Source organism: Tessaracoccus caeni, assembly GCF_029211185.1.
GTDB classification, from domain to species: Bacteria; Actinomycetota; Actinomycetes; order Propionibacteriales; family Propionibacteriaceae; genus Arachnia; species Arachnia caeni.
In genome coordinates this window covers 230,686-272,522 of sequence record NZ_JARGDO010000003.1, presented here as the reverse complement: position 1 = coordinate 272,522, position 41,837 = coordinate 230,686, and the positions used below count along the sequence as shown (strand labels likewise).

At 67.4% G+C, this 41,837-nt stretch carries 42 protein-coding genes and 1 tRNA gene (1 of these 43 running past the window's edge); 15 read left to right on the top strand and 28 right to left on the bottom strand.

Annotated elements, in window-relative coordinates:
- Positions 1-133 precede the first annotated feature (133 nt).
- From P0D62_RS04595 to ngcE, 3 genes are all read left to right on the top strand, one after another.
- Positions 134-1,042, top strand: a complete 909-nt coding sequence (locus tag P0D62_RS04595; RefSeq protein WP_275701446.1) for a hypothetical protein — start codon at positions 134-136, stop codon at positions 1,040-1,042.
- A 5-nt stretch (positions 1,043-1,047) separates the two neighbouring features.
- Positions 1,048-1,728, top strand: coding sequence for a response regulator transcription factor (locus tag P0D62_RS04590; RefSeq protein ID WP_275701445.1), 681 nt, complete (start codon positions 1,048-1,050; stop codon positions 1,726-1,728).
- Positions 1,729-2,248: 520 nt separating this feature from the next.
- Positions 2,249-3,628: an N-acetylglucosamine/diacetylchitobiose ABC transporter substrate-binding protein gene (gene ngcE, locus P0D62_RS04585; RefSeq protein WP_275701444.1), complete on the top strand. Its 1,380-nt coding sequence runs from the start codon at positions 2,249-2,251 to the stop codon at positions 3,626-3,628.
- Positions 3,629-3,822: 194 nt separating this feature from the next.
- On the opposite strand, the gene P0D62_RS04580 is transcribed toward ngcE, so the two are convergent.
- The 4 genes from P0D62_RS04580 to P0D62_RS04565 form a co-directional block, all read right to left on the bottom strand.
- Entirely contained in the window at positions 3,823-4,896 is a 1,074-nt protein-coding gene (locus P0D62_RS04580; RefSeq protein WP_275701443.1) for a sulfate/molybdate ABC transporter ATP-binding protein, read from the bottom strand.
- A 154-nt stretch (positions 4,897-5,050) separates the two neighbouring features.
- The gene (locus P0D62_RS04575; RefSeq protein ID WP_275701442.1) at positions 5,051-5,842 is read right to left on the bottom strand and encodes an ABC transporter permease; all 792 of its coding nucleotides are present in this window, start codon (positions 5,840-5,842) and stop codon (positions 5,051-5,053) included.
- Positions 5,843-5,854: 12 nt separating this feature from the next.
- Complete coding sequence (gene modA, locus P0D62_RS04570) at positions 5,855-6,658, bottom strand: molybdate ABC transporter substrate-binding protein (protein ID WP_275701441.1); 804 nt, start codon at positions 6,656-6,658, stop codon at positions 5,855-5,857.
- Entirely contained in the window at positions 6,655-7,062 is a 408-nt protein-coding gene (locus tag P0D62_RS04565) for a TOBE domain-containing protein (protein WP_275701440.1), read from the bottom strand. The genes modA and P0D62_RS04565 overlap by 4 nt, the downstream gene beginning before the upstream one ends.
- 164 nt (positions 7,063-7,226) lie before the next feature.
- Between P0D62_RS04565 and P0D62_RS04560 the strand changes: the two genes are divergently transcribed.
- The 4 genes from P0D62_RS04560 to P0D62_RS04545 all read left to right on the top strand — a co-directional run bounded on the left by P0D62_RS04560 (position 7,227) and on the right by P0D62_RS04545 (position 10,912).
- Complete coding sequence (locus P0D62_RS04560; RefSeq protein WP_275701439.1) at positions 7,227-7,730, top strand: MogA/MoaB family molybdenum cofactor biosynthesis protein; 504 nt, start codon at positions 7,227-7,229, stop codon at positions 7,728-7,730.
- A 166-nt stretch (positions 7,731-7,896) separates the two neighbouring features.
- On the top strand, positions 7,897-9,063 hold the full coding sequence (locus P0D62_RS04555) for an ABC transporter substrate-binding protein (protein WP_275701438.1): 1,167 nt from the start codon (positions 7,897-7,899) through the stop codon (positions 9,061-9,063).
- Positions 9,064-9,071: 8 nt separating this feature from the next.
- Positions 9,072-10,121, top strand: a complete 1,050-nt coding sequence (locus P0D62_RS04550; protein WP_275701437.1) for a FecCD family ABC transporter permease — start codon at positions 9,072-9,074, stop codon at positions 10,119-10,121.
- A complete protein-coding gene (locus P0D62_RS04545) occupies positions 10,109-10,912 on the top strand; it encodes an ABC transporter ATP-binding protein (protein ID WP_275701436.1) in 804 nt (267 codons plus the stop codon). Before P0D62_RS04550 ends, P0D62_RS04545 begins: the two co-directional genes overlap by 13 nt.
- 15 nt (positions 10,913-10,927) lie before the next feature.
- Here P0D62_RS04545 and moaC read toward each other — a convergent pair whose 3' ends face one another.
- Positions 10,928-11,401, bottom strand: a complete 474-nt coding sequence (gene moaC, locus P0D62_RS04540) for a cyclic pyranopterin monophosphate synthase MoaC (protein WP_406708217.1) — start codon at positions 11,399-11,401, stop codon at positions 10,928-10,930.
- 75 nt (positions 11,402-11,476) lie between these two features.
- On the opposite strand from moaC, the gene P0D62_RS04535 reads away from it, so the two are divergent.
- The gene (locus tag P0D62_RS04535; RefSeq protein WP_275701434.1) at positions 11,477-12,394 is read left to right on the top strand and encodes a ketopantoate reductase family protein; all 918 of its coding nucleotides are present in this window, start codon (positions 11,477-11,479) and stop codon (positions 12,392-12,394) included.
- Here P0D62_RS04535 and P0D62_RS04530 read toward each other — a convergent pair.
- The 3 genes from P0D62_RS04530 to P0D62_RS04520 form a co-directional block, all read right to left on the bottom strand.
- Positions 12,380-13,657: an ATP-binding protein gene (locus tag P0D62_RS04530; protein WP_275701433.1), complete on the bottom strand. Its 1,278-nt coding sequence runs from the start codon at positions 13,655-13,657 to the stop codon at positions 12,380-12,382. The two genes, P0D62_RS04535 and P0D62_RS04530, sit on opposite strands and share 15 nt — an antisense overlap.
- 114 nt (positions 13,658-13,771) lie before the next feature.
- Positions 13,772-14,974: a molybdopterin molybdotransferase MoeA gene (locus P0D62_RS04525; protein ID WP_275701432.1), complete on the bottom strand. Its 1,203-nt coding sequence runs from the start codon at positions 14,972-14,974 to the stop codon at positions 13,772-13,774.
- Between the two features lie 203 nt (positions 14,975-15,177).
- Positions 15,178-16,164: a YeiH family protein gene (locus P0D62_RS04520; RefSeq protein ID WP_275701431.1), complete on the bottom strand. Its 987-nt coding sequence runs from the start codon at positions 16,162-16,164 to the stop codon at positions 15,178-15,180.
- Between the two features lie 327 nt (positions 16,165-16,491).
- Here P0D62_RS04520 and P0D62_RS04515 point away from each other — a divergent pair, with 327 nt between their 5' ends.
- Both P0D62_RS04515 and P0D62_RS04510 read left to right on the top strand, forming a co-directional pair.
- Positions 16,492-17,397 carry a LysR family transcriptional regulator gene (locus tag P0D62_RS04515; protein ID WP_275701430.1) on the top strand — a complete coding sequence of 302 codons (906 nt, stop codon included), beginning with the start codon at positions 16,492-16,494 and terminating at the stop codon, positions 17,395-17,397.
- A 217-nt stretch (positions 17,398-17,614) separates the two neighbouring features.
- A complete protein-coding gene (locus P0D62_RS04510) occupies positions 17,615-18,886 on the top strand; it encodes an ATP-binding protein (RefSeq protein ID WP_275701429.1) in 1,272 nt (423 codons plus the stop codon).
- Between the two features lie 54 nt (positions 18,887-18,940).
- Here the strand turns inward: P0D62_RS04510 and P0D62_RS04505 are convergent, their stop codons facing one another.
- The 16 genes from P0D62_RS04505 to P0D62_RS04430 form a co-directional block, all read right to left on the bottom strand.
- Entirely contained in the window at positions 18,941-20,194 is a 1,254-nt protein-coding gene (locus P0D62_RS04505; RefSeq protein ID WP_275701428.1) for an MFS transporter, read from the bottom strand.
- Positions 20,191-21,036, bottom strand: coding sequence for a cytochrome c biogenesis CcdA family protein (locus tag P0D62_RS04500; RefSeq protein ID WP_275701427.1), 846 nt, complete (start codon positions 21,034-21,036; stop codon positions 20,191-20,193). The genes P0D62_RS04505 and P0D62_RS04500 overlap by 4 nt, the downstream gene beginning before the upstream one ends.
- Before the next feature lie 4 nt (positions 21,037-21,040).
- Positions 21,041-21,193: a hypothetical protein gene (locus tag P0D62_RS04495; RefSeq protein WP_275701426.1), complete on the bottom strand. Its 153-nt coding sequence runs from the start codon at positions 21,191-21,193 to the stop codon at positions 21,041-21,043.
- Entirely contained in the window at positions 21,183-21,941 is a 759-nt protein-coding gene (locus P0D62_RS04490; protein ID WP_275701425.1) for a DsbA family protein, read from the bottom strand. Before P0D62_RS04490 ends, P0D62_RS04495 begins: the two co-directional genes overlap by 11 nt.
- A gap of 609 nt (positions 21,942-22,550) precedes the next feature.
- The gene (locus tag P0D62_RS04485) at positions 22,551-23,327 is read right to left on the bottom strand and encodes a HesA/MoeB/ThiF family protein (RefSeq protein ID WP_275701424.1); all 777 of its coding nucleotides are present in this window, start codon (positions 23,325-23,327) and stop codon (positions 22,551-22,553) included.
- Positions 23,309-23,716, bottom strand: a complete 408-nt coding sequence (locus P0D62_RS04480) for a molybdenum cofactor biosynthesis protein MoaE (protein WP_406708218.1) — start codon at positions 23,714-23,716, stop codon at positions 23,309-23,311. The genes P0D62_RS04485 and P0D62_RS04480 overlap by 19 nt, the downstream gene beginning before the upstream one ends.
- Before the next feature lie 16 nt (positions 23,717-23,732).
- Positions 23,733-25,121 carry an MFS transporter gene (locus tag P0D62_RS04475; RefSeq protein ID WP_275701422.1) on the bottom strand — a complete coding sequence of 463 codons (1,389 nt, stop codon included), beginning with the start codon at positions 25,119-25,121 and terminating at the stop codon, positions 23,733-23,735.
- The gene (locus tag P0D62_RS04470) at positions 25,118-26,458 is read right to left on the bottom strand and encodes an MFS transporter (protein WP_275701421.1); all 1,341 of its coding nucleotides are present in this window, start codon (positions 26,456-26,458) and stop codon (positions 25,118-25,120) included. Before P0D62_RS04470 ends, P0D62_RS04475 begins: the two co-directional genes overlap by 4 nt.
- 118 nt (positions 26,459-26,576) lie before the next feature.
- Positions 26,577-27,326, bottom strand: coding sequence for a respiratory nitrate reductase subunit gamma (gene narI, locus P0D62_RS04465; RefSeq protein WP_275701420.1), 750 nt, complete (start codon positions 27,324-27,326; stop codon positions 26,577-26,579).
- A 1-nt stretch (position 27,327) separates the two neighbouring features.
- A complete protein-coding gene (gene narJ / locus P0D62_RS04460; protein ID WP_275701419.1) occupies positions 27,328-27,990 on the bottom strand; it encodes a nitrate reductase molybdenum cofactor assembly chaperone in 663 nt (220 codons plus the stop codon).
- Positions 27,987-29,585, bottom strand: a complete 1,599-nt coding sequence (narH, locus tag P0D62_RS04455) for a nitrate reductase subunit beta (RefSeq protein WP_275701418.1) — start codon at positions 29,583-29,585, stop codon at positions 27,987-27,989. The genes narJ and narH overlap by 4 nt, the downstream gene beginning before the upstream one ends.
- A complete protein-coding gene (locus P0D62_RS04450; RefSeq protein ID WP_275701417.1) occupies positions 29,585-33,295 on the bottom strand; it encodes a nitrate reductase subunit alpha in 3,711 nt (1,236 codons plus the stop codon). The genes narH and P0D62_RS04450 overlap by 1 nt, the downstream gene beginning before the upstream one ends.
- Positions 33,296-33,442: 147 nt before the next feature.
- Positions 33,443-34,147 carry a molybdenum cofactor guanylyltransferase gene (gene mobA, locus P0D62_RS04445; RefSeq protein WP_275701416.1) on the bottom strand — a complete coding sequence of 235 codons (705 nt, stop codon included), beginning with the start codon at positions 34,145-34,147 and terminating at the stop codon, positions 33,443-33,445.
- A gap of 9 nt (positions 34,148-34,156) precedes the next feature.
- The gene (locus P0D62_RS04440; RefSeq protein WP_275701415.1) at positions 34,157-34,393 is read right to left on the bottom strand and encodes a MoaD/ThiS family protein; all 237 of its coding nucleotides are present in this window, start codon (positions 34,391-34,393) and stop codon (positions 34,157-34,159) included.
- Positions 34,394-34,395: 2 nt separating this feature from the next.
- The gene (gene moaA, locus P0D62_RS04435; RefSeq protein ID WP_275701414.1) at positions 34,396-35,412 is read right to left on the bottom strand and encodes a GTP 3',8-cyclase MoaA; all 1,017 of its coding nucleotides are present in this window, start codon (positions 35,410-35,412) and stop codon (positions 34,396-34,398) included.
- Between the two features lie 21 nt (positions 35,413-35,433).
- Positions 35,434-36,996 (bottom strand): PQQ-binding-like beta-propeller repeat protein, encoded by a 1,563-nt coding sequence (locus tag P0D62_RS04430; RefSeq protein WP_275701413.1) that lies wholly within the window; start codon positions 36,994-36,996, stop codon positions 35,434-35,436.
- Between the two features lie 179 nt (positions 36,997-37,175).
- On the opposite strand from P0D62_RS04430, the gene P0D62_RS04425 reads away from it, so the two are divergent.
- The 3 genes from P0D62_RS04425 to P0D62_RS04415 are packed head-to-tail and all read left to right on the top strand — an operon-like array spanning position 37,176 to position 38,780.
- On the top strand, positions 37,176-37,829 hold the full coding sequence (locus P0D62_RS04425; RefSeq protein ID WP_275701412.1) for a helix-turn-helix transcriptional regulator: 654 nt from the start codon (positions 37,176-37,178) through the stop codon (positions 37,827-37,829).
- A gap of 55 nt (positions 37,830-37,884) precedes the next feature.
- Entirely contained in the window at positions 37,885-38,175 is a 291-nt protein-coding gene (locus P0D62_RS04420) for a type II toxin-antitoxin system VapB family antitoxin (protein ID WP_275701411.1), read from the top strand.
- 38 nt (positions 38,176-38,213) lie between these two features.
- Positions 38,214-38,780, top strand: a complete 567-nt coding sequence (locus P0D62_RS04415) for a LytR C-terminal domain-containing protein (RefSeq protein WP_275701410.1) — start codon at positions 38,214-38,216, stop codon at positions 38,778-38,780.
- A gap of 23 nt (positions 38,781-38,803) precedes the next feature.
- Here the strand turns inward: P0D62_RS04415 and P0D62_RS04410 are convergent, their stop codons facing one another.
- The 4 genes from P0D62_RS04410 to P0D62_RS04395 all read right to left on the bottom strand — a co-directional run bounded on the left by P0D62_RS04410 (position 38,804) and on the right by P0D62_RS04395 (position 40,700).
- Positions 38,804-39,481, bottom strand: coding sequence for an HAD family hydrolase (locus P0D62_RS04410; RefSeq protein WP_275701409.1), 678 nt, complete (start codon positions 39,479-39,481; stop codon positions 38,804-38,806).
- Positions 39,482-39,538: 57 nt separating this feature from the next.
- Positions 39,539-39,626: transfer RNA gene (locus P0D62_RS04405), tRNA-Ser, on the bottom strand.
- 38 nt (positions 39,627-39,664) lie between these two features.
- Positions 39,665-40,096, bottom strand: coding sequence for a tRNA adenosine(34) deaminase TadA (gene tadA, locus P0D62_RS04400; protein ID WP_275701408.1), 432 nt, complete (start codon positions 40,094-40,096; stop codon positions 39,665-39,667).
- Positions 40,097-40,130: 34 nt separating this feature from the next.
- Positions 40,131-40,700, bottom strand: coding sequence for a tRNA adenosine deaminase-associated protein (locus P0D62_RS04395; protein WP_275701407.1), 570 nt, complete (start codon positions 40,698-40,700; stop codon positions 40,131-40,133).
- A 128-nt stretch (positions 40,701-40,828) separates the two neighbouring features.
- On the opposite strand from P0D62_RS04395, the gene upp reads away from it, so the two are divergent.
- Complete coding sequence (gene upp / locus P0D62_RS04390) at positions 40,829-41,470, top strand: uracil phosphoribosyltransferase (RefSeq protein WP_275701406.1); 642 nt, start codon at positions 40,829-40,831, stop codon at positions 41,468-41,470.
- Positions 41,471-41,486: 16 nt separating this feature from the next.
- Positions 41,487-41,837: the beginning of a Gfo/Idh/MocA family protein gene (locus P0D62_RS04385; protein ID WP_275701405.1), read on the top strand. Its footprint extends 732 nt past the window's final position; only the first 351 of its 1,083 coding nucleotides appear in the window; its start codon is at positions 41,487-41,489; its stop codon lies off the right edge, out of view.

Here is a 41,837-nt window from a genome sequence, read left to right as displayed (position 1 = left end):
CGGACGACCTGCTCCGGGGTGTGACGCTTCCTGCTGTTCGTCATGATCTGACCAGTCTCCCTGCCCGCGACCGCGGGCAACAGGACGACCCTCATAACGACTGGACCTACGAAACGGGGTCAGCCCAGGCCTGGTGGCGGTGATCGCGTGGGCGACGCTGTTGCTGCTCCGAGGCCGCATGGACTATCGCGCCGGCTGGGCGCTGACCGCTCTCGCGGTGGTGGCGGCGCTGGCGAACTACGCCTGGATCGATCCGTCGCTCAGCAACGGGTGGGATCTCTGGGTGATCTCCCTGTCCTGCGCGATCATGCTGCTGGTGCTGCCCGCTCAGACGATCAGATGGTGCATCGTCGGCATGGCCACGCTGTTCTGCGCCGGCACTTTGCTGGGCGCGGTCCTGCTCATCGGTCTCCGGGCGACGCTCACCACGCACTACGGCTCGGTGCTGGCCATCCTGAGCTACACCGTCATCACCCTGATCCTGAGCATCGGCGCTACCAAGGTGTCGAACCACGCCTACCGCAGCAGGCAGCTGGAGGAGTTCGCGCAGGCTCGCATCCAGGCGGCTGCGCAACGCGAGACCGTGTGGCGGGAGTGGCTCGACCACGCCCGCGCGCTCACCCTGCCGTTCCTCATGGGCGTCGCTCAGGGTCGACTCGATCCCGACGCGCCCGCCACTCGTCGCACCGCCTCACTCCTCGAGGCCAGGATGCGAGACGATCTCCGGCTCTGGCCCGACACCACCGACCTCTCGGAGCACCTCGACGCCTTGCGCAGGCGGGGATGGGAATGCCGCCTCAGCACCGACGAGATCCCGCCATCGACGCAGGACGAGCTGGGTCGGCTCCTCGACGCCTTGCCGGATGCCGTCGCAGGTCAGCGCCTCACCGTCACGTCGGGTCAGCGCACCGTGACGGTGACCGTCGCGTCCCCAGGCCTGACCGCAGACCAGCAGCACGACGTGGCGGAGTGGCTGGTGACGGTGGACGAGGACTTCACCCAGGCCGCGGTCCCGGCCCCGAAGAGGGCCTCACTACGATGAGTGTCATGTCTGCCGCCATCCGGGTCGCCGTCTTGGACGATCATCCGCTCGTCCTGCGCTCGGTGCGCAGCATCATCACCGCCAGCAGCGAACCGATCACCATCACTCACACGCACAGCTCCCCGACGGAGTTCCTTGCGCTGACGACGGCGTCTCCGCCGGATGTAGCCGTCGTCGATCTGATCGTGGAGGGTCGAGCGACGGGGCACCTCGTGATCGCCGAGCTGACCAGGATGGACATTCCCAGCATCGTCTTCACCGCCGACCAGCGTCGGGTGCCGGTGCATCTGGCCATGGCCGCGGGCGCTCGTGGGTTGGTGCTGAAGGCCGACCCGATCGACCATCTCACTCAGGCGATCGTCTCGGTGGCGAACACCGGATGGGCACCGTCGAGCGCCCTGGCCCAGATGGTGCTGGAGGCGAGCGAGAGCGTCCCGGCCCTCACCCAGCAGGAACTCGAGTGTCTTCGTCTCGCGGCGCAGGGGGTTCCCGTCAAGGCGATCGGACGCCAGTTCAGTCCCGAGATCTCAGCGTCGACGGTAAAGACCTACCTGCGGCGGGCCTACGAGAAGTACGGCTTGGTGGGACGCACCGTGCACAACACCACGCACGCGGCCACCGAAGCCATGGTCGATGGCTGGTTCGACGTGCAGGAAGAACAGGATCTCAGAGGCATCCAGGCTTAGAGATCCCGCAAGTAGGTGGCAATCGGTGGATCCAGCCTTAGGCCTGTGTGACTGGGGACTCGGCCCCCACTTGGCCGAGTCCACCAGTCACCCCCCAACAGCCCAGACGACGGGGCATGAGGACACCTCTCCACTCAACGACGCCTGCCCCAGGAACCTATCACGATGGGTAGGGCAACTGAAGAGTTCTCCCATCACTGAACTACCCGCTCACTTTTTCCGGCGTTCTCCCGCGAACAGCCCTGTGACTAGGGGATCATCGACGCTGCGATCGCCAAAGGGGGGCGTTTCGTCGGTCGCCCTGTCTCCGGGATGGCAATCGTGTCCCCCAAAAGGATGACAACCGACATGCCAGCGAGCTCGAGAACGTTGCCAGGTCGCCATCCAGCACGCCGCATTAGGCACCACCACTGGCGCGATCTCTAGGCTGCACAGCTCGCTCACAGCGTCTCGGGGTAGGCTCACGAGGAGTCGCGGAGACCATGATCACCGCGATTCGACACAGGGAGGGGGACGAGCAATGACGAGCACGTTCAGCCGGCGCGCACTGCTGAGCTCGGTCTCCGTCGCCGCCACGCTGACGGCATGCACCGACGACATCATCGCCCCCACCTCCCCGTCGCCCTCCAGCTCGCCCACGTCGTCGGCCGCGCCCGACACCCCGTTCGGTACCCTCGCCCCCGCCCATCTCAGAGTGGCGATCTTCGATGGGGGCTACGGCACCGGGTATGCCCACTACGTCGCCGACTCATTGCAGGACCGGCTGACCGGCGTGACGGTGGCGGTCACCGGGCTGGAACGCATCTCCGACTTGGATCTCGCCGCCGACCCGCCCGACGTCGTCAACAACTCGGGGGCCGGCGCGCTGCCGATCGGATCGATGCTGGACCAACTCGAGCCCTTGAACGATCTGGTGGACGCGCCCAACCTCGAGGGCACCCCCATCAAGGACACGCTGTACAGCTCGGCGTTGTCGCCGGGCACCTTCGACGGTCGACTGCTCGCCCTCAACTACGTCTTCACCGTCTATGGCCTGTGGTATTCGGCCTCCCTCTTCGAGGAGAGGGGCTGGAGCCTGCCTGCGACGTGGGACGAGATGCTCGAGCTGGGTGAGCTCGCCTCGAAGGAGCAGCGATATCTCTTCGCCTGGTCGCCCGACGCCGCCACCTACTATCTCGAGCTGGCGATCTCATCGGCGATCAAGGAGAGCGGCGACGAGGTGCGACGCGCCCTGGACGGGGTCGCCGGCGGAGCCTGGCAGCACCCCGCCGTTCTGCGGACCCTGACCCAGCTCGAGGAATGCGTGCGACGCGGTTTCATGCAGCCCGTCGATCCCGACGCCGGCTATCTCGCCACGCAGGCCACCTGGTCGCTCGAGGGTCGTTCGCTGCTGTATCCCTCCGGCGCCTGGATCGAGCGCGAGATGCTGGATCAGACCGCCGAGGGGTTCCGGATGACGTGCGGTCCGGGGCCGACGCTCACCTCTTCCCCGACGATGCCTCACGCCGCCATCCACGCCTCCGCCGCAGAGGCCTTCGTGGTGCCGAAGGCCGCCGCGAGCGTGGTCGGCGGCAAGGAGTTCCTCCGCACCATGCTCTCCCGGGATGCCGCCGCGCACTTCGCGGTGACCAACCTGGTGCCGACCATCGTGAAGGACACAGTGCCTGCCGACACCGGATCCACCTCCCTCGGAGCCCAAACCCGGATGCTGGCCGAAGCAGGAGACCACGTCTTCTCCTGGCGGTTCATCTCCCACTACGGCCTGCAGCAGCCCTTCGACGCGTTGATGACACGCTTCCTGAGCGGCGACCTGACCACCGAGGAACTGACGGTGGAGCTGCAGCGCCACACCGACGAGGTCCGCGACGACCCCGCCATCGAGCTGTACACCGTCGAGTAACCTCTTCGAGGTGCGAGGCCGCCCGCGGCCGAGCCTCGAGGAGACCCAACGCGAGAATCCCCAGGAACCCGATCACAGTGTCGGGCTGAGCGTTCGGCTGCCGGTTGATGACGGTCTTCGAGGTGCGAGGCCGCCCGCGGCCGAGCCTCGAGGAGACCCAGCGTAAGAATCCGCGGAAACCCAATCACAAGTCCCTAGACACCGTCGTGGGTGTCGGGGTGCAGCTGGACCTGGGTGGCTTTGACGACGGCGTAGACCGGCGTGCCTGGGACGAGGGAGAGCTCGGCGACAGCGCCGGCGGTGAGATCCGCGCGGAGGCGCTGACCGGACACGTCGACGGTGACGCCGACGATGCTGCCGCGCGACTCGATCAACTCGACGGTGCCGCTCAACACGTTGCGCGGGCTGCCCTCAGGCGCGGTCAGGAAGACGCTCACCGCATTGGGGGCAACGGTGGCCCTGGCCGGGTGGCCCTGCTGGAGAGTCGGCTCCGCTCCCACCAGGATCTGGTCTCCGACCCTCAGCTCGTTGCCCGCGGCGGCGGTTCCGGTCAGCAGGTTCACTCCGACGAAGTCCGCGAGGAATCGCGTGGGTGGCGCGGCGCACACCTCCGCCACCGGTCCGTCGGCGACCACGCGTCCGTCCTCGACGACGATCACCCGGTCGGCGAGCGTGACGACGTCGAGGAAGTCGTGGGTCACCAGCAGGGCCGTCTGGTCGGCGAGCCGCTCGCGCAGCAGCCGTCGCAGGTCGGGCGTGACGGAGACATCCAGCGCCGCGAAGGGTTCGTCGAGCAACAGGATCTCGGGATCGATCGCCAGCGCGCGGGCCAGCGAGATGCGCTGTGCCTGGCCGCCGGAGAGCTGCCTGGGGTTGCGCTCGGCGAGTTCCGCACAGGCGGTGGCCTCCAACTCGACGCGAGCCCGGGCGCGAGCCTCGGCCTTCGGCACACCGCGGGATCGGGGTCCGAAGGCGACGTTGTCCAGCACGCTCAGATGCGGGAACAGCAACGAGTGCTGCTCGACGAAGGAGAAGCGGCGACGATGCGGCGGCAGGTGTCGCGTCGGACCGCTCAGCTCGGATCCACGCAGGGTGATCGAGCCCGAGTCGGGTCGCAACGATCCGGCGATCAGGTGCAGCAGAGTCGACTTGCCCGCGCCGTTAGGCCCGACGACGGCCACGGTCTCCCCCTCACGCACGGCGACGCGCAACTCCACGTCGCGCACGTCCACCCGGGCATTGATGCTCAGGAACTCAGTCATGGCCATCCCCCACGCTCCTTGAGGTGCGAGCGAAGCGAGCCTCGAAAGGGCCCAGCCCGCAGCCAAACGACGATCCCGACCACAAGTCCTCACGCACGGTCGCGCTCTTTTCGAGGCTCCGCTGCGCTCCGCACCTCAAAGAGCGTCATCATAATTCCCCTCAGAGAGCGTCATTGTGGTGCCCCCACGCCTGGAATCGCGTCGAGACGAACACGATGGCTACGGCCACGACGACCAGCACCAGCGCCAAGGCCAGGGCGATCTCGGAATCCGACTCGCGCAGCAGGTAGATCTCCAACGGAAGGGTCCGCGTCGTTCCCTGCAAGGATCCGGCGAAGGTCAGCGTCGCACCGAACTCGCCGAGCGACCGAGCGAAGGACAGGGCCGTGCCGGAGGCCAAGGCGGGCCGGATCACCGGCAGGGTGACCCGCCAGAACACGCGACTGGGCGAAGCCCCGAGGTTGGCGGCGACACGTTCCAGCTGGCTGCTCGACGTGCGCAGCGCGCCCTCGACGGAGATGACCAGGAAGGGCAGCGAGACGAACGACTGCGCCAGCACCACAGCGGCCGTGGTGAAGCCGATCTCGATGCCCATCGCGGAGAGATGCTGACCCACCAGGCCGCGTCGACCGAAGGTGACCAGCAGCGCCAAGCCGGCGACGACGGGCGGCAGCACCATCGGCACGGTCACCAGGGTGCGGGCGACCTCGGTCCACCAGCCTCGGGTCCGAGCCAGCACCAAGGCGGTGGGAACGCCGAGGATCAGGACGATCGTCGTCGAGATCACGCAGGTGAGGAGGCTGAGTCGGAGCGCGTCCAGTGCGCGCTCCGACGTCAGCAACTCCGGTAGCTGGGCCCAGGAGACCCGGCCCAGCATCCCGATGAGCGGCACCGACAGCAGGGCCAGGCCCAGGCCGAACGGGGCCCACGCCCACCGGGGGAAGGGTGTCACGGAACGAGACGACTACTGCGCCGGACCGAAGCCGTAGCCGGCGAGCGCAGCCTGGCCGTCGGCGCCGGTGATGGCGGCGATGACGGCATCGGCCGCCGCGCCGTTCGGGGCGTCCTTGACCTTGGCGATCCAGTAGGTGTTGGGATCCTCCTTGGCGCCGGGCACGTCGAAGACCTGCACGGCATCGCCGGCGCCAGTGGCGTCGGTGGCGTAGACCAGGCCTGCATCGGCCTCACCGGAGGTGACCTTGCCGAGCACGTCGGTGACCTTGGCCTCCTCGGAAACCGGCGTCAGGGTGAGGTTGTTGGCCTCGGCGGCCTTGAGGGTCGCCGCGCCGCAGGGCACGTCGGCGGCGCAGATGACCAGCTTCTTTCCGTCGAGCGACGCGTCGAAGCCGGTGATCCCCGCCGGGTTGTCGGCCGGGGTGACGACCACCAGGTAGTTGGTGGCGAACATCACGGGATCGCCGTCGATGAGGCCCTCGGCAACGGCCTTGTCCATGTTCTTCTGGTCGGCGGAGGCGAACACGTCGGCCGGGGCGCCGCCCATCATCTGGTCGACCAGGCCCGACGAGCCGTCGAAGGAGTACTTCGCGTCGGCGATCTCGGGGAAGACGGCATTCAGCGAGGCGGCGGCGAAGACGATGGCATCCGACGTGGGCGCTGCGGCCGGAGTCGTCGGGTCGGCCGGAGCGCTCTGGCTGGCCGACGTCTCGGGAGCCGCCGGGCTCTCCGTATCGGTGGGGGTGGTGTTGCCGCCGCAGGCGGCGAGGAGGACGGTGGCACTCAGCGCGACGGCGAGCTTCGTGAGCTTCATAGATGGGGTCCTTCGATGGTGACGTTGGTTGCTTTGATGACCGCGGTAGCGATCACCCCGGGCTCGAGCCCTAGTTCTTGGACGGCCTCCGTGGAGATCAGGGAGACCACGCGGTAGCGCCCGCATTGCAGCTCCACTTGGCTCATCACGGTGTCGGAGACGACGCGGGTGACCAGCCCGGTGAAGTGGTTGCGGGCCGAGCGGCGGCCGACGCCGTCGTCGAGTTGATCCAGGGAGCCGTCGGCGAGTTCCTGGGCGAAGGCTGCCAAAGCAGCGCCATCGACGGCCTGCTTGCCACTGTCGTCCACGCTCGCGCTGAGCCGGCCCTTGTCGATCCAGCGCCGCAGGGTGTCGTCGCTCACGTCGAGCAGCTTCGCCGCTGTCGAGATCCGTATATGCGTCATGCCGAGGATATTAACAAGGCAAATTCGGAAGAAGTACCCAGGGTCCCCTAACCTCCTTCGCCTCGGCTCGTGCATAAATCTGCGTATGCGCGAAGGCCTCCCGCATATGGCGAGGCCGGGGCGTAGGCGCAGATTTATGCACGACCCGGACTAGGCTATGCCCCATGATTTCGTACAAAGCTGCGGTCATCACCTGCTCCGACCGCGCCGCAGCCGACGTCTACGAGGACCGCTCGGGCCCGGTGCTGCGCGACGCGCTCGCCGGCTTGGGATTCGATGTCGCGGAGGCGGTGATCGTTCCCGACGACGTGGAGCGGATCGCGGACGAGATCGAGCAGGCCATCGAGGCCGGCGCCCGGGTGATCATGACCACCGGAGGAACCGGGGTAGGGCCGCGCGACGTCACCGTCGAGGCGACCCTCCCGTTGATCGACTACCAGTTGCCCGGCCTGATGGAAGAGGTGCGCCGACGTGGGGCGGAGAAGACCACCAAGTCGCTGCTATCGCGCGGGGTGGCCGGCGTCGTCTCCCTTCTCGGCTACCCGCGCGCACTGGTGATCAACGCGCCGGGCTCACGCGGCGGCGCTCGCGACACGATCGCCGTGGTGGGCGACCTGCTGCACCACATCGTCGATCAACTCGACGGCGCCGATCACGACATGGACTGACCAGCACCCCACTGAGGCCCCGTTCAGCGACTGAACGGGGCCTCGCTGCGTCCTAACTCGACCCCGGCCGCACATTGCCCAAACTAATCGTCTAAATTGACCCGCGTACGCGTACTCATTCCCCACCATCTCGCCGCAACTGCGGCACATAAGGAGAATCTCGCCCATGAAGCGGACCATCGGCACCGGCCTCGCAGGCCTCTTCGCCCTCACGCTGGCCGTCGCCGGCTGCAGCACTCCTGCCTCCCAGCCGACCACCTCGTCGTCCCCATCCACCAGCGCCTCGGCGACCGCCCCGACGACGGAGGCCACCACCCGCGTCATGCAGGACATGCTGGGCGACGTCGTCGTTCCCGCAGAGGCCCAGCGCATCGCCACCACGGCACCGGCGTTCACCACCTCCGTCCTTCTACTCGGAGGCGCGGACAAGCTGGTCGCGTTGGAGGAGAACTACGGCAAGAACGAGTGGGTCAAGGGCAAGTACCCGCAGCTGGCCGATCTCCCCGTGGTGTTCGCATCCAACGAGACCAACATGGAGGCGCTGCTCGCCACCTCGCCCGACCTGGTGCTATACGCGGCCCGCTACGGCGAGGACACGCTGAAGCAGCTCCAGGATCTTGAGGTCTCCGCCGTCTCCGGCGCGAAGGATTCCCAGCCCGAGGGCTACGACCACCTCAACTGGGTGCGCGACAACCAGGTCTACATGGGCGAGGCCATCGGTGGCGCCCAGCTCGACAACGCGAAATCCTACGCCGAGGAGTTCACCGCGATGCGGGAGCAGCTCGCGGCCAAGACCGAGGGGCTTCCCGAGGGCGATCGTCCCTCCGTCGCCCAGCTGTCCAGCGCGGGAGAGGTGCTGCAGGCCAACAACGGCACCGCGATCGGGCAGGAGCTGATCGAGTTGGCCGGCGGCGTGAACGTCGCCATCGACGCCGACGGCGAGTCGATGGGGCCGTCTGGCCAGACCAAGATCGAGCCCGAGCAGCTGCTCGCCTGGAACCCGCAGATCCTGCTCGTCGACTCGCAGGAGATCGCCGACGCGATCGCCGCCGATTCGGTGCTGTCGGCGCTCGACGCCGTCGCGAACAACCAGGTCTATGTGATCCCCAACGGCGCCATGTCGTGGGCCTACAACGGCCCCGAGGTCTACCTGGCCATGCAGTTCTTCGCCAAGGCCGTTCAGCCCGAGCTGTTCGCCGACCTGGACCTGCAGGCCAACACCTCCGACTTCTACGCGACGCGCTTCGGCTTCGAGCTGACCGACGCCGACTTGGCGCACCTGTTCAACCTGGCCGACGGCCAGAGCGTGGCCGACGTCTTCACCCGCGGCTGACCCGGGGAATGAGCCAGGACACGGCGACCGCGCGCCGACGCGCGCCCCGACGTTTCGGGGTGGCGTTCGGCGTCGCGGTCGCCGTGCTCGTCGTCGTCATCGTGACGTCGTTCATGATGGGACGCTTCCCCATCTCTCCCCTCGAGGCGCTGCGGATCATCGCGTCGCACGTGGTGCCCATCGAGCCCACCTGGGAGGCGATGGACGCCAAGGTGGTGTGGGAGGTGCGGCTGCCACGGGTGCTCATGGCGGTGCTCGTCGGGGCTGCTCTGTCGTGCTCCGGCGCGGCCTATCAGGGCGTGTTCCGCAATCCGCTGGTCTCGCCCGACATCCTCGGGGTCTCGGCGGCGGCCTCGCTGGGCGCGGCGATCGGGATCCTCTGGCAGGGCGCCTACTCCCCCAGCGTCCAGGTGCTGGCCTTCGTCTTCGGCGTCTCGGGCGTCTTCATCGCCTACTTCCTCGCCTACACGCGCGGCACGGTGCCCAACACCATGCTGATCCTGGCCGGCATCGTCACCAGTTCGCTGTTCAACGCCGGCGTCTCGGTGATGAAGTACCTGGCCGACCCCTACGACGACCTGCCCGCCATCACCTTCTGGCTGATGGGATCGCTGTCCGGGGTGAGGTGGGAGAACCTGACCTTCGCCACCCCCATCATCGTGCTCGGTATGGCGGGGCTGTGGCTGGCCAGCTGGCGGCTCAACATCCTGACCATGGGCGACGACGAGGCCCGTTCGCTGGGCATCAACACCACCCGGCTGAAGGTGATCGTCATCGTGTGCGCCACCGCGCTCACCGCGACGGCCGTCACTCAGGTGGGCGCGATCGGCTGGATCGGGCTGGTGATCCCGCATGCGGCCCGCATCGTCGTCGGACCGGATCATCGCAAGTTGATCCCGGCCGCCGCCGTGATCGGCGCCACCTTCCTGCTGCTGATCGACAACCTCACCCGCTCGGCGTCGGAGACCTCGCTGCCACTGTCGATCCCCATCGCCTTCATCGGCGCCCCGTTCTTCGCCGTCCTGCTGAGAAGGAGCACGCGCCAATGGAGCCGGTGATCCGCGCGGAGCACCTCGCCTTCGGCTACACCGCCGACGTCCCCGTGCTGAAGGACGTCAGCTTCGAGGTGTCGGCCGGTGAGGTGCTGATGATCCTCGGCGCCAACGGGTGCGGCAAGTCCACCTTGATGCGCGTGCTGCTGGCCGAGCGCCGGCTCGCCTCCGGCCGCGTCACGCTCGCGGGCGACGACGTCGGCCGGCTCACCCCGAAACAGCTCTCGCGACGAGTGGCGATGGTGTTCCAGGACCACAACGCGCCGTTCCCGTTCTCCGTCATCGACGTGGTGACGATGGGCCGCACGCCGCACCTGGCGGCGCTCAGCTCGCCGCGTGCCAAGGACGTCGAGCTATGCCACGAGGCCCTGGAGACGGTGGGCATGCGGCACCTCGCCGACGTGCCGTACACCCAGATCTCCGGCGGTGAGCGGCAGCTCGTGCTGATCGCCCGGGCGCTCGCTCAGCAGACGCCGCTGATCATGATGGACGAGCCCACCAGCCACCTGGACTATCGCAATGCCGCCACCGTGATCAAGGTGGCCAACCGGCTGGCGACCGAGCAGGACAAGGCGATCATCATGATCACCCACCTGCCCGACCAGGCCTTCTACTACCCCAGCAAGGCAGCCTTGATGCGCGGCGGCCGCTTCTTCGCCTACGGCCCCAGCCGCGAGGTGCTCACCGAGGAGCGTCTTTCCGAGACCTACGACATGCAGATCAAGGTGCTCACCGCCGTCGATCCTGAGACCGGCGTCGAGCACGTGATGTGCAAGCCGATGTTTGAGAACCTCTGAGCCTGCCGACGCCGCCTAGCGCCTCCAGTCGCCGCTGCGGCCGCCCGACTTCGAGGTGACCTTCGCCGAGACGATCTCAGCGCTGCGGTCCACCCCCTTGACCATGTCCACGACGGCCAGCGCGGCGACAGTGACCGCGGTGAGGGCCTCCATCTCGACGCCGGTGCGGTCGGCGGTCTTCACCTCCGCGCGGATCTGCACGCCGCCCTCGACCACCTCGATGTCGAGCACCACACCGTGCACTCCGATCACGTGGGCGAGCGGGAGCAGATCGGGCACCTTCTTGGCCGCCGCGATGCCGGCCACCCGGGCCACGGCGAGCACGTCGCCCTTCGGCACCGTGCCCTCCCGCAGGGCCATGACCACGTCGGCCGAGCAAGACACGAAGGCCTCCGCGCCCGCGGTGCGCACCGTGGGCTGCTTGGCGGTGACGTCGACCATGCGGGCCTGTCCCCGCGAATCCAGGTGGGTGAATTCCATACCTTCCATCCAACCAGAACGTCCTCCGGCGAACGGCGCTGGATATGCTGGCGAGACTCGCAATGCAGGAGGCCAAGCGCAATCATGCGGATTCTGATCGTCGGAGCGGGAGCAACGGGTGGTGCTTTCGGAGCGCGGCTCCAGGATGCCGGACGGGACGTGACCTACCTGGTGCGCCCTCGACGCGCCGAGGTGCTGCGTCGCGACGGGCTGCGTTTCGTCTCTCCGACCACCGATCGCACCTACCGGGTGCAGACTCTCGTCTCGGGCGAGGAGGCTCAGCCCTTCGATCTGGTGCTGATCACGGTGAAGGCCGGCGCCCTGGAGTCGGCGGTCTCGGACGTCCGCTCCTATGTGAGCCCGGGCACCCTCATCGTGCCCATCCTCAACGGCATGGCGCATATCGGGCTCCTCGAGCAGGAGTTCCCGGGCCAGGTGCTCGGCGGGCTGGCGAAGATCGTCACCACCCTGGACGGCGACGCGGTGCGCCAGATGACCGACCTCACCGTGCTGACGATCGGCGCGCTCGACCGGCTGCAGGCGGTGGACGCCGTCGCCGACGCCCTGCGAGTTCCCGGCATCCGCCTGAGCGTCAGCGACGACATCCTGGGTGAGCTGTGGGGGAAGTGGGCCTTCATCGCAGCGGCCGGCGTCATCTGCTGCTTGTTCCGCGGCCCGATCGGACGGATCATCGATGCCGGTGGGCTGGACGCCATTCACGCCGCGATCGCCGAGACCGAGGCCGTCTCCGCCGCGGCCGGTCACCCGGTGTCGGATAAGGCCCACGCGCACACGCTGCGCCTCCTCGCCGAGGAGGGCTCCGCGTTCACATCATCGCTGTACCGCGACCTCATCGCCGGCCTGCCCACTGAGGCCGAACACATCCTGGGCAACCTCGCCCATGAGGCCCGCGCCCTCGGAGTCCCCACTCCCCTGCTCGACCTCACCCTCATTCAGATCCGTACCGGGGCGCCGGCCCGGCCCGGATCACCGTCCGAGTAGACCAAGAGGAATTACGTGGATTCCGTCATCGCGGGTGTACGCAAGCGAGGTGGCCGTAATGACCACGAGAGCCTTCGGCTTCCGGGAGACCCGCTCTGCTAGGCGATGAAGCGAGGTGGCAGCCTTATCCAGTTCGTTCTCGCCCATCTTCACTTCGATGCCGATCCAGTCGCCGTCACGGGTCTCGAGCACGTAGTCGACCTCGAGGCGTCCTTCTGCTTCGCGATAGTGGAAGCAATCCGCGCCCGAGGCTTCGGCGTAGATGCGGAGGTCATGAGCCACGAGGCTCTCAAAGAGGAAACCCGTTGTTTCGAGGTCGTTGAGCATGCGCGACGGGGATACTCGCAAGAGCGCTGCTGCCAACGAAGGATCAGCGAGGTGCCGCTTAGGAATCTTGGTGAGCCGCTTGGACGACCGCACCGCCGGTTCCCACGGTGGAACTTCATCGATGATCATCATGCGCTGCAGCGCGCGGTGATAAAGGTCAGCAGCGTGACGTCCAGGCAGGTCAGCATCGCTAGAAGTCTCCTCGCGAGCGCGCTTCATGATCGTGCTCAGATTGGCGGGCTGCGAAATCATCTGCGCGTAGCTATGAAGGAAGCGCTTCACCAGGCGGGGGTTTCTCGGCGCGCCGGAGACTTCGTCGATGTCACGCTCGACGATGACGTCAAGGTACCCCTCAAGGTAGATCTCAGCGGCTCGCTGGTCCGAGCCAACAAGCAGCGGCCACCCTCCGACGGCGATGTGATGGAGGTAGTCCCTGAACGATAGCGAGCTGTTCGCCGGGGTCGGCGCGACCCCGCCGAGTAGGTCGGCCACCGACACTCTCGGGTCGACCGCCCGCTTCTCCGACAACGTCATGGTCCGCATTCGCAGGGTGCCGAACCGTCCGGCACCAGAGTGACGTGCCGTGGAGTCATCGGGTGTCGCTGAGCCCGTCAGGATGAACTGCCCTGGCCGGCCTCTATCATCGACAGTCCGGCGCACGGCGTCCCAGACTCGGGGTGCGCGCTGCCATTCGTCGAGCAGCCTGGGCGTCGCGCCATCAAGCAGCAGGCGCGGGTCGATTGCCGCGCGACGCTCGGCCTCGGGATCGGTGTCCAGCAGAACCTCGCTCGCGGCCCGCTGTCGAGCCGTTGCCGTCTTGCCGCAGCCCTTCACGCCTTCGATAAGGACTGCCCCCATCGCGTAGAGCTGGTCGTCAAGCGCCTGATCGGCCAAGCGCGGAAGATAGGGACGGTCAGGGCTGAGATCGACCATCATTGCGCTCCAATCTGCAACTTACACATCCTCCAGGCGACAAGTTACACACTAACGGTCGGACACGTTTCACGCGACAGCTATGCAGATCAGCCACGCGAGCACACCCAGGCCGGGTCAGATCAGGAACACATCCAGCAGATCACCAGGGGCGACGGCCTCGACGTCTTCAGGAACGACCGCTAGGGCCTCGGCGAGATGCAGCGAGGCCACCAGGTGCGATCCCGAGCCCAGCCGGTGGGAGCGTCGCACGCCGTCGTCGGTGAGTACCACCGGGATGTACTGACGACGTCCGGGCGGCGTCTTCCAGCCATCCGCCGCGGGCAGACGCAGGCCGCGCCACGGGGCGGCGACACCCTGGAACGCGGCCAGCAGCGGACGGAGGTACACCCACGCCGAGACGAACACGCTCACCGGGTTACCCGGCAGGGCGAGCAGTGCCTGCTCACCAGCGTCAGCGCGCCGCAACCGACCGCAGCCCTGAGGCTTGCCGGGTTGCATGGCTACCTTGACGAACTCGACGTCCCCCTCCACCACCTGGCGCACCACTTCGAAGGCCCCGACGGACACCCCGCCCGAGGTGACGATCACGTCGGCATCGGCCGCCTCCGCGAGCGCCGCGCGGAAGTCGTCGACGTCATCGGAGACCGCTCGCGCCAGCACCACTTCACCGCCGAACTGCTCCACCAGGCCGGAGATCAGGAGGGAGTTGGAGTCGGGGATCTGGCCGAAGCCGAGAGATTCCCCCGCCGCCACCAACTCGGTGCCGGTGGCCAGCACCGCCACCTTGACGCGGCGACGCAACCGCACCGTCGCGTGCCCGATAGAGGCCGCGGCCCCGGCTGCGGCCGGGGTCCAGCGCTGCCCGGCCCGCAGCACCACATCCCCGACGACGACGTCCTCGCCACCGTGCCGCACATTCTTTCCCGCCGAGGTGGCCCCCACTACGACGAACTCCGGCAAGGGCGTATCGCCCAGCGGCTGATCCGTGTGCTCCACCGGAACGACGGCGTCGGCTCCCGGAGGCAGCGGCGCCCCCGTCATGATCCTCGCCGCCTCGCCGGGGCCCACCGTCGGCGCGCTCGATGCCCCCGCCGGGATGTCCCCGACGACGCGCAGCTGCGTCTGGCCTTCGGTCGCATCGACGCTGCGCACCGCGAAGCCGTCCATGGCGGAGTTGTCGAAGGGCGGCACCGGGAAGCGGGCCGCCAGATCCTCGTCGAGCACCCGCCCGAATCCCTCGCCCAGCGCGCACTCCTCGGCGGGCAGCGGCACCGCGAGCGCGAGCACCCGCTCCCGGTGTTGCTCCACGGTCAGCATTTCGCTCCTCAGGCCTAGAGATCCAGCGTAAACGTCGATCTTAGAGGTTCCGCAAGTAGGTGGTGCCGTTGCGAGGACGTGCTGGATGGATGACATGGCAAGGCGGAGAACGAGACTGCCATTGGGTATGCCAGTGAGTTGGACAACGAAGCCAGGTCGCCATCCAGTGCGCCGCAGTAGGTGCCACCTACTTGCGGGATCTCTTAGACGGGCGCGACGACGGTGATGCCAAGTAGGGCTACGAAGGCGACCAGCACCGTCGCGAGCGCGGCCAGGATGAACGGCTTCAGCCCCACCTTCGCCAGACTCCGCAGCTTCACACCGCATCCCAGGGCGAACATGGCGGCGGACAGCAGGCCCGTCTGGAGCATCTCCCCGACGGCGAGCGCCGCGGTCGGAAGAGGAGCGAAGGATCGCAGCAAGACCATCGCCAGGAACCCGACGACGAACAGCGGAACCACCGGCGGCAACTTCGCTGCAGCGTTGGGCTGCCCTGCCTCCACAGCAGCACGCACCGCTCGTCGCTGCCGGATGCTCAGCACGGCCGCCACCGGAGCGAGCAGCAGCACCCGCCCGAGCTTGACTACGACGGCGACGCTCAGCGCGGTCCCACCCAGCAGCCCTCCGGCAGCGACCACCTGCGCGACCTCGTGGATGGATCCACCCGCCCACATGCCGGCCGCCTCGATGGGCAGGCCCAGCAACGGCGCCAGCAGCGGCACCAAGGGGATCATCAGCGTTCCGAAGAGCACCACCAATGCCACGGCGGTGATGGTGTCCCCCTCGGCTTCGTCGTCAGGATCGACGACGCCCGCCACACCGGCGACCGCAGCCGCGCCGCAGATCGAGAACCCGCAGGCGATCAACAGGCTCAAGCCCTTCGGCACGCGCAGCAGCCGACCGATGAGCAGGGTGCCGAAGATGCCGATCGTGACGATTCCGACGATGACCAGCAGCATCGGCGCACCCAGCGCGACGATGTCCGCCAGCGCCAGCTTCAGGCCGAGGAACACGATCCCCAGACGAAGCAGCCGCTTCGCGGAGAATGCGACGCCCGGGGCCGTCGCCTCGGGAAGACGGACCACATTCGCGGCGAGCACCCCGAGCACGATCGCCACCACGAGCGGGCTCATCCCAGGCAGCAGTCGGTTGACGGCATAGGCCGTCGCCGCCGCGGCGAGGCTCAGCACGACGCCGGGTACCAGGGAGCCGGGAGACGTCGTCGGGCGCGATCGGGTCGGGCGTGATCGGAGTGTGGTCGGCGTGGTGGTCGGAGTGAGAGATCCCGCAAGTAGGTGGCACCTACTGCGGCGCACTGGATGGCGACCTGGCTTCGTTGTCGAACTCACTGGCATGTCCAATGGCAGTTTCGTTCTCCGTCTTGCCAGCTCATCCATCCAGCACGTCCTCGCTACGGCACCACCTACTTGCGGAATCTCTAAGCACGCCCACCATATTCCCGGCGCCGGACTCATCCCGGTAGACGGCAGTTCCCGCACAGGCCATATCATTGCGATATGAGCAATCGATTGCCCAATCTCCAGGCACTGGCCCTCTTCCTGGCCGTCGTCGACGAGGGCAGTCTCGGCGCCGGAGCACGCAAGATGGGCATGTACCAGCCCAATGCCAGCCGGATGATCGCCCAATTGGAGGCCGAGGCAGGCGCCCCGCTGCTGAAGCGCCACCCTCGTGGCTCCCGCCCCACCTCCACGGGCCTGCTCTTCGCCGCCCACGCCAGGCGGCTCCTCGACGCGGCCGACGAGTTCTCCGACTGGCTGCACCACTCCCACGACCACGACGTCATCGAATTGCAGGTGGGCGCAAGCATGACGATCGCCGAACACCTCCTTCCCGCATGGCTGGCGGAACTGCGTCGAGCCGAGCCTCGGGTGCGGGTGGAGGTCCACGTCCACAACTCCGCCCAGGTCATCAACGAGACGCTGGACGGCACGCTCCAGCTCGGTCTCGTGGAGACGCCGAACCTCCCGCCGACCCTCAACACCGCTCCGCTCCGGCAGGATGAGCTGGCGCTGGTGGTCGCTCCGCACCACCCCTGGGCCGCACGATCCGACGGCATCGCGCTGGAGGAACTCGCCACCACCCCGTTGATCGTGCGCGAGGGCGGCTCGGGCACCAGGAACGCCTTCGAGGAACTGATGAACGGCCTGCCGCTGGCCGAGCCGACCCAGGTACTTGGCAGCAACGCGGCGGTGCGGGTCGCCGTCGCCGCCGGGGCGGGCCCCGCGGTGCTGAGCGTGCTCGCGGTGCGCACACAGCTCTCGACGGGCGAACTGAGGCGGGTTCCGCTGCGGAACACTGCCCTTCGTCGCCCACTCACCGCGATCTGGAAGGGCCCGCGACGCCTCCGCGGCGCCCCGGCCCACCTCCTGACGATCGCCACCAAGCATCCTGGCCGCCTTTAGCCCGCTTAGCCGCTTGCTAGACCACCGACTTCGGCGGTCTAGCAAGCGGTTAAGCGCGTGGACGGGTCGGGGGGCGCACGATCAGCAGCGCGAGTGGAGCCAACACCACCATCGACGGCAGCTCCACCACAGAAGGCAACCCGCGAGGGCGGCTAGACGCACAGTACAACTGCTGCTAAATGTAAAGCAGAATATCTGCTAGATGTATAGTAGTGGGATGGAGTACCAGTCTCGGGTCGTCGACCCCCTCCTGAAGGACCTGCTTTCCGGGCTGCCCGCCATCGCCATCGAAGGCGCCAAGGGCGTCGGAAAGACAGCAACGGCGCAGCAATACGCGTCGTCCACCCTCAACCTGGATCGCGCCGGCGTCCGCTCCAACGTGGAAGCCGACCCAGAGGTCATCCTCGGTATGGCACCGCCGACTCTCATTGACGAGTGGCAGCTGGTCCCGCCGGTGTGGGACGTCGTGCGCCGCGAAGTCGACCGAGAACGAATCCCCGGCCGTTTCATCCTCACGGGCTCGTCCGCCCCCGCTTCAGGTGCCCGTCTGCATTCGGGAGCCGGACGGATCGTACGACTCCGCATGCGGCCGATGACACTTCCCGAACGAGGTGTGTGCACTCCGAGCGTGTCCTTCTCACGCATCCTGGCAGGCGAGGCCCAGCCGGTAGCTGGACACTGCGAGTTCTCCCTGAGGGACTACACCAGGGAGATCCTCTGGTCCGGGCTGCCCGGAGTGCGACAGGATCCCCCCGGCTACCGACTCCGTCAGATCGACTCATACCTCACCAACTCGGTGGAGCACGACATCCCCGAGTTGGGCGTCGAGGTGCGACGACCCGCCGCCTTGCGGGCATGGCTTACCGCCTACGCGGCGGCGACTTCGACGACCACGAACTACACGAAGATCCTCAATGCCGCCACGCCTGGCGACTCGGACAAACTCTCGCGCGTCACCGCCGGCGTATACCGGGAACTGCTCGAGCGGATGATGATCCTTGAGCCTCTCCCCGCTTGGACTCCCGTTTTCAACCCGCTGAGCCGCCTCGCCCAGGTGCCCAAGCATCACCTCGTCGACCCAGCCCTCGCCGCTCGTCTTCTCGGCGCAACCGAAGACTCGCTGCTCACCGACCAGATCGACGGCGGCATTTCTCGCGAAGGCACGCTTCTCGGGGCGTTGTTCGAATCGCTGGTTGTGATGACTGTGCGTGTCTTCGCGGAACAGATCGGTGGACGAGTTTCCCACCTTCGAACTCGCAATGGCGACCACGAGGTCGATCTCATCGTCGAACGCGACGATCACCGTGTGGTGGCTATTGAAGTCAAGCTGTCGAACTCCGTATCCGCTGCGGACACCAAGCATCTCTCGTGGCTCACCGAGTCCACCGACGACCTGGTGGTCGACCGGCTGATCATCAACACTGGACAGTTCGCACATCGGCTGCCCGACGGCACCGCCGTCGTTCCACTGGCGCTACTTGGGCCATGAGCGGAGCCCCTTAACCGCTTGCTTAACCACTGACTTCGGTGGTTAAGCAAGCGGTTAAGGGCCGGATCGAGCCAGTGGACGGACGATCAGCAGCGCCAGCGGAACCAACACCACCATCGACAGCAGCGACAGCGTCGCGAAGCTACTCGCCGCCAGTAGTGGTCCGGCGAGGAAGGCGGCCGTGGCGCCGAAGAGGTTGGACAGCGCGTCGACGCCGCCCTGCGACGAGGCTCGCGTCTCCGGTGTGACGGCGGTGCTGAACAGGGCCGAGGCAGCGACGTTGACGAAACACCATCCGACGCCCAGCAGAATCAGCGAGACGACGATCCAGCCCATGTCGTCGGGCCAGAGCGCCCCGACGAGCAGTGAGGCGAGGAAGATCGCGATGCCGATCCACATCGCCAGCCGATGCCCGTAGCGATCGGCCATCCAACCCACAAGCGGCGACAGGGCAAACATGCCCACGACGTGCAGGCTGATGGTGATGCCCACGACGTTCACCGATCCGCCGTGATGCACGATGTGAACCGGGGTCATCGTCATCACCGCGACCATCACGATCTGGGCGGTGAGGATCGCGATCACCGCGATCCGGGCGGGACGGTTGGCCCTGATCTCGGCGAAGATGCGCCTGATCCGCCCCTTCCTCGACGCAGCGTGGGGCGGCGCTCCCGACTCGCGCGCGGCATGCAGCAGCGGGTCGGGGCGAAGCCAGACGAAGACGATCACTCCTGCCAGGGCCAGGCAGACGGCCGCGATGAGGAAGGCGCTGGCGAACACCGTCAGTCCGGTGGCCGCGCCAAGGATCTCGCCGGGCGCACCGAGGTTAGGGCCCAGCACCGAGCCCAAGGTGCCGACCCACACCACCAGCGCCAGCGAACGCGCTTTGTGCTGCGGCTCGGCCAGGTCGGTGGCGGCGAAGCGCGACTGCAGCGCGGCCGCCGAGCCCGCGCCGATGAGCAGCAGACCGATGAACAGCGGCACCACGAGGCTCCACTGCGCGGCGGCAACCAGGATGGCGCTGCCGGCCGCGGCCACCCACCAGCCGAGCGAGAGCGCGACTCGTCGCCCGGCTCGCGCGGCGAGGTTCCCGAGCGGCAGGCCGAACAGCGCGGCACCGAGTGTGCTCGCCGTACGCGCCAAACCGGCCCATGCCTCGTTCGCGGTCACCTCGCTGGCCAGCAGGATGCCGATCGAGGGCGCCACGCCCACCCCGACGGTGCCGACCACCTGCATGATCACCAGGATGAGAAGGGTGCGTCGCTGGATCACAGACGTCGACTTCCCTTGCGATTCAATGGCGGTCACGCTTCACCTTCCTCGCATACCCGGCGGCCCTGCGCCCGCCACCAGAGCACCAGGACCACGCCGGCGACCAGCACGATAGCGGCAATGTCGACCCACCCGTTGGCCAGCACCGAGCTTCGCCCCTGCAGCCAGGCCGAGACGGACGTCGGTAACAAGGCCGGCACCGTGACCAGCCCATTGGTGGCCCAGAACAGCACACCCACCGCAGCGATCAGGACGCCGGTGATCACCGACGTGGTGTGAAAGTCCCGGCCCGCGACGGTGAAGGTACGGCCGCGCAGCGCCCGCCGCGCCCGCTCGCCGATCCTGCCCCAGAGCGCCGCGATCACCAGCAGCGGCACCACCATGCCCGCTCCGTAGATGCCGAGCAGGACCCCGGCCGCGACGACACTGCCCTGCGCGGCCGCCATGGTGAGCACGGCGCCCAGGATCGGGCCGGCGCAGAATCCGGCGACGCCACTGGTGGCGCCGAGCAAGAAGGTCTTGAGCAGGCCCACCCGGGAGTCCGCCTGGTCCTGGAGCGCCCGACCGCCGGGCAGCAGCCGCGCGGCGTCGAAGCCGAACCCGAAGATCTGCATCACCCCGAGTGCCACGAGCAGGAGCGACGCGCCCCCGATGATCGCCGTGCGGTGCGTTATGAAGAGAGCGCCGATCGCGCCGGCCCCCACCCCGAGGGGCACGAGGACGAGCAGCAGGCCCGCATAGAAGATGCCGCCGTGCAGCAGCAAGCGCGGCCCCGATCCGACGGTGGACGCGAAGAAGGCGGGCAGCAGCAGGGCCCCGCAAGGACTGAGGATGGCCAGCGCTCCCCCGAAAAACGCCGTGACCAGGCCGATGTCCACCGGTTCAGCCCCGGAATCCGCTGCAGAAGCAGAGAAGCGCCCGACTCACGCGACGCCCCTTCACGCCGTCTTTGTCGTCGCACTCGTCGATGTCAGGCACCATTGGCCAGCTCGGCAGCAGGTAGACCGACTCGAACGCGCCGTCGTCACGCACCATTGGCCAAGGCTGTCTCGATGACCTCGACGAACACCTCCGTCGGCTGCGCACCGACGATCGGGGTGCCGCCCAGCAGGAAGGCCGGCGTCGACGAGGCTCCCAGCCGGCGTCCCAGCTCCTCGTTGGCGGCGACGGCGGCCACCGTGTCCTCGGCGTTCATGTCGACGGCGAAGCGCTCGGTGTCCAGCTGGAGCTCACCGGCGAGGGCGATCAGCGCCTCGTCGGTGAGCTGATCCGCGGACCGCGTCTTACCCTCGGGGTACAGCTGATCGTGATAGGGCCAGAAGGCGTCCTGGAGCCCGGCGGCATAGGACGCGCGGGCGGCGCGCCGGGACGGCTCGTCGAAGATGTTCAGGTCGCGCCACTCGATCCACAGGTCGCCGCGCTCGGCGTACTCGAGCATCGTCGGAAGCGTCTCGGCGCTCCACTTGGCGCAGTAGCCGCACTGGTAGTCGGAGAAGACGACCATCCCGACGGGCGCGTCGGGCGAGCCGGCCGTCAGCGGGTCGTTCTCGTCGCGACGTTCGATCGCCGTGAGGTCGGGCTGAGCTGTTTCCTCGCCAGTCGGCGGCGCGACGGTCTCCGCCGTCGCGGGCGCGGTGTTCGCGGGAGACGCCGGCGTCTCCGCCGACGGAGCGGTACCTCGCTGCAGGAAGACGACGAACACGATCAGCACCACAGCCACGACGATCACCAGCGTCGGCACCACGGCTCGCCGAGGAGTGTTCTGGGTCGGTGCGGCGTTCACGAGGGGCCTCCAAGGAGAAAACAGTCAGCGGTCGGCGTCGCGGCCGATACTCCCCCCAGCATCCCCGCACGATAGGAGATAGTCAAAACCGGATCGCTTCCGACGCCACGCTCTTTGAGGTGCGAAGGCTCAGGGCGAGGAACGAGCCCCAAGCCGAAGCCTCGACAATCAAGACGAGCGCGAAGCACCAATAACGCTCTTTGAGGTGCGAAGGCTCAGGGCGAGGAACGAGCCCCGGGCCGAAGCCTCGAAAAGACCCACCCGACAGCCGACAAGCAGCCCCAACCCAAACTCGCGCCGACTCTTTTCGAGGCTCGCTGGCGCTCGCACCTCAAAGAGCGTCATCATCACGGTCTTTGAGGTGCGAAGGCGCCGGGGCGCACTTCGAGACGCTCGTACCTCGCTCCTCAGCACCCGGAACGAGCCCCGGGCCGAAGCCTCGACAATCAAGACGAGCGCGAAGCACCAATGACGCTCTTTGAGGTGCGAAGGCTCAGGGCGAGGAACGAGCCCCAAGCCGAAGCCTCGAAAAGACCCAACCGGCAGCCGACAAGCAGCCCCAACCCAAAGTCGCGCCGACTCTTTTCGAGGCTCGCTGACGCTCGCACCTCAAAGAGCGTGGGGCGCTCGTCTCAGGGGGAGGGTGGACCAGCGGGCGTTCAAGGTGTCGAGGACGGCGACGCGACCAACCAGCGGGCGGCCGAAACCGGCGAGCAGCTTGATCGCCTCGGCGGCCTGCATGGCGCCAACCTGGCCGACGTTCGCGCCGAGGATGCCGATATCGGTGGCCTGCGGGTAGTCGCCGACCGCCGGTTCCTTCGGATGCAGATCGCGCAGGTACAGCCGGTCGCCATGCTCATCCGGCATACCGAAGACCGAGCACTGCGCCTGCATGCCGACCGCCGTCGCCCAGATCAGCCGGGCGCCGACCGCCTCCGCCGCGTCCGACAGCATGAACTTCGCCCCGAAGGAGTCGGTGCAGTCCAGCACCAGGTCGTAGCGGGGGAACAACTCACGCGCGCGCTCGAAGGCCAGGTAGTCGGGGTACGCGGCCACCGCCACGTCGGGGTTGAGCGCGCGCAGACGCTCCATCGCAGAGACGGCCTTGTTGCGCCCAAGCTCGGTGTGCAGCACCTGGCGCTGCATGTTCTTCAACTCCACCGCGTCGCCGTCGACGATGCCGATCCGCCCCACGCCCGCCGCGGCCAGGTACGGCAGCGCGGCAGAGCCCAAGCCACCGGCGCCAATGGCCAGCACCGACGAGTTGAGCAGCCGCAGCTGCCCCTCCTCCCCCATGCCCACCACGTCGATGTTGCGCACGTAGCGCTCGCGCTGCTCGTCGCTCAACTCCGTCACCGGCGCGGAACTCAGGGACACTGCGACCACTCGTAACTCCCATCCGCCAGGTACTGCTTCTTCCAGATCGGCAGGCACCGCTTCACCTCGTCGACGAAGTCGGACGCGCACCCGAAGGCCTGGCTGCGATGCGACGCCGCCACCGCGACGAACAGCGCGATGCCGCCGATGCCCAGCGAGCCCACCCGGTGCTGGGCGACCATCGCATGCACGCCGTCGCGGCCGGAGAACTCCGCCACCAGCTCGCGCAGCACCTCGTCGGCCGACGGGTGGCCGACGTAGTCGATGCCCGTGACGGCCTTGCCGTGATCGTGGTTGCGCACCACGCCGGCGAAGGTGACCACCGCTCCTGCCCTGTCGGACGAGACGGCGGCCTCCAGCGCGTCGACGTCGATGTCCACCTCGACGACGCCACTCAGTTCATTCAAAAGATCCTCAGCTCTTCTTAGGCGCGCCCGGACGGGCGTAGCGCCACCAAGTGATGCCGATGCACATCACGGCCCAGGCCGCGCCGATGATGTAGAAGGTGGTGGGCGACATGATGGTGAGGCCCACGCCGAACAGGAACGGTCCGAAGGCGGCGATGGCGCCGGTCCAGCCGATCACGCCGCCGGCCTGGCGCCGTTCGAAGATCATCGGCATCTGCTTGAACGTCGACGCGTTGCCGATGCCCGAGAACAGGAAGATCAGCAGCATGCCCCACAGGAACTGGTTGAAGCCGGAGGTGAGCGCCTCCGCGCTGCTGGTGTCGGGCACCAGGGCGGGGATGGTGAAGACGATCGACCCCAGAATGCCGATGCCGGAGATCAGGGTCCAGAGTGCGCCGCCCATGCGGTCGGTCAGCGGCGAGAACAACACCCGCGCGCCGGCTCCGATCAAGGGCCCGAGGAAGACGTACTTCACCGGGTCGGGCAGCGCGTACCCGTCGATCAGCATGGTGGCCGTGGCTCCCGCGCCCTCGACGATGTCGGTATTGCCCGAGCCGTAGAGGTTGCTCATCAGCAAGCCGAACTGGGCCGACAGCCCTGAGAAGGTGCCGAAGGTCATGATGTAGAGCAGCGTCATCCACCAGGTGTCCTGGTTGCCGAAGATGTCGAACTGCTGCTTGATGTTGGCCTTCACGGGCACCGACTTCAGCACCAGGTACGCCCAGATCGCGCCGACGATGATGAACGGGATGTAGACCAGCGCCGAGTTCTGGTACCAGACGAGCACCGACTCCTTACCCGGTACGGACATCGCCTGCGAGCCGAGGAACCCGAACATGCCGAAGGAGATCAGCCACGGCGTGAGCAGCTGCACCAGCGAGACACCGAAGTTGCCGACGCCCGCCTGGATGCCCAGCACGGTGCCCGACATGCGACGCGGGAAGAAGTACGACGTCGACGGCATGAAGCCGGAGAACGCGCCGCCGCCGATGCCGGCGAGGAAGGCCAGTGCCATCAGCCGCCAGTACGGCACGTCGGGGTTGGTCACCTCGAAGCCCCAGCCCAGCACGGGCAGGATCAGCAGCAGCGTGGTCAGCGCCACCATCTTGCGGGTGCCCATGATGGGCGGCAGCACCATCCACACCAGGCGAAGAATGCCGCCCGACAGGCCCGGCATGGCCGCCATCCAGTACAGCTGCGCCTTGGTGAAGGTGTAGCCGAGGGCGGTCAGCTTGGGAATGATCGCGCTGGGCAGGAACCAGGCGACGAAGCACAGCGTCAGCGTGAACGTGGTGACGGTCAGCGTGCTGTAGGCGAGTTTCTTGTCCCACTTCTTGGGATCCTCGGGATCCCAGGATTGGAGCCAGTCGCCCTTGGTCTCGAGTGCTGCGCTCACTTGGCGGCCTCCAGTTCGGGTTCGATGAGCGAGGCCGTCTCAGGAGTGGCGTCGGTCATCATGCGGTGGATGGTGACGTGCATCCAGATGGCGCAGATCGCCACCAGGATGAAGATGCAGAAGAAGGTGCTGCTCGGGAAGCCCGACCAGGTCTTGGTGTAGGCGAACAGTGGCGGAAGGAAGAAGCCACCCAAGCCGCCCAGCATGCCGACGAGGCCGCCGACGGAGCCCACGTTGTCGGGGAAATACTCCGGGATGTGCTTGAAAACGGCGGCCTTGCCGAAGCCCATGGCGCATCCCAGGATGAACACCAGCACCACGAACCACACCAGCTGGATCTCGTAGTGCAGGTGCGCGGTCTGCGCACCGTCGGGATGCACGACGGTGATGAAGCCGTTGGGCATCATCAGCACCCCGCTGCTCAGCAGCATCAGGGCGAAGGTCCAATACATGACCTTGCGGGCGCCGAAGCGGTCGCTCAGCCAGCCGCCGACGGGCCGCAGCAGCGAGGCGGGGAAGATGAAGGTCGCGGTGAGCAGACCGGCGACGGTGAGGCTCACGCCGAAGTTGTCGACGTAGTACTTGGGCAGCCAGGCCGACAGCGCCACGTAGGCGCCGAAGACGGCCACGTAGTACAGGCTGAAGCGCCACACTCGCACGCTGCTCAGCGGGGCGAGCATGTCGCTCAGCTTCCGGGACGAGCCGGGCGCGCGGTCCACCCGCGGCACGATCACCCAGGTGAGGATGCCGACGATCACCAGCAGCACGGCGTAGATGACCGGGATCAGGCGCCAGCCGCCCTGGATGCCCAGAATGTAGGTACTGCCCGCGGTGGCGGCGATCAGCGGCGGGCCGATGAACTTGGTGACCGACGCGCCGACGTTGCCCGCACCGAAGACGCCGAGTGCCAGACCTTGACGGTCCTTGCTGTACCAGGCGGAGTTCCAGGTGGTGCCGACGGAGAACAGGTTGCCGGCGAAGCCGACGAGGAAGGCCAGCACCAGCAGCCAGGTGTAGCTCTCTGCGAAGCTCACCATGTAGGCGGGGATGGCGGTGGCGAACAGCAGGAACAGCGTCACCTTCCGGCCGCCGATCCGGTCGGCGATGATGCCGGCGGGCAGCCGCCACATAGACCCGTTCAACACGGCGACGGCGGAGATCCAGCTCAGCTGCTCGTCGCTGATGCCGAGTTCCTTCTGGATGGGGATGCCGAGAATGCCGAACATCAGCCACACCGCGAACATCAGGGTGAACGCGATGGTCGACATGGTCATGACCCGGCCGGCACCCTTGCCGGTCTCGTGCACGGGTGGCACCTCGATGAGGTTCTTGCTCACTGTCGATGGTCTCTCTGTGAGATGGGTTTCTTCAAACTATTGGTAGTTATCGGTGACAGTCTGCCGAACGTCCTACAAGCCGTAGCACCCGGGGTTGGATAAGCCCGTTAGCGGCCGGTCATTTCTTGTTGTCCGGGGTGCCGATGGGATCCCAGCCACGACCCTTGACCGTGTGCGACTGCTGCGGCGCGGCGTCGCGGCTCCGGTAGACGATGTAGGGACGGAACAGGTAGTGCAGGGGCGCCGAGAAGGCGTGCACCAGCCTGGTGAAGGGAATCATGGCGATCAGCGTCAGTCCCAGCAGGACGTGCACCTTGAACTGCCAGGTGGCCTCCCCCATGGCCTCGATGTTGGGCTGGAAGTAGGCCAGCGAACGGAACCAGACGGAGACCGTCTCGCGGTAGTTGTGCTCTTCGCCGGTGGGGGTCACGTCGCCGGTCAGCGTGGCGACCATGCCGACGCCGATCGCGGTGGCGAGCACCAGGTACATGATCTTGTCGTTCCAGGTGGTGGCCTGGAAGACCGCCGTCTGGGTGCGACGCCGGTAGATCAGCAACCCGAGGCCCACGACCAGGGCGATGCCGGCCAGGCCGCCGCCGTAGAAGGCACCCATGTGGTACATGTGCTGGTCGATCCCGATCCAGTCCGTGAACGCCTTCGGGATGATCAGGCCGACGACATGGCCCATGAACACCGCGAGCAGCGCGAAGTGGAACAGGGGCGAGGCGAATTTCAGCAGCTTCGACTCGTACAGCTGCGACGAGCGCGTGGTCCACCCGAACTGGTCGTAGCGGTAGCGCCAGGCCAGGCCGCCCACCAAGATCAGCAGCACCAGATAGGGGAACACGCCCCAGGCGAAGGTTTCCATGTCAGCCTCCTTGCTTGGAGCCGGCCAGGTTCTGGCTGCCCACCGGGAACGGAGTGGAGTGGATGAAGGGGTCGAGCCCGACGAGCTCGCTGGGCGGGGCGGCGATGAGCTGCTGCACCTCGGCCCTGGTCTGCGGCGAGGGACCGCCGAGGGTGTCGCAGACGGCGGCGACGACGCCGGCCTGCGGCAGCTTGTCCTTGAGCAGGCCCAGCCGCAGCAGTTCGAGCGAGGCGCGATAGGTGTTGAGCAGCGCGACGCCCAGTGCCGGGGCGCCGTTGGCGGCGAACTCCAGCACCATCGGCAGGTAGTCGGGCAGCTCGCCGTCGAGATCGACGAGCAGTCCGGAGTCGCGATAGGTCTGCTTGATCGCGGCCAGCACCTCGCCGCGGCGGCGGGTGTCGCCGTCGGTCCAGTAGGTGAGGTGCATGGCGTGCCGGCGCGACAGGTCGAACTCCTGGACGTGCCACGACTGAGCGTCCATGAGCGGCATCGAGCGCAGGTGCTCCAGCGTGGGCCGGAAGCCGTCCAGCGCGTCGACCTCGGCCAGGGCCTGCTCGACGAGCGGGAGGCGGTCGAGCACCTCCTGTTCGGGATAGGCGAGCACGACGGCGGCCGCCGCGTAGATCACGCGGTGGTTCTTCGGCGGCGGGGTGGGCAGTTTCACGGACGACCCGCCTTCTCCGCCATGTCGCGCTCGGCCTCTTCGCGCTTGGCCTTGACCGCGGCGAAGGACTCGATGGCGACGGGAACCACCCGGCCCGAGGACTCGCCGAAGCCGCCCATCGCGCTGGGGTCATCGTCGAAGTTCACCGAGCAGCCCATCTCTTCCAGGTTGTGCGCCTGTTCGCGGTGCGCCTTGGGGATCACGTAGCGGTCGTTGTACTTCGCGATCGCCAGCAGCCGGTACATCTGCTCCAGCGCGCCGCCGGTCATGCCGACGGCGGCAGCCAGCTCCTCGTTGCGCTCACGGCCGAGCGTCACGTCGCGCATGTAGGAGCGCATGGCCGCCAGCTTCTGCAGCACCAGGCGCACCGGCTCGACGTCGCCGGCGGTGAACAGCTCCGCCAGGTATTCCAGCGGGATGCGCAGCGCGTCGATGGCGCCGAACAGGTTGCCCCCGGCCTCTGCATCGTGGCCCTGCGAACTCAGCAGATCGACGACGGGCGACAGCGGCGGGATGTACCAGACCATCGGCATGGTGCGGTACTCCGGGTGCAGCGGCAGCGCCACCTGGAAGTGCTTGATCAGCGCATAGGTGGGCGACTTCTGCGCAGCCTGCAGCCAGTCGGCGGGGATGCCGTTGGCGCGGGCGTCCGCGATCACCTGCGGGTCGTACGGGTCGAGCATCACGTCGAGCTGGGCCTCGTAGAGGTCCTTCTCATCCGCCAGCGCGGCCTGGGTGACCTTGTCGGGGTCGTAGAGGATGATGCCGATGTAGCGCAGCCGGCCGACGCACGTCTCGGAGCACACCGTGGGAAGGCCCACCTCGAGGCGCGGGTAGCAGAAGTGGCACTTCTCGGCCTTGCCGGTGCGGTGGTTGAAGTAGATCTTCTTGTACGGGCAGCCGGTGATGCACTGGCGCCAGCCGCGGCACTTGTCCTGATCGACAAGCACGATGCCGTCCTCGGAGCGCTTGTAGATCGCTCCCGACGGGCACGAGGCCATGCACGACGGGTTCAGGCAGTGCTCGCAGATCCGGGGCACGAAGAACATGAAGCTCTTCTCGTACTCCAGCTTGATCTGCTGGTTGGCCTCCTCGCGCAGCTTCTTGAGGATGGGGTCGCCCTGCTCGGTGGCCGCGACGCCGCCCAGCGAGTCGTCCCAGTTGGCCGAGGCGCTGATGGCCATGTTCTGGCCTGTCACCAGCGACTTCGGCCGGGCCACCGGGAAGTCGTCGCCCAGCGGGGCGGTGATCAGGTTCTCGTAGTCGTAGGTCCAGGGCTCGTAGTAGTCCTCCATGCCCGGCTGCACCGGGGAGGCGAAGATGCTCAGCAGCTTCTTGAAACGGCCGCCGGAGCGCAGCTTGAGCCGGCCGCTCTTGGTGCGCACCCAGCCGCCCTGCCACTTCTCCTGGTCCTCGTAGGCGCGCGGGTATCCCTGCCCGGGCCGGGTCTCGACGTTGTTGAACCACACGTACTCGATGCCGGCCCGGTTGGTCCAGGCCTGCTTGCAGGTCACCGAGCACGTGTGACAGCCGATGCACTTGTCCAGATTCATCACCATGGCCACCTGAGCCATGACACGGCGCTGTTTCGCCATCAGTACTGCACCTCCTGCGAGCGGCGGCGCACCGTCGAGACGATGTCTCGCTGCACGCCGGTGGGGCCGATGTAGTTGAAGGCGTACGCCTGGTGGGCGTAGCCGCCGATCAAATGGGTGGGCTTGAGCAGGATGCGCGTCACCGAGTTGTGGATGCCGCCGCGACGCCCCGTCGCCTCCGACTTGGGTACGTCGATGGTGCGTTCCTGCGCGTGCTGCACGTAACAGATGCCGTCCGGCAGCTTCGAGGTGACGACGGCGCGGGCGACGAAGACGCCGTTGGCGTTGGTCAGCTCGATCCAGTCGTTGTCTTTGACGCCGATCGACGCGGCGTCAGCGACGCTCAACCACGCCTGCGGGCCGCCGCGTCCCAGCGACAGCATGAACAGGTTGTCCTGGTACTCGGAGTGGATCGACCACTTGTTGTGCACCGTCAGGTAGCGCAGCGTGATCGCCTTCTCCCCCGCCGGGCCCAGCTCGGGCTCGCCGTAGGCCTTGGACATGTCCAGCGGTGGACGGAAGGTGGGCAGCTGCTCGCCGGCGTCGATCATCCAGTCGTGGTCGAGGAAGAAGTGCATCCGGCCGGACAGCGTGTGCCAGGGCTTCAGTCGCTCGGTGTTGATGGTGAAGGCCGCATAACGACGTCCGCCCGTCTCAGACCCCGACCACTCCGGCGACGTGATCACCGGCTGCGGCGCGTTCTGCGTCTGGGCGAAGGTGATCAGCTTTTCCTCCGAGCCCTCGGCCAGATCGGCGATCTTGCGGCCGGTCTTCTTCTCCAGGTCGTGGAAGCCCTGGGTGGCCAGCTCGCCGTTGGTGGTGCCGGAGAACATCAGGATGGCCTCGGCCATGCGCTGATCGGTGTTGATCGCCGGGCGACCCTCAGCCGGACCGCTCGGGTAGACGCCGTGCAGCCGGCCCAGCTGATTCACCTGATGCTCCACGTGGTAGGTGATGTTCTTCACCGTGAAGCCTAGCTTCTCCGCGAGCGGGCCGACGGTGGCGAGCTTGTCGGCGATCGCGGTGTAGTCGCGCTCGACGACGGCCAGCACCGGCATGTTCTGGCCGGGCACGGCCGGGATGTCGGTGCCCTTCCAGTCGCGCACCACGCCGCCCGGCTGCTTGATCTGGCCGGGAGTGTCGTGCTGCAGCGCGACGGCCACCAGATCCTTGCGCTTGTCGAGGCGACCCTTGGCCATCGTCGACAGCTTGTGCGCCAGCTCGGTGAACAGCTCGAAGTCGGTCTTGGCCTCCCATGGCGGGTCGATAGCGGGCGAGAACGAGTGCACGTAGGGGTGCATGTCGGTGCTGGAGAGGTCGTGCTTCTCGTACCAGGTGGCGGCCGGGAAGACGATGTCGGACAGCAGCGTCGAGCTGGTCATCCGGAAGTCGGCGGTCATCAGCAGGTCGAGCTTGCCCTCGGGCGCCTCGTCGTGCCACTTCACGTGCTCGGGGCGCTCGTCGGCGCCGTGGTTGTTGGGCAGCAGGTTGTTGTGCGTGCCCAGCAGATGCTTGAGGAAGTACTCGTTGCCCTTCGCCGACGAGCCGAACAGGTTGGAGCGCCAGAGGATCATGGTGCGCGGCCAGTTCTGCGGCGCGTCCACGTCCTCCATCGAACTCTTCAGCTCGCCGCTCTTCAGCCTCGCGGCGACGTAGGCCTGCACGCTCTCAGCCTCGCCACGGTCGACGGCGGCCTGGGCCTCGTCGGCCAGATCCAGCGGGTTCTTGTCGAACTGCGGATAGAACGGCATCCAGCCCAGCCGGTTCGACTGCGCCAGCGCGTCGGCGGTGTGCATGCCGTCGAGCGCGCCGGTGGACAGCGGCGACTTCACCCGGTCGGCCGAGAATCCGTCCGTGCGCCACTGGTCGGTGTGCATGTACCAGTAGGCGGTGCCGATCATGGTGCGCGGCGGACGCTGCCAGTCCATGGCGTTGGCCATGTTGAACCAGCCCGTCATGGGGCGGCACTTCTCCTGACCGACGTAGTGGGCCCAGCCGCCGCCGTTCTTGCCGATGCAGCCGGTCATCATCAGCAGCGCGATGATGGCGCGGTAGGTGACGTCGGCGTGGAACCAGTGGCAGATGCCCGCGCCGATGATGATCATCGTGCGGCCCTTCGACTCCTCGGAGTTCTGCGCGAACTGCCGAGCGGTGCGGATGCAGGCCTCGGCCGGTACCGAGGTGATCTCGGCCTGCCAGGCCGGCGTGTAGGGGGTGTTGACGTCGTCGTATCCGCTCGGCCACTGGCCCGGCAGACCCTCGCGCTCGACGCCGTACTGGGCGAGCATCAGGTCGAAGACGGTGGTCACCAGCTTGTCGCCGATGCGACGCGTGGGCACGCCCCGCTTGATGATCGAGCCCTCGCCGCGCGGATCCTCGAAGCACGGCAGCGCCACCTCGACGGCCGCCGCGTCGGCGTCGCCGTGGAAGGTGAGGGCGGGCTCGATGTCGCCCAGCTCCAGGTTCCACTGGCCGGCGCCGTCCTCGGAGTAGCGGAAGCCCATCGATCCATTGGGCACCGCCGTAGATGCGGAAGCCTTGTTCCACATCACCGTCTTGAATGCGGCATCGCTCAGATGCTGATATTCCGGAAGATCGGCGGCGGTGATGAATTTGCCCGCGGTAAGACCGTGACCATTCGGATGATCCACAAGCGTGATCAGCATTCCGAGGTCGGTGTACTGCTTTACATAGGAATCGAAATAGTCAACTTTTTTGTCAACAAAATTCTCTTTGAGAATGACGTGACCCATCGCCATCGCGAGCGCCGCGTCGGTGCCCGCCTGGGCCGGAAGCCACTCGTCGGCGAACTTCACATTGTCGGCATAGTCGGGGCTGACGGTGACCACCTTTGTGCCGCGATAGCGCACCTCGGCCATCCAGTGGGCGTCGGGCGTGCGGGTCAGCGGGACGTTCGAGCCCCACATCATCAGGTAGGACGCGTCCCACCAGTCGCCCGACTCGGGCACGTCGGTCTGGTCGCCGAACACCTGCGGACTGGCGACGGGGAGGTCGGCGTACCAGTCGTAGAAGCTGGTCATCGCGCCGCCGATGAGGTGGGTGAAGCGGGTGCCGATGGCGTGGCTCACCATGCTCATCGCCGGGATCGGCGAGAAGGAGACGATCCGGTCAGGGCCGTAGTGCTTGATGGTGTTGACGTAGGACGCGGCGGCGATCTCCAGGGCCTCGTCCCAGGAGATGCGCACCAATCCGCCCTTGCCACGGGCCTGTTGGTAGCGTCGACGCTTCACCGGATCGGTGCTGATCTCATGGAACGCGGCCACCGGATCACCCAGGCGCTGCTTGGCCTCGCGATACATCTCCAGCAGCACGCCGCGGCCGTACGGGTAGCGCACCCGAGTGGGCGAATAGGTGTACCAGGAGAAGGCCGCGCCGCGCGGGCAGCCGCGAGGCTCGTACTCCGGGCGATCGGGGCCGGTGGACGGGTAGTCGGTCTGCTGCGACTCCCACGTGATGATGCCGTCCTTGACGTAGACCTTCCACGAGCAGGAGCCCGTGCAGTTCACACCGTGCGTCGAGCGCACCACCTTGTCATGGCTCCAGCGGTCGCGATAGAAGACGTCGCCGGCGCGCCCGCCCTTGCGGAACACCGCCCGTCCATCCGCCGTCTCGTCCCACTTCGTGAAGAAACGCCCCACCTTCAACAGAGCCTCGGATGCGGCTCCGTCGATCCTCGCCGTGTCACTCATGAGACCACCTTGTCCAAAAATCTTGGATAAATCAGCCGAAGTGAAAAGAAAGTCACTCACTACGGTTCGTAGGAGTCTATGCGCTGACAGGGTCATTCGCTAGAAAGGCAACCCTAATTTCCCCACCCCACGCTCTTCGAGGTGTACCTATCCACGCTCTTCGAGGTGCGCCCCACCCACGCTCTTCGAGGTGCGAGGCCGCCCGCGGCCGAGCCTCGAGGAGAGCGTGACCGTGTCTGAGGGCTTGTGGTCGAGAGCTGTGGTTACAACCGTCGTGTTCGGCCGCCGGTCAGTGAGGGACGCCAGGTCTTCTGGGGTGTCCAGGTCTTTGGTGACGGCGCTCGGGGCGTCGACTTGGGCGACATCGAGGCGACGCAGGGCACGGCGGACGGAGAGGTCGCGAGTTCCGTCCAGGGCGTCGATGGCGGAGACGAGGGCGTCGAACCGGTAGCGACCCGCCAAGTACTGCGGCCAGCCGTCCTCGTCGCGCAGCACCACGCCGTCGGTACCGGGCTCGACCTCCGCGAGCCGGCCGACCACAGCCTCAGGGGCAGCCAGATCTCCCGCCAGCAGCAGCACCTCGTTCACCTGTCCCGCAGCGAGAAGGATGGCGGTGGCCGCCGCGATACCCGCAACCGGGCCCCCGAACGGCGGATCCTCCAGGGTGAACCTCACGCGCGGATCCGGCTCCCATCCATCGGGCTCGGGCGCCACCACGACCACGCACTCGGCCCACCCCAAAGCTGCGTCGACGGTGCGCCGCAGCAGACTGCGCCCCTCCAACAGCACGCCCATCTTGTCGCGGCCCATCCGCCGGGAGCGGCCGCCGCCGAGAACGATGGCCTGGCGCATCGCTGAAACCTACCCGCCGGCGAAGGGGGGCAGCACGTCGAGCTGCTGGACGCCGCTCAGGTCGTGGCTACCCTCGACGCGCGCGCCGTCGGCGAGCAGCGTGGAGACGGACAGCACCTTGGCCAGTCGCTCGTTCCCCTCCCCCAGCTGCGCGACGAGCGCCGCCACGTCGAGCCCGCTCACCTCGACGGTGTGAGACTCGCAGCCCGCCGCCTCGGCGGCTCCGGCGAAGTACCTGATCTGCATCTTCATCCTCCGATTGCGCTCATGGTTCTGCTGGGTTGTTCGAAGCCCACGTCGTCGATGCCATGGGAGCGAGGCTTGATCAGATGTTCACCCTTCCAGGCCGCCACCAGATCGTCGTCGCTCCCGCCACCGCGCAGGATAGCGCGCAGGTCGGCCTCGCGACGCGAGAACAGGCAGCTGCGCACCTGGCCGTCGCTGGTGAGCCGGGTGCGGTCGCAGTCGCCGCAGAACGGGGCGCTCACCGACGCGATCACGCCGACGGTGCCACCGGGCTGCGTGTCGTCGGGCGCGACCCGCCACAGGGCGGCCGGCGCGGCGCCGCGCGGTTCGTCGACGGGGGTGAGGGTGTAGCGCGCCGTCAGCAGGTCGAGGATCTCGTGCGCGGTCACCATGCCGGAACGCTCCCACGTGTGCTGCGGCCCGAGCGGCATCTGCTCGATGAAGCGCAGTTCGTAGCCGCCGCGCAGGCAGAAGTCGGCCAGGCGCACCACGTCGGCCTCATTCTCGCCCCGCATGACGACGGCGTTCACCTTCAGCGGCCTGAGTCCCGCCTCGTCGACCGCGCGGACACTGCTGAGCACGTCGTGCAGGCGGTTGCGGCGGGTGAGCCGCGCGTAGACGACCGGGTCGAGCGAGTCGATGGAGATGTTGACCCGCTGCAGTCCCGCTGCCTTCAGCCGGCCGATCCGCTTGTCCAGACCCAGCCCGTTCGTGGTGAGCGCCAGCTCCGGCACTCCCCCGTCGACGGTGCGCAGCCGGGCAGCAGCGGCGAGGATCCCCTCCAACCCAGGACGCAGCAGCGGCTCGCCACCCGTGAAGCGCAGCTTGGTGACCCCGAGCCGCTCGACGGCGACGCGCAGCAGGCGCACCACCTCGTCGTCGGTCAATGTCTGTTCGGTGGGCAGCCAGGCCAGTCCTTCGGCGGGCATGCAATAGGTGCAGCGCAGGTTGCAGCGATCGGTCAGCGAGACCCTGAGATCGCGCGCCACCCGGCCATAGCCGTCGATTAACCCGAACATGTTGTGGATACTACGTGACGGTCAGCGCGACCGCAGCCGCGACAAGGTCGACCCGTCGTAGACCAGCAAGGCCGACCCTCGAACCAGCGCCTCACCCGCGACGGGGCGCTCCCACAGCAACACCCCCGACGCATCGAAGGCCTGCAGCACCGGACTGAAACCGTCGTAGCGCACGATCACCTGGCGCCTGCTCTCGCCCACGACGTGCGCCGAACCGGGCGGCGGGGTCCACCGAGACAGTTCGCGGCCGGTGTCCCCGTCGTGCCACGTCGCATCCCCGCTCGAGACCAGAACGGGGCCGAGCCTCGTCGCCGCCACGGACGTCGCGAGTACCCGAATCTCCCACCGAGCTTCCCCCGTGCCCTCGTCGAGCATCGTCACCCTGCCTGGGGCCCGCAGCAGGATGCCCGGGGTTCCCACACTCGCCTCGTCCGCCTCCACCTCGGATGTCCAGATCTCCGCGCCGTCCACGCCGGCGAGCGACGGTGCGGTCGCGAACGGACCGGCATCGAGTTCGACGATGCCGTGCGGCCCGATGAGGTGGCGGCGTGAGGTGTCGAAGATATCCACCGCGGGAAGCGGATCGCCCGAGATGGCATCGAGGACCATGAGCGGCGCGAAGGCCTCTTGGTGGTCACGGCGGATCTGCATCATCACCTGGATCTCCCCCTCCTTCTCACTCTCGTCCCCGTCACGTTCGCCGAGTTCCAGGGAGAAGACGGAGGTGGCGAGCGCCTCGACCAGGCAGCCGTCGGCACGGGAGACCACGCGTCGACCGAACGACACCGCCTGCCCGGAGAGGCAGATCGAGCTCAGCCACGGGAACTCGTCCAGCTCGCCGGTTGCCTCACCACGGGCCTGAACGAACTCGGATATCGACGGGAAGCCGGAGAACCCATCGACATCGCCGATCCCTTGGGGTTGGGCCTGCGTGACCTCCCATATCGGGCCCCCGCCCAGCCGCCGAGCGTCGAGCCTCGCCAGCACCTCTCCGTCAGACGTTCCGCGACCCACGTACACATCGGTGCCGCGAGCGGCGGCGTCGACGATCATGTCCAAGGGGTCGCCCAGCGCCACGTCGTCGGCGACCTCGCCCGTGCGGGAATCCAGCAGCACCAGTCGATTGCCCAAGCCGTAGCCCAGGACGCTGCCGTCCTCATTGGCGAACGGCGCCCAGAGGCCGTCATCAGGCTCCGCCCAGTCGGGCAGCCGGTGGCGCCAGATCTCCTCACCGGTGTCGAGGGAGATCAGGCGGATCGCGTCTTCGGCCTCGTCAAACCCCGGGCCGATCAGCAGGGCTTCGTCACCTACCGCCATGAAGGGGAAGCTCGTCATGCCCCCGTACCTGACTGGGACCGACAGCTCCCAGGCCACCTCGGGCTCCGACGGAATCCCCTCGAGGTAGCCGTCCCCTCCGCGGTTCTGCCACGCGTCGTAGCCGGCGACGGCCCCGGCCAGGATGGCCAACGTGGCCACGAAGGCGGTGACGATCAGCAACCGCCGGCGCCGCGACATCGGCTCGGGCGCATGCTCCTGCGGTTGCTCACCAATCCGCTCAAGCAGCATCTGGTCGTCGTCGATCACCCGGCTCCCCTCCTTCGCTCCACTCTAGAGAAGCAGGCTGACTGAGGAGAGGCACTTCGGGCGATCCAGCGTCGCCGCCGCACGGATTCCAGCGGCATTTGCCCAAGCCATTGGGGGCAAATCCGTTCTTAGCGGGGGGCGACGCGTTCATCGGCCGGTTGGAGTGACACAATCGGCCTATGAGCAACGAGGCTGGGCACGGCCTGGGACCGACGCGGGCCAAGGTGCTGAAGCTTCTTCAAGAGTCGGTCGGCGCGATGTCCGTGTCCGAGATCGCCGAGCACATCGGGATCCACAAGAATTCGGCGCGGTTCCATCTCGACAGCCTCGCCGAACACGGTTACGTGACTCGGGACAAGCTGCTGACCGGGGAGACCGGACGACCGAAGCTCGTGTACCGGGCCACCGCGGCGTCGCCCAACGTCACGCCCGAGCACCTCTCGAACCTCTGCCAGATCCTGATCCGCAACTTCCTCGTCGAGAAGGTCGACGGCACCCAGCTCGCCGAGCAGGCTGGCTACGAGTGGGGCAGGGAGCACGGCCGTCCGGATGAGGAGCAGGGGATCCTGAACAGCCTGGCGCACATCCTCGCCGAACAAGGATTCGCCCCCACCGTGGCGCGCGAGCAGATCTGGTTCGACCACTGCCCCTATCGCTCAGCCCACATCGACGGCGACGATCTGCGCGCCGTCTGCGCCCTGCACAAAGGCATGGTCAAGGGCTACCTGGACACCAGCGGATCCCGTCTCACGACGGGCGACCTGAAGGTCGGTCCCACGTGCACGCTGGCCCTCGTTCCCGTGGATAAGCCCGCGGCAAAGACGCCACGATAGCCCTTCCGTGGCACAGGTCGTCCCCCCATTAGGAGAGATGCCCTAGGCTAGGGGCGTGATTTTCAAGCGAGTCGGCGAGGACCGCCCGTACCCCGACCACAGGTACACGCAGCGCCAATGGGCGTCCATTGCCCCACACCAGGTGCGGCTGGACCAACTCGTCACGACGAAACGCACGTTGGACCTCGAGGCGCTGCTGGAGGAGGACTCCACTTTCTACGGCGACCTGTTCGCCCACGTCGTGTCCTATCAGGGCGAGCTGTATCTCGAAGACGGGCTGCACCGTGCGCTGCGCGCCGCCCTGCAGCAGCGTCAGACCATGCACGCCCGGGTGCTGGAACTGTAGGACCGACCCACCATGGCCATCCAGAAAGCAGGTACCGCGTGCGTCTTTTCCGGCTGATCGCGACGCCCATCGTCCTGCTCGCGCTGCTCGTCACACTGCTGTGGGCGGCCCAATGGGGCTGGCGCAACCTCACCGAACCGTTGCCGACCCCAGAACCGACGCCGTGCGTGACGCAGCCCATCGACGTCATCAAGCCGGAGAACGTGTCGGTGCGGATCCTGAACGGCGGGTTCACCACCGGGTTGGCGGGCAAGGCGGCCAAGCGTCTGGAGACGGCCGGATTCCAGATCCTCACCACCGGCAACACCGAGGAGCGCGTCAAGAACACGGTGATCCGCGGCAACGCCGAGAACCAGGCGGCGCTGGAGCTCACAGCCAGCTACTTCGGCGGCGCCGAGATCCAGAACGACCAGCGAGTGGACGGCACCGTCGACGTGCTCGTCGGATCCGACTGGGGTGGGTTCGGAGAGGGCCCGCTGAAGAAGGTCGAGTCTGAGACGGGCAGCCTGTGCGTGCCGCCGGACCCCGAGTCCAGCACCACGCCCACACCTACGGCCAGCGAGTCCGCATCGACGGAGCCCACCGAGAAGGAAGAGGGCGAGTAGCGGATCCCGAGAGGGCGCTCCCGTCAGTCCTGTTCCAGGAGCAGTCCCGGCAGTTCGCTCATCGACGTGAAGGTACGGGCTGCTCCCAGTTCGAGCAGCTTCTCCGGGCTTTGATACGTGGGCCCGTCACCCGCGAAACCGAAGACGGTCGCGCCGGCGGCCACACCCGCACGGACCCCCGGCGGGGAGTCCTCCACCACCGCGCACGCCGCAGGATCGACGCCAAGCGCCGTGGTGGCGGCCAAGTAGACGTCGGGAGCGGGCTTGCTACGCGGCACCTCGACGCCGCTGAAGATCCGGTCGCCGAACAGCTCCCTGATCCCGACGATCCCGAGCTGCATCTCCACCTTGTGGCGATCGGCACCTGAGACGCAGGCGACGGGGATGCCTGCCTCGACGACGGCCCGCACCGCGTCACCCGCCCCGGGCACCGGCGTCAGCCGCGCCCGCAGCGCCACGTCGCGACGGGCTCGAAAGCCGACGATCCATTCGTCATCGATGGCGACGCCGGTGTGGTCGTAGATCACCTTCCACTCGTCCTTGAAGGCGGTGCCGACGAACCGTCGGTGACACTCCTCCACCGAGATCGGCCATCCCATCTCGTGCAGCATCTCCCGCAACACACTGAGGGTGATGGCTTCGGAATCGACGAGCACCCCGTCGCAATCGAAGAGCACGGCGGCGAATCGGCAAGCAGTCACGCCTCTGCACCCTACATAAAATTCGGACCCCCGTAATCATACGGAGGTCCGAATTTTTGGCGGTGACGGAGGGATTTGAACCCTCGGTGGGTTGCCCCACACTCGCTTTCGAGGCGAGCTCTTTCGGCCGCTCAGACACGTCACCGTCGGCTAGCTTACAAGGCCCGGGGCGACGTTGGCCAATCAGCGACGAGCGGCGAAGAAGGCGTCCAGCGGGCGCGCGCACTCCTCCGCCATCACGCCGCCCACCACGAGCGGGCGGTGGTTGAGCCGGGGATCGCGAACCACGTCCCACAGCGACGCGACGGCACCAGCCTTCTCGTCATAGGCCCCGAACACCAGACGACCGACGCGAGCGCCCACGATCGCTCCCGCGCACATGGTGCAGGGCTCCAGGGTGACAACGAGCGTGCAGCCCTCCAGACGCCACTCCCCGATCGCCTCGGCGGCGCGACGGATGGCGAGCACCTCGGCGTGCGCTGTGGGGTCGCCGTGCAGTTCTCGCTCGTTGTGCGCGACGGCGAGCACCGCACCGTCGGCATCCAGCACGACGGCGCCGACAGGAACATCGCCGTGATCGGGCGCGGCCTCAGCCTCCGCCAGCGCGCGCTGCATGGCGCCATGCCAACGGGTACCCACGGTGAGGCCGTCAGCCGCCGAACTCGTCGGCGGCGGCCAAGAACTCGTCCTCGACGCGCAGCTTGCGCGCGATCGCGGCGAGCTGATCGTAGGCGTCCGCCTCGTAGTCGGTGACGATGGCCTCCATCTCGAAGGCACCTAGACCACTTGCGGCGTAGATCTCCAGATCGCCGATGGGGGCAGGGTCGTCGTCCTCGGCCACGTCCTCGCCCAGATAGTCCACAACATCGCGAGCGATCGGCCAGTCGAGCGCCGCCGTCACATCGTTGAGCAGCACCTCGACGGTGCGGCCGCGCACGCGGCAGATCACGAACACGTCGCCGCCGATCGCAACCCAACCGTCGGCACCGGAATCGCCGGGGAGTCGACGCAGCTGCTCCATGAGCTCGTCCAGGTCGTTGGCCAACTCCACCTCGAGCGGCACGGCAACCGCCTGGCCGTCCTCTCGGTACAGCGCGACCACCAGGTCGACGTCGTCCTCGGTGGCTTCCTCGAGGTCGTCGTACTCGTCGTCGTCGGCGTCGTCCTCCAGATCATCGGTGAGATCGAACGGCTCGGCATCCTCGTCAAAGGCGTCCATTGCACTCTCCCTTCCTCCGGTAGACGACCACGACTCCTATCCTCCCACGGATCACCGCCCGACACAGCCCCCACCCCAACCTCGGCCCACACCCGCAAACCGGCCCGTCGGTATGACAGAGTTGAGCCGTGGAACTGCATGTCGTCACTCATCCGCTGGTCGATCACAAGCTCACGCTGCTGCGCGACAAGAACACCGAACAGCCCATCTTCCGTCAGCTCGTCGACGAGCTGGTCACCCTGCTGACCTACGAGTCCATGCGCGGCGTGCGCGTCCAGCCGCATGACATCGTCACCCCGGTCTCCCCCACCACCGGAACCCGGCTGGCCACACCCGCGCCATTGGTGGTGCCCATCCTGCGCGCCGGCCTCGGCATGCTCGACGGCATGCTGCGCATGGTGCCCACCGCGGAGGTCGGTTTCCTGGGCATGATCCGCGACGAGGAGACCCTCCAGCCCACCACCTACGCCGAGCGCCTGCCCGTCGATCTGCGTGGACGCCAGTGCTACGTGCTCGACCCGATGCTCGCCACCGGCGGCTCCCTTGGCGAGGCCGTGAAGTTCCTGGTCGACCGCGGCGCCGACGACATCACCTGCATCTGCCTGCTCGCGGCCCCCGAGGGCATCGACAACTTCACCAAGCTGGTCTCCGACCTGGGCGTGCCATGCTCGCTCTTCGTCGCGGCGGTGGACGAGAAGCTCAACGAGATGGGCTACATCGTGCCGGGCCTCGGCGACGCGGGCGATCGCCTCTACGGCCTGGCCGAGTGAGCCTCGGGACAAGGTCGTGACCGACGCTCCGGCGAGCATCGGCTTCGTCGGGGCCGGCTGGCGCTCCGACGCCTACTTCACCGTCGCCCAGGCCAGACCCGACCTGTTCTCGATCGACGGCGTGTTCTGTCGCAGCGACGCGACGGCTCAGCGGGTGGCTCGCCGCTGGGGCCTGCCGTCGACCACCGCCGAGCGCGAGTTCTTCGCGCGACGGTTCGACTACGTCGTGCTGTGCGTTCCCCGCGATCTCGTCTCGGACTTGCTGACGCTCAGCCTGGATGCCGGATTGCCGACGCTCGTCGAGACACCGCTGGCAGCGAGCACCGAGGAGTTGGCCGCGCTGTACCGACGCTGGGCCACCGCGCCC

What these genes read in the sequence shown, in the direction of transcription:
- P0D62_RS04590 (WP_275701445.1), top strand. Translation starts at nt 1,048, where the DNA reads ATGTCTGCCGCCATCCGGGTCGCCGTCTTGGACGATCATCCGCTCGTC.
- ngcE (WP_275701444.1), top strand. Translation starts at nt 2,249, where the DNA reads ATGACGAGCACGTTCAGCCGGCGCGCACTGCTGAGCTCGGTCTCCGTC.
- P0D62_RS04580 (WP_275701443.1), bottom strand. Translation starts at nt 4,896, where the DNA reads ATGGCCATGACTGAGTTCCTGAGCATCAATGCCCGGGTGGACGTGCGC.
- modA (WP_275701441.1), bottom strand. Translation starts at nt 6,658, where the DNA reads ATGAAGCTCACGAAGCTCGCCGTCGCGCTGAGTGCCACCGTCCTCCTC.
- P0D62_RS04565 (WP_275701440.1), bottom strand. Translation starts at nt 7,062, where the DNA reads ATGACGCATATACGGATCTCGACAGCGGCGAAGCTGCTCGACGTGAGC.
- P0D62_RS04560 (WP_275701439.1), top strand. Translation starts at nt 7,227, where the DNA reads ATGATTTCGTACAAAGCTGCGGTCATCACCTGCTCCGACCGCGCCGCA.
- P0D62_RS04555 (WP_275701438.1), top strand. Translation starts at nt 7,897, where the DNA reads ATGAAGCGGACCATCGGCACCGGCCTCGCAGGCCTCTTCGCCCTCACG.
- P0D62_RS04550 (WP_275701437.1), top strand. Translation starts at nt 9,072, where the DNA reads ATGAGCCAGGACACGGCGACCGCGCGCCGACGCGCGCCCCGACGTTTC.
- P0D62_RS04545 (WP_275701436.1), top strand. Translation starts at nt 10,109, where the DNA reads ATGGAGCCGGTGATCCGCGCGGAGCACCTCGCCTTCGGCTACACCGCC.
- moaC (WP_406708217.1), bottom strand. Translation starts at nt 11,401, where the DNA reads ATGGAAGGTATGGAATTCACCCACCTGGATTCGCGGGGACAGGCCCGC.
- P0D62_RS04535 (WP_275701434.1), top strand. Translation starts at nt 11,477, where the DNA reads ATGCGGATTCTGATCGTCGGAGCGGGAGCAACGGGTGGTGCTTTCGGA.
- P0D62_RS04530 (WP_275701433.1), bottom strand. Translation starts at nt 13,657, where the DNA reads ATGATGGTCGATCTCAGCCCTGACCGTCCCTATCTTCCGCGCTTGGCC.
- P0D62_RS04525 (WP_275701432.1), bottom strand. Translation starts at nt 14,974, where the DNA reads ATGCTGACCGTGGAGCAACACCGGGAGCGGGTGCTCGCGCTCGCGGTG.
- P0D62_RS04515 (WP_275701430.1), top strand. Translation starts at nt 16,492, where the DNA reads ATGAGCAATCGATTGCCCAATCTCCAGGCACTGGCCCTCTTCCTGGCC.
- P0D62_RS04510 (WP_275701429.1), top strand. Translation starts at nt 17,615, where the DNA reads ATGGAGTACCAGTCTCGGGTCGTCGACCCCCTCCTGAAGGACCTGCTT.
- P0D62_RS04495 (WP_275701426.1), bottom strand. Translation starts at nt 21,193, where the DNA reads ATGGTGCGTGACGACGGCGCGTTCGAGTCGGTCTACCTGCTGCCGAGC.
- narI (WP_275701420.1), bottom strand. Translation starts at nt 27,326, where the DNA reads ATGGAAACCTTCGCCTGGGGCGTGTTCCCCTATCTGGTGCTGCTGATC.
- narH (WP_275701418.1), bottom strand. Translation starts at nt 29,585, where the DNA reads ATGGCGAAACAGCGCCGTGTCATGGCTCAGGTGGCCATGGTGATGAAT.
- P0D62_RS04450 (WP_275701417.1), bottom strand. Translation starts at nt 33,295, where the DNA reads ATGAGTGACACGGCGAGGATCGACGGAGCCGCATCCGAGGCTCTGTTG.
- mobA (WP_275701416.1), bottom strand. Translation starts at nt 34,147, where the DNA reads ATGCGCCAGGCCATCGTTCTCGGCGGCGGCCGCTCCCGGCGGATGGGC.
- P0D62_RS04440 (WP_275701415.1), bottom strand. Translation starts at nt 34,393, where the DNA reads ATGCAGATCAGGTACTTCGCCGGAGCCGCCGAGGCGGCGGGCTGCGAG.
- moaA (WP_275701414.1), bottom strand. Translation starts at nt 35,412, where the DNA reads ATGTTCGGGTTAATCGACGGCTATGGCCGGGTGGCGCGCGATCTCAGG.
- P0D62_RS04425 (WP_275701412.1), top strand. Translation starts at nt 37,176, where the DNA reads ATGAGCAACGAGGCTGGGCACGGCCTGGGACCGACGCGGGCCAAGGTG.
- tadA (WP_275701408.1), bottom strand. Translation starts at nt 40,096, where the DNA reads ATGCAGCGCGCGCTGGCGGAGGCTGAGGCCGCGCCCGATCACGGCGAT.
- P0D62_RS04395 (WP_275701407.1), bottom strand. Translation starts at nt 40,700, where the DNA reads ATGGACGCCTTTGACGAGGATGCCGAGCCGTTCGATCTCACCGATGAT.